The organism is Amycolatopsis kentuckyensis (assembly GCF_002155975.1).
GTDB lineage: Bacteria > Actinomycetota > Actinomycetes > Mycobacteriales > Pseudonocardiaceae > Amycolatopsis > Amycolatopsis kentuckyensis.
Window position 1 is genome coordinate 1 of the sequence record NZ_MUMI01000318.1, and the last position, 47,074, is coordinate 47,074.

General features: G+C 71.8%; 46 protein-coding genes and 1 riboswitch. Of the genes, 26 read left to right on the plus strand and 20 right to left on the minus strand.

Going from position 1 to position 47,074, the window contains the following annotated elements:
* Window positions 1-718, plus strand: a 718-nt coding sequence (locus CCN39_RS28820; RefSeq protein WP_279629591.1) for an alpha-L-rhamnosidase-related protein, incomplete at its 5' end; no start/stop codon positions are given.
* 21 nt (window positions 719-739) lie between these two features.
* Here CCN39_RS28820 and CCN39_RS28825 read toward each other — a convergent pair.
* Window positions 740-1,918, minus strand: a complete 1,179-nt coding sequence (locus CCN39_RS28825; RefSeq protein ID WP_086847206.1) for a hypothetical protein — start codon at window positions 1,916-1,918, stop codon at window positions 740-742.
* Window positions 1,919-2,033: 115 nt separating this feature from the next.
* Between CCN39_RS28825 and CCN39_RS28830 the strand changes: the two genes are divergently transcribed.
* A complete protein-coding gene (locus CCN39_RS28830) occupies window positions 2,034-2,882 on the plus strand; it encodes an SCO6745 family protein (RefSeq protein WP_086847207.1) in 849 nt (282 codons plus the stop codon).
* A 198-nt stretch (window positions 2,883-3,080) separates the two neighbouring features.
* Here the strand turns inward: CCN39_RS28830 and CCN39_RS28835 are convergent, their stop codons facing one another.
* Together CCN39_RS28835 and CCN39_RS28840 are read right to left on the minus strand one after the other, a co-directional pair.
* Window positions 3,081-3,518, minus strand: coding sequence for an HIT family protein (locus CCN39_RS28835; protein ID WP_086847209.1), 438 nt, complete (start codon window positions 3,516-3,518; stop codon window positions 3,081-3,083).
* Complete coding sequence (locus CCN39_RS28840; RefSeq protein ID WP_086847211.1) at window positions 3,515-4,186, minus strand: alpha/beta fold hydrolase; 672 nt, start codon at window positions 4,184-4,186, stop codon at window positions 3,515-3,517. The genes CCN39_RS28835 and CCN39_RS28840 overlap by 4 nt, the downstream gene beginning before the upstream one ends.
* A gap of 93 nt (window positions 4,187-4,279) precedes the next feature.
* Here CCN39_RS28840 and CCN39_RS28845 point away from each other — a divergent pair, with 93 nt between their 5' ends.
* Window positions 4,280-5,251, plus strand: coding sequence for a helix-turn-helix transcriptional regulator (locus CCN39_RS28845; protein ID WP_086847213.1), 972 nt, complete (start codon window positions 4,280-4,282; stop codon window positions 5,249-5,251).
* A 192-nt stretch (window positions 5,252-5,443) separates the two neighbouring features.
* Here CCN39_RS28845 and CCN39_RS28850 read toward each other — a convergent pair whose 3' ends face one another.
* The gene (locus CCN39_RS28850) at window positions 5,444-5,632 is read right to left on the minus strand and encodes a hypothetical protein (protein ID WP_086847215.1); all 189 of its coding nucleotides are present in this window, start codon (window positions 5,630-5,632) and stop codon (window positions 5,444-5,446) included.
* Window positions 5,633-6,119: 487 nt separating this feature from the next.
* On the opposite strand from CCN39_RS28850, the gene CCN39_RS28855 reads away from it, so the two are divergent.
* Together CCN39_RS28855 and CCN39_RS28860 are read left to right on the plus strand one after the other, a co-directional pair.
* The gene (locus CCN39_RS28855) at window positions 6,120-6,440 is read left to right on the plus strand and encodes a hypothetical protein (RefSeq protein WP_143264193.1); all 321 of its coding nucleotides are present in this window, start codon (window positions 6,120-6,122) and stop codon (window positions 6,438-6,440) included.
* Between the two features lie 185 nt (window positions 6,441-6,625).
* Window positions 6,626-8,407: a tetratricopeptide repeat protein gene (locus tag CCN39_RS28860; RefSeq protein WP_208630420.1), complete on the plus strand. Its 1,782-nt coding sequence runs from the start codon at window positions 6,626-6,628 to the stop codon at window positions 8,405-8,407.
* 131 nt (window positions 8,408-8,538) lie between these two features.
* On the opposite strand, the gene CCN39_RS28865 is transcribed toward CCN39_RS28860, so the two are convergent.
* The gene (locus CCN39_RS28865; protein ID WP_244211048.1) at window positions 8,539-9,258 is read right to left on the minus strand and encodes a TetR/AcrR family transcriptional regulator C-terminal domain-containing protein; all 720 of its coding nucleotides are present in this window, start codon (window positions 9,256-9,258) and stop codon (window positions 8,539-8,541) included.
* 122 nt (window positions 9,259-9,380) lie between these two features.
* Between CCN39_RS28865 and CCN39_RS28870 the strand changes: the two genes are divergently transcribed.
* Window positions 9,381-10,103 carry a hypothetical protein gene (locus CCN39_RS28870; protein ID WP_208630421.1) on the plus strand — a complete coding sequence of 241 codons (723 nt, stop codon included), beginning with the start codon at window positions 9,381-9,383 and terminating at the stop codon, window positions 10,101-10,103.
* A 705-nt stretch (window positions 10,104-10,808) separates the two neighbouring features.
* On the opposite strand, the gene CCN39_RS28880 is transcribed toward CCN39_RS28870, so the two are convergent.
* Window positions 10,809-13,760, minus strand: a complete 2,952-nt coding sequence (locus CCN39_RS28880) for an nSTAND1 domain-containing NTPase (RefSeq protein WP_143264194.1) — start codon at window positions 13,758-13,760, stop codon at window positions 10,809-10,811.
* 668 nt (window positions 13,761-14,428) lie between these two features.
* On the opposite strand from CCN39_RS28880, the gene CCN39_RS28885 reads away from it, so the two are divergent.
* The gene (locus CCN39_RS28885; protein ID WP_086847222.1) at window positions 14,429-14,821 is read left to right on the plus strand and encodes a hypothetical protein; all 393 of its coding nucleotides are present in this window, start codon (window positions 14,429-14,431) and stop codon (window positions 14,819-14,821) included.
* A gap of 709 nt (window positions 14,822-15,530) precedes the next feature.
* On the opposite strand, the gene CCN39_RS28890 is transcribed toward CCN39_RS28885, so the two are convergent.
* Window positions 15,531-16,604: a serine hydrolase domain-containing protein gene (locus tag CCN39_RS28890; protein ID WP_086847224.1), complete on the minus strand. Its 1,074-nt coding sequence runs from the start codon at window positions 16,602-16,604 to the stop codon at window positions 15,531-15,533.
* A 106-nt stretch (window positions 16,605-16,710) separates the two neighbouring features.
* Here CCN39_RS28890 and CCN39_RS28895 point away from each other — a divergent pair, with 106 nt between their 5' ends.
* Window positions 16,711-17,487 carry a MerR family transcriptional regulator gene (locus CCN39_RS28895; RefSeq protein WP_086847226.1) on the plus strand — a complete coding sequence of 259 codons (777 nt, stop codon included), beginning with the start codon at window positions 16,711-16,713 and terminating at the stop codon, window positions 17,485-17,487.
* A gap of 4 nt (window positions 17,488-17,491) precedes the next feature.
* Here the strand turns inward: CCN39_RS28895 and CCN39_RS28900 are convergent, their stop codons facing one another.
* The 3 genes from CCN39_RS28900 to CCN39_RS28910 are packed head-to-tail and all read right to left on the minus strand — an operon-like array spanning window position 17,492 to window position 20,616.
* Window positions 17,492-18,301: a carbohydrate ABC transporter permease gene (locus CCN39_RS28900; RefSeq protein ID WP_208630423.1), complete on the minus strand. Its 810-nt coding sequence runs from the start codon at window positions 18,299-18,301 to the stop codon at window positions 17,492-17,494.
* The gene (locus tag CCN39_RS28905) at window positions 18,298-19,248 is read right to left on the minus strand and encodes a carbohydrate ABC transporter permease (protein WP_086847228.1); all 951 of its coding nucleotides are present in this window, start codon (window positions 19,246-19,248) and stop codon (window positions 18,298-18,300) included. Before CCN39_RS28905 ends, CCN39_RS28900 begins: the two co-directional genes overlap by 4 nt.
* A gap of 6 nt (window positions 19,249-19,254) precedes the next feature.
* Window positions 19,255-20,616 carry an ABC transporter substrate-binding protein gene (locus CCN39_RS28910; protein WP_086847281.1) on the minus strand — a complete coding sequence of 454 codons (1,362 nt, stop codon included), beginning with the start codon at window positions 20,614-20,616 and terminating at the stop codon, window positions 19,255-19,257.
* Window positions 20,617-20,745: 129 nt separating this feature from the next.
* On the opposite strand from CCN39_RS28910, the gene CCN39_RS28915 reads away from it, so the two are divergent.
* Window positions 20,746-21,807: a LacI family DNA-binding transcriptional regulator gene (locus CCN39_RS28915; RefSeq protein WP_086847230.1), complete on the plus strand. Its 1,062-nt coding sequence runs from the start codon at window positions 20,746-20,748 to the stop codon at window positions 21,805-21,807.
* On the plus strand, window positions 21,807-22,730 hold the full coding sequence (locus tag CCN39_RS28920; RefSeq protein WP_086847232.1) for a glycoside hydrolase family 68 protein: 924 nt from the start codon (window positions 21,807-21,809) through the stop codon (window positions 22,728-22,730). Before CCN39_RS28915 ends, CCN39_RS28920 begins: the two co-directional genes overlap by 1 nt.
* 59 nt (window positions 22,731-22,789) lie before the next feature.
* Here CCN39_RS28920 and CCN39_RS28925 read toward each other — a convergent pair whose 3' ends face one another.
* Complete coding sequence (locus CCN39_RS28925; RefSeq protein ID WP_086847234.1) at window positions 22,790-23,317, minus strand: MauE/DoxX family redox-associated membrane protein; 528 nt, start codon at window positions 23,315-23,317, stop codon at window positions 22,790-22,792.
* Between the two features lie 132 nt (window positions 23,318-23,449).
* On the opposite strand from CCN39_RS28925, the gene CCN39_RS28930 reads away from it, so the two are divergent.
* Genes CCN39_RS28930 through CCN39_RS28945 form a run of 5 tightly spaced genes read left to right on the plus strand, consistent with a single transcriptional unit; the run spans window position 23,450 to window position 25,929 of the window.
* Entirely contained in the window at window positions 23,450-24,133 is a 684-nt protein-coding gene (locus CCN39_RS28930; RefSeq protein WP_086847236.1) for a hypothetical protein, read from the plus strand.
* Window positions 24,130-24,645 (plus strand): hypothetical protein, encoded by a 516-nt coding sequence (locus tag CCN39_RS28935; RefSeq protein WP_086847238.1) that lies wholly within the window; start codon window positions 24,130-24,132, stop codon window positions 24,643-24,645. The genes CCN39_RS28930 and CCN39_RS28935 overlap by 4 nt, the downstream gene beginning before the upstream one ends.
* Window positions 24,611-25,177: a hypothetical protein gene (locus CCN39_RS28940; RefSeq protein WP_086847240.1), complete on the plus strand. Its 567-nt coding sequence runs from the start codon at window positions 24,611-24,613 to the stop codon at window positions 25,175-25,177. Before CCN39_RS28935 ends, CCN39_RS28940 begins: the two co-directional genes overlap by 35 nt.
* A complete protein-coding gene (locus CCN39_RS50805; protein WP_167455207.1) occupies window positions 25,174-25,347 on the plus strand; it encodes a hypothetical protein in 174 nt (57 codons plus the stop codon). Before CCN39_RS28940 ends, CCN39_RS50805 begins: the two co-directional genes overlap by 4 nt.
* A gap of 18 nt (window positions 25,348-25,365) precedes the next feature.
* Window positions 25,366-25,929, plus strand: coding sequence for a hypothetical protein (locus tag CCN39_RS28945; RefSeq protein WP_086847242.1), 564 nt, complete (start codon window positions 25,366-25,368; stop codon window positions 25,927-25,929).
* Here CCN39_RS28945 and CCN39_RS28950 read toward each other — a convergent pair.
* The 3 genes from CCN39_RS28950 to CCN39_RS28960 all read right to left on the minus strand — a co-directional run bounded on the left by CCN39_RS28950 (window position 25,904) and on the right by CCN39_RS28960 (window position 31,332).
* Window positions 25,904-29,203, minus strand: a complete 3,300-nt coding sequence (locus tag CCN39_RS28950) for a S8 family peptidase (protein WP_086847244.1) — start codon at window positions 29,201-29,203, stop codon at window positions 25,904-25,906. The two genes, CCN39_RS28945 and CCN39_RS28950, sit on opposite strands and share 26 nt — an antisense overlap.
* Before the next feature lie 206 nt (window positions 29,204-29,409).
* Entirely contained in the window at window positions 29,410-30,303 is an 894-nt protein-coding gene (locus CCN39_RS28955) for a LacI family DNA-binding transcriptional regulator (RefSeq protein WP_086847246.1), read from the minus strand.
* Between the two features lie 159 nt (window positions 30,304-30,462).
* Window positions 30,463-31,332: an alpha/beta fold hydrolase gene (locus tag CCN39_RS28960; protein WP_086847248.1), complete on the minus strand. Its 870-nt coding sequence runs from the start codon at window positions 31,330-31,332 to the stop codon at window positions 30,463-30,465.
* Window positions 31,333-31,401: 69 nt separating this feature from the next.
* On the opposite strand from CCN39_RS28960, the gene CCN39_RS51965 reads away from it, so the two are divergent.
* A complete protein-coding gene (locus tag CCN39_RS51965; protein WP_167455208.1) occupies window positions 31,402-32,463 on the plus strand; it encodes a 4Fe-4S binding protein in 1,062 nt (353 codons plus the stop codon).
* Window positions 32,464-32,469: 6 nt separating this feature from the next.
* Here CCN39_RS51965 and CCN39_RS28970 read toward each other — a convergent pair whose 3' ends face one another.
* Window positions 32,470-33,039, minus strand: a complete 570-nt coding sequence (locus CCN39_RS28970) for a TetR/AcrR family transcriptional regulator (RefSeq protein ID WP_086847250.1) — start codon at window positions 33,037-33,039, stop codon at window positions 32,470-32,472.
* A gap of 73 nt (window positions 33,040-33,112) precedes the next feature.
* Window positions 33,113-33,335, plus strand: a riboswitch (cobalamin riboswitch).
* Between the two features lie 98 nt (window positions 33,336-33,433).
* Between CCN39_RS28970 and metE the strand changes: the two genes are divergently transcribed.
* Together metE and CCN39_RS28980 are read left to right on the plus strand one after the other, a co-directional pair.
* Window positions 33,434-35,668 carry a 5-methyltetrahydropteroyltriglutamate--homocysteine S-methyltransferase gene (gene metE / locus CCN39_RS28975; RefSeq protein WP_086847252.1) on the plus strand — a complete coding sequence of 745 codons (2,235 nt, stop codon included), beginning with the start codon at window positions 33,434-33,436 and terminating at the stop codon, window positions 35,666-35,668.
* Entirely contained in the window at window positions 35,665-36,159 is a 495-nt protein-coding gene (locus CCN39_RS28980; protein ID WP_244211049.1) for an acyl-CoA thioesterase, read from the plus strand. Before metE ends, CCN39_RS28980 begins: the two co-directional genes overlap by 4 nt.
* A gap of 159 nt (window positions 36,160-36,318) precedes the next feature.
* Here CCN39_RS28980 and CCN39_RS28985 read toward each other — a convergent pair whose 3' ends face one another.
* Entirely contained in the window at window positions 36,319-36,951 is a 633-nt protein-coding gene (locus tag CCN39_RS28985; RefSeq protein ID WP_086847254.1) for a TetR/AcrR family transcriptional regulator, read from the minus strand.
* A gap of 77 nt (window positions 36,952-37,028) precedes the next feature.
* Between CCN39_RS28985 and CCN39_RS28990 the strand changes: the two genes are divergently transcribed.
* Entirely contained in the window at window positions 37,029-37,832 is an 804-nt protein-coding gene (locus tag CCN39_RS28990) for an SDR family NAD(P)-dependent oxidoreductase (protein WP_086847256.1), read from the plus strand.
* Window positions 37,833-37,878: 46 nt separating this feature from the next.
* On the opposite strand, the gene CCN39_RS28995 is transcribed toward CCN39_RS28990, so the two are convergent.
* A complete protein-coding gene (locus CCN39_RS28995) occupies window positions 37,879-38,313 on the minus strand; it encodes an OsmC family peroxiredoxin (RefSeq protein WP_086847258.1) in 435 nt (144 codons plus the stop codon).
* A gap of 9 nt (window positions 38,314-38,322) precedes the next feature.
* Window positions 38,323-38,766: a MarR family winged helix-turn-helix transcriptional regulator gene (locus CCN39_RS29000; RefSeq protein ID WP_086847260.1), complete on the minus strand. Its 444-nt coding sequence runs from the start codon at window positions 38,764-38,766 to the stop codon at window positions 38,323-38,325.
* Between the two features lie 73 nt (window positions 38,767-38,839).
* Here CCN39_RS29000 and CCN39_RS29005 point away from each other — a divergent pair, with 73 nt between their 5' ends.
* Window positions 38,840-39,346 (plus strand): DinB family protein, encoded by a 507-nt coding sequence (locus tag CCN39_RS29005; protein ID WP_086847262.1) that lies wholly within the window; start codon window positions 38,840-38,842, stop codon window positions 39,344-39,346.
* Here the strand turns inward: CCN39_RS29005 and CCN39_RS29010 are convergent.
* Together CCN39_RS29010 and CCN39_RS29015 are read right to left on the minus strand one after the other, a co-directional pair.
* On the minus strand, window positions 39,333-40,094 hold the full coding sequence (locus CCN39_RS29010; RefSeq protein ID WP_208630425.1) for a DUF1295 domain-containing protein: 762 nt from the start codon (window positions 40,092-40,094) through the stop codon (window positions 39,333-39,335). The two genes, CCN39_RS29005 and CCN39_RS29010, sit on opposite strands and share 14 nt — an antisense overlap.
* 2 nt (window positions 40,095-40,096) lie before the next feature.
* Entirely contained in the window at window positions 40,097-41,359 is a 1,263-nt protein-coding gene (locus CCN39_RS29015; RefSeq protein ID WP_086847264.1) for a class I SAM-dependent methyltransferase, read from the minus strand.
* A 377-nt stretch (window positions 41,360-41,736) separates the two neighbouring features.
* Between CCN39_RS29015 and CCN39_RS29020 the strand changes: the two genes are divergently transcribed.
* The 6 genes from CCN39_RS29020 to CCN39_RS29045 all read left to right on the plus strand — a co-directional run.
* Complete coding sequence (locus CCN39_RS29020) at window positions 41,737-43,005, plus strand: NAD(P)/FAD-dependent oxidoreductase (RefSeq protein ID WP_086847266.1); 1,269 nt, start codon at window positions 41,737-41,739, stop codon at window positions 43,003-43,005.
* Complete coding sequence (locus CCN39_RS29025) at window positions 42,999-43,733, plus strand: DUF1365 domain-containing protein (protein ID WP_086847289.1); 735 nt, start codon at window positions 42,999-43,001, stop codon at window positions 43,731-43,733. Before CCN39_RS29020 ends, CCN39_RS29025 begins: the two co-directional genes overlap by 7 nt.
* Window positions 43,726-44,331, plus strand: a complete 606-nt coding sequence (gene sigK, locus CCN39_RS29030; RefSeq protein ID WP_143264195.1) for an ECF RNA polymerase sigma factor SigK — start codon at window positions 43,726-43,728, stop codon at window positions 44,329-44,331. Before CCN39_RS29025 ends, sigK begins: the two co-directional genes overlap by 8 nt.
* Window positions 44,328-45,098: an anti-sigma factor gene (locus CCN39_RS29035; RefSeq protein ID WP_244211050.1), complete on the plus strand. Its 771-nt coding sequence runs from the start codon at window positions 44,328-44,330 to the stop codon at window positions 45,096-45,098. The genes sigK and CCN39_RS29035 overlap by 4 nt, the downstream gene beginning before the upstream one ends.
* A gap of 242 nt (window positions 45,099-45,340) precedes the next feature.
* The gene (ftsZ, locus tag CCN39_RS29040; protein WP_086847272.1) at window positions 45,341-46,648 is read left to right on the plus strand and encodes a cell division protein FtsZ; all 1,308 of its coding nucleotides are present in this window, start codon (window positions 45,341-45,343) and stop codon (window positions 46,646-46,648) included.
* 74 nt (window positions 46,649-46,722) lie between these two features.
* The coding region (locus CCN39_RS29045; RefSeq protein ID WP_208630426.1) for a purine nucleoside phosphorylase YfiH/LACC1 family protein at window positions 46,723-47,074 on the plus strand (352 nt) is incomplete at its 3' end.

Consider the following 47,074-nt stretch of genomic DNA (forward strand, 5'->3'; position numbering starts at 1 on the left):
CGCGGACGGGACGGTGCTGGGCAATTCGCAGACCGGGTACGCTCTCGCGCTCGGCATGGACCTCGTCACCGATCCGGCGTTGAAGGCAAAGGCGGGGGCGAAGTACGTGGCGAAGCTCGCCCAGAGCGACAACCACCTCAAGACCGGGTTCATCGGGACGCCGTGGCTGATGCCGGCCCTGACGAACATCGGCCGCGACGACCTCGCCTACACGCTGCTGTCCAAAAAGGACTACCCGTCCTGGGGCTACGAGATCGGCAAGGGCGCGACGACCGTGTGGGAACGCTGGAACTCGATCCAGCCCGACGGCACCTTCGGGCCGGTGGACATGAACTCCTTCAACCACTACGCCTACGGGGCGGTCGCCGACTGGATGCACCAGTACATCGGCGGCATCCGGATCAAGGAGGCCGGCTACCGCCGGAGCGTCGTCGAGCCGCACCTCGGCGGCGGGCTCACCCACGCCGAAGGTGCCATCGACACCGTCTACGGGCGGCTGTCGAACGCGTGGGCCGTCACCGGCGGCGGGCTGACGATGGACGTCACCGTGCCCGCCGGCACCACCGCCGAAGTGGTGATCCCGTCGGGCGACGTCACCGAGTCGGGCAAGCCGGTGCGGTGGGCCCCCGGCGTTTCGAGCGTGACGTACGACGCGGCGAAGAAGGCCACCGTCGTGGTCGTCGGGTCCGGGAGCTACCGCTTCAAGGCCCCGAGGTAGCCGGGTGGCGGCCGGGCCCCCTCACCCGGGCCCGCCGAGCAGCCGGCCGAGGTAGAGGTCCCGCGCGACGAGGCTGACCGCCAGGTGGTCGGCGAGCGGGTCGAAGAAGGCGCTGCGGTACTTGGCGTCGGTCACCGTCGAGGCGGCGAAGTACAGGCCGGAGAACGCGGCGATGAACAGCGAGACCTGCAGCAGTTCCTGCGGGATCGGCAGCTGGATGCCGAACAGCGTGCCGCTCGCGGGGTCGCGGCCGATCCACGCCTTGATCACCGAGTGCTGCACCGCGACGATCCCGAAGACCACGAAGAAGACGAACACGAGGGTGGCGAGGACGAAGGTCTGCAGCACCTGGGTCAGGACCAGGACGAGGACCATGTTCGCCCGTTCCAGCTTCGTCAGCGGCAGCCGTTCGGCGGGGACGTCGTCGGCCAGGAAGGCCGCCAGTGGGGTTTCGCGCAGCTTGTCGAGGCCGACCGGGGCGGTGCGCGACTGGGTCAGCCGGGTGACCTCGTCCTTGAGCATCCCGAGCAGGAAGACCACGGCGACCAGGGCCAGGAGCCCGACGACCAGCCACATCCGCTGCCGCGGCAGGGCGGCACCGACCTGCCAGATCTCGGTGGTGAAGAACCCGAAGACGGTGAACAGCAGCAGGAGCGGCAGCGCCCGGCTGGTCAGCTCGCCGAGCAGCCGCGTCTGGCGGTACGCGGCCCGCAGCGCCCAGCCGACGATCGACCCGACCCCGACGAAGGCGGCCGCGAACAACCCGGCCAGGATCGCCAGCTGGGTGAGGAGGCCGAGCGGCACCGAGTCGCCTTCGACGACCCAGTCGACCACCGGCACGACGACCGCGAACCCGGCCGCCAGGACCGCCGCGGGCCCGGTTCCGCCGCGGTCGACCAGCTTGCGCCGCACCCACCGCGCGGTGAGCCAGGAGCCGAGGGCCGGGAGGACGACCAGGCTCAGCAGCAGGCCGGTGTAGCCGAGCGCGAAGAGGTCGCTCTCCAGGAGCCGGTCGAAGTCCGCGTCGGTTTCGCCGTCCACTGCGGACAGCAGGGCGGTGAGCACCTGCCAGGCCGCGATGAACACGACCGCGGGCCCGATCCGGACGAGGAGCCGGGCGGGCCGGCCCCGCACCACGGCGGGCAGCCCCCGCCGCCGGAACCACTGCTCGACGGCTTCGACGCCGCGTTCGTCCGCCATCTTCGCCTCCCGATCGGCGCGGCCGCCGCCGGGATGCTAGCGCGGGCCGGGTTCCCCGCCCGGCCGGGTGGCCGGGAAGCCCCACGCCGTACCGACTGGCTGGTATGTTGGCCGCGTGATCGAAGCGGCGCGCCGGACCTGGCGACTCATCGAGCCCTACCACGGAATGATCTACTTCGCCCCGGAAGCCGCCGCCGCATACCGCGAACTCGGTCTCACCGGCCGCGCGGGCTATTTCGCGTCGAGGTCGGCGGCGCTGGGCGCGGTCCCGGCTCCGGTCGTGGTCGCGACCTTCTACAACTTCAACCCGGTCCTGGTCCGGGAGTCGATCGCCGCCGCCCGGGCCGCCACCGGCCCGGACGCCGTCCTGGCGGCGCGTCACGCCGCGGTCGACCGGACGCTGCGCGGCATCCTGGGCGACGCGATCGGCGCGCCGGAGATGCACCGGGCCGCCGCTCTGCTGCGCGAGGCCGCCGAGACCGTCGCCGATGACGTCGTCGGCCGCCCGCTGTACGCCGCCCACGCGGCCCTGCCGTGGCCCACCGAGCCGCACCTGGTCCTGTGGCACGCCCAGACCCTGCTCCGCGAGTACCGCGGCGACGCGCACATCGCGGCCCTGCTGACGGCGGGCCTGAGCGGCATCGAAGCCCTCGTCACCCACGCTGCTTCCGGCGCCGTCCCGGCGGAAACCCTGCGCACGTCCCGAGCGTGGTCCGAAGAGGACTGGAGCCGCGCGATCGACGGCCTCCGCGACCGGAACTGGCTCACCGGCGACGCCGAGCCGACGTTCACGGCCACCGGAGCGGCCCGCCGGGCGGAAATCGAGAAGGCGACCGACGAGAACAGCGTGGCGCCTTACGCGCACATCGGCGAGGCCGCGTGTGCCGAGCTGCAGGAACTGGTGCGCCCGTACAGCCGGGCGCTGTCGGAAAAGCTCATGCCCTGGGCGCTCGCGAGGCCGTAGCGGCCGGGGCACCCCAGAGAGCGGCCGGGCGCGAGCGTGGTGATGACCGCCGGGGAGACGGCGAGGCCGAACCCCGTGGAGAGCTGGAAGCGGGCCAGCCGAGTTCTCCTCGATACCGGCCTCGTTCCTGGTCATCTTGTCCTCGGCGGCGGCGTGATCGTCTCCCGGTGCCAGTGGCCGTCGGGCTCCGCTCGTCCGTCAGTCCGTCGACGTGATGGCGTCCCTGATCGCTTGCGCGTCACTGTCGAGGAGCGATCTCTCGCGTTCGGGAGCCTCGGCCTTGAGCGTCCAGCCGTCTCCTGCGTAGCGGGGGATGACGTGGAGGTGGAAGTGGAAGACCGTCTGGAAGGCGACTTCGCCGTCGCAGAGGAGGATGTTGATCCCCTCGCAGCCCGGGCGTGCGCGCCGCAAGGCCCGTGCCATGTCGTGACCGACCGACCAGACGTGCGCGCTCGTGGCTCGGTCGAGGTCTTCCAGGCCCACGGCGTGCTTGCGCGGCACGACGAGAAGGTGGCCGGGCGTGACGGGGTTCAGGTCCATGAAGACGACAACGGTCTCGTCCTCGTGCACCACGCTGGCCTCGGCCTGCCGCGCCGCGATGGCGCAGAAGACGCATCCCTGAGCTGCCGAGGTCATTTCGTACCGGCCGCCGCCGCGAGCAGCCGGGCGAGTTCGGCCGGCTTCGTGTGCGTCGGCCAGTGGCCGGAGTCGATGTCGACGAAGTCGAGGTGCCTCACCCGCGCGAGCTCGGGAACGTCGCCGGCGTCGAGCCACGCCTTGGCCTCGGCCGGGGTGAATTCGGGGCACACGAGTGCGGCCGGGACGTCGAAGCGTCGCTCGTCGGTCAGCCGCACGACCCCGGTGGCCACGCCCTGGGGAACGGGGATCGCCGCGGCGGCGAAGGCGCGCCGGGCCTCCTCGTCGAGGTCGGCCGAGTCCGGGCCTGCGAACGGTTCCCAGCCGGGGAAGGGCATGACGCCGTCCCGCAGCTCGAAGAAGTCGGCGTAACGCCTCCCGTCGGCCGCCGGGAAGCCGCCGATGAAGACCACCTTGGCGATCTTCTCCGGACGGGCGTCCGCGGCCAGCCAGGCGAGGGTGGCCGCGGCCGAGTGCCCGACCACCACGGGCGCGGCGGCTTCGTCCACCGCGGTGAGCACGGCCGCCACCTGGTCGTCGAGAGTGGCGGTGGCGTGCGCGGGCAGGGTCAGCGGCACGGGGCGGTGGCCGTGCGATCGGAGCGCGGCGGCGACGCCGTCCCAGGCGGAGCCGTCGAGCCACAGGCCGGCGATGAGCAGGATGTCCATGATCAGGTCTCTCCCTCGTGGTCGGGGGTCACGCTAGAGGCAATTCCGGACAATCCGCTTCCGGTTCCCCAGGTGATCGCCTAGCCTGCCCGGGTGCCGAGTGAGCTCAGCCCCACCGCCCGGGCCCTGCGCGCCCTCGAGATCCTCCAGGCGCGGCCCGGCACGACGGCCGACCAGCTCGCCGGGAAGCCCGGTGTCACGGAACGGGCCGCCCGCCGCTACGTCGGGATCCTGCGTGAGGCGGGCATTCCGGTCGAGTCGGCCCGGGGCCCGCACGGCGGGTACCGGCTCCGGCGCGGAACGAGGCTGCCGCCGATCGTGTTCACCCAGGCCGAGGCGCTGGGCCTGGTGATGGCGGTGCTCGACGGCCAGCCGGCGGCCACCGAAGCCGACGACCCGGTCGGTGCGGCTCTCGGCAAGGTCATCCAGGCACTGCCCGAGACGGTCGGCCGGCAGGCGGCGGCCCTGCGCGAGCACGCCACAGCCGCGCCCGACCGGCACTCGGCCCGCCCGGATCCCGCCACCACCAGCGCACTCGTCGCCGCCGTCGCGGCCGGGCGCCGGGTCCTGATCGCGTACCGAAGCGAGAGCGGCAACGCGTGGGAGGCCGAGGTGGACCCGTGGGCGGTCGTGGTCCGCCACGGACGCTGGTACTTGCTGTGCCATTCCCATCGGGCGGCCGCGGTCCGCACCTACCGGGTCGACCGGGTGCGCACGGTCGTCCGGACCGGCCACGAGTTCGAGCCACCCGGCGACCTCGACCCGGTCGCGGCGCTGGAGGAGAACCTCGGCACGGGCTGGGAGTTCCGCACCCACGTCGTGTTCGACGCCCCGCTGGCCGAGGTGGCACCTTGGATCCGCCCTCCGATGGGACGGCTGCACCCGGCGAAGGACGGGTGCGTGCTCATCGGCAGCACGGGAAATCCGGCGATGTACGCACAGGAGTGGCTGGCGACGGTGCCGTTCGCCTTCCGCGTCGAGGGCGGAGACGAACTCCGTGCCGCGGTCGCGGCGGTCGCGGCGCGCTTTGCCGCGGCCGTGGCGCCGGCTCGGCCACCGCGATGACCATGCGGCCTGGCTGAGTTTTGCTGCGGTCAGGACGCTGGGTTCGACCGATTCGGACGACCGCAGCACGAAGCGACGCATCCGTTCCCCCTGTTCCAGGTCCCGCCAACATGACGGAACGTGCCCCACCCGGCGCCCTACTGAGCTCCGGAGCCGAACCGACCGTGAGGCGCCGGACGCCGATGATTCACCTCAGGCGTTCGCGCCGAGCGATCGACGGATGGCCGCGGCGGTGAACTCGCCGGTTCCGCGCCAGCCGGCCATGAATTCGGCCTGGCCGCGCAGCACCTCGATCCGGTACGGCTCGACGATCAGCACGAGGTCCAGGCAAAGCTCGCCACAGGTCACCCGAAGAACGACCTCGCCGGAGAGGGAAAGCATGGTGAAAGCGGGGCGACCTCGACTCAATCCGAGAACACACCCTGCGCACCAGCACCCGCGAGGTCCCATTCGTCCTTCCGGAAGAGGCCCCGTCCAGCGCGATTCGCAACCACGCGGAGTTCGCGCGTTCGACGAGCGAACCGTCGTTCAGGGCGAAGGACTCGCCCAGAACCACCTCGCCGTTACCGCAACTGGAAGCGAAACCCGCGACGCTCGGCGGCACCAGAGGCACTTGCGGGTCGGCCATCCGCACAAAGCGGAGCCCTGCTTCGGCCAGCCTTCCCCGCAGTTCTTCATCGAGCACTGCCGCACCCTACGGCCGGGAATCTTGCGCTGTGTAGCACTCTGCGCCTGGTCCACGACTAGTCCGAGCAGGATGGTTGTGCTGTGAGTACGGGACGTAGGGGGTTGCGTGGCCGGTCGTGGGCGGAGTTGGTGGCTGGCAGCTGCCGGAGGTGCGGCAGTCGGTGGTCTGGCGGTGTGGGCGGTGTTGCGGTTCGGGCTTCTCGCCTGGCTGGGCGACCAGGGCAGTGGCGTTCGGCCGGCGGTGGAGGGGTTGAGCTGGCTCGCGGGTATCGGCGGCCTGCTGGTTGCGGTGGCAGCGTTGGTGATCGCGGTACGGCAGGGGCGTGCCGCTGCCGATGTCCCTGCTGCCGCCGAGCCGGCTCCGTCGCAGACAGCGTCGAACCAGGGCGTGGTCATCACCGGCGGTGTGTCGGGCGGTTCCGGTTCGGGGCCGACAGTAGGGGTGAACTTCGGGCAGGTGGGTGTCGCGCCGCCGGACCCTCCCTCGCCGGCGAGGGAGTAGGCCATCCCGCGCCGGGGGTACCGGCGGCCCAGCCGGTGTCGGTCGAGAGTGTGAGTGGCGCCAGTGGCACCGCCGTGGGCGTCGTGCAGGGCGATCTGGTGGTCAACGGTTCGGGCGTGCCGGTGATGGAGTCGCTCCCGGCCGTACCGGGGATAGGTCGTGTCCCCGCGGAGTCGGGTGTCTTCGTGGGCAGAACCCGGGAGCTGGCGCAGCTGGAGTCAACGGTGGCCGGGGCAGGCGGACGCGCGGTGGTGGTGGCCGTGCACGGCTTGGGCGGGGTCGGCAAGAGCACCCTGGCCGCCCGGTTCGCCGAGCTGCACACCGACCGGTTTTCCCTCGTGTGGTGGATCACGGCGGATTCACCGGCGGCGATGGAGACGGGATTGGCTGAGCTGGCCGCCGCGCTGGCGCCGGAGACAGCGGTCTTGCCGTCCGAACAGCGCGTGGAGCTGGGTGTGCGGTGGCTGGCCACGCACGAGGACTGGTTGCTGGTGCTGGACAACGTCACCAGCTCGCAGGACGTAGCGGGCCTGTTGAGCCGGGTGCGGACCGGCACCGTCGTGATCACCAGTCGCCGGCGCTCGGGATGGCGAACCGGGGAGACGGTGGCGCTCGACGTGCTCACCGACGACGAGGCGGTGCAGTTGCTGGCCGGGATCGTGCGGCCGGAGTGGCCGGAGGCGGACCTGGCCGACGCGGATCGGCTGTGCGGCGAGCTGGGATGGTTGCCGCTGGCGGTTGAGCAGGCGGCGGCTTACCTGGCCCAGACCCGCACCAGCCCGGCCGCCTACCTCGACATGCTGGCGCGGTTTCCGGCGCGGATGTTCACCGCGACGGCGGAGGGCGGTGACGCGCAGCGGACGATGGCGAGGGTCTGGCACGTCACCCTCGACCGCCTGGCCGGCACCCCGTCCGCGGGGCGAGTGCTACGGCAGCTGGCCTGGTTCGCTCCCGACGGCATCCTCCGGGACCTGCTGGCCGATGCGGTGGGAGAACCCGAGTTCTCCGAGGAGCTGGGCCGCTTGGCCGCCTACAGCATGGTCACCTTGACCGGGAACACGGTGGCCGTGCATCGCCTGGTGCAGGCGGTCACCCGCACGCCGGACCCGACCGACCCGCACCGGCAGCCCGCCGACATCGCCGCCGCCCGCGACCGCACCGCGGCCATTCTTGCGGTCGCTCTCTCCGACCGGGACCCACACGCTCCCGCGAACTGGCCCGCCTATCGGATGGTCCTGCCCCATGCGCGGGCGCTGCTGGAACACACCACGCCCGACACTGACACCACGCACACCAGCAGACTGCTCAACGAATTGGGCCTCTACCTCGAAGGGCAGGGCGACGTCGGCGCCGCCATCAGCTACCTCACCCGCGCCGGCGACAGCTACCAACGCCTCAACGGCCCCGACCATCCCTACACGCTGACCTCGCAGAACAACCTGGCGGGCGCCTACGAGTCGGCGGGTGATCTGGGGCGGGCGATCCCGCTGTACGAGGCCACCCTTGCCGCCCACGAGCGGGTGCTGGGCCCCGACCACCCCGACACCCTGAAGTCGCGGAACAACCTGGCCTACGCCTATCAGGCGGTGGGTGATTTGGCGCGGGCGATCCCGCTGTACGAGGCCACCCTCGCCGATCGGGAACGGGTGCTGGGCCTCGACCACCCGAGCACGCTGACCTCGCGGAACAACCTGGCGGGCGCCTACGAGTCGGCGGGTGATCTGGGGCGGGCGATCCCGCTGTACGAGGCCACCCTCACCGACCTCGAGCGGGTGCTGGGCCCCGACCACCCGAACACGCTGACCTCGCGGAACAACCTGGCCTACGCCTACCAGTCGGCGGGGGACGCAGGGCGGGCGATCCCGCTGTATGAGGCCACCCTCGCCGACAGCGAGCGGGTACTGGGACCCGACCACCCCACCACCAAGATCATCCGCTCGAGCCTCAACAGGGTGCGATCGACCTGAAGCGGCCACTGCGCGGTGGTCACGGACCCGGCTGAAGGTGCGCCGAACATCCGCTCATCGGCATGACCGGACGTTGACGTGGGGTCGATGCGGTCAGGGTGCGGCGCCGGCAAGACATTCGGGATTTGGCTCTACCGGGCTGACGACCGTAGCGGTGAGTTCGACCCGCTGCCCGCTGCGCGGGAGGCTTGCTGAGGCATCCGGCTGAGGCCCTCGAGGATGAGGTCGAGTCCGAACTCGAACTCGTCGGCGAAGGCGAACCCGGTCTTTGCCAGTTCGGTGACCACCTCGGCGAGGTAGGGGTAGTCCTCGAGTTCCGACGGCTTCCGGTCGACGACGGCTTTTTGCCGCCGCGCGGCTTCCGCCGGGATGTCGCCGGCGAGGGTCTTCTCCTGGAGGGCGAACCCGTAGACGTAGGCGTCCATCAGGTTGTACGCGTGCACGGCCATGCGGAAGGGAAAGCCCGCGTCACGGCGGAGGCACCGCATCACGGCGTTGTGGTGGTGCAGATTCGCCGGTCCTGGGGTACCTGTCTCCATCCGGCCGACCGCCCACGGATGACGGAGCAAAGTCTGCCGCATCGATGCCGCGCGGCGGTGCATGGCGGTCCGCCAGTCGACGTCGACGGGGACCTCGACCTCGGCGAAGACCAGGTCGACCATGCCGTCGAGGAGCTCGCGCTTGTCCGCCACGTGCTTGTAGAGCGCCATGGGCACGACGCCCAACTGGGCCGCGAGCCTGCGCATGGTCAGGGCCTCGAAGCCGCCTTCATCCGCCAGTTCGACGGCAGCGCCCAGCACTTTGGCGCGGTTGAGCCGCTCCCGGCCGCCGGTCGCGGCGGTGTCCTGCATCGGGGTCCTCCACCTTCTGACCGGTGGCCCGGTCTTGACAGGTGTACATCGTACGCCTAGCTTGGGCTCGGTAGAGGTGTACGTTGTACACCTCGGTTGAATCCCTCTCGGAGGAGCAAGGCATGAGTGCCACGCCAAGACCCGGCAAGACGAAGCAGTTCTCCATGGCGCCCGGCGAACGGGGCCTTTCGCGGGCCGCCGGAATCGCTGCCGCGATCGCGGGGGCACTGTTCATCGCGGTCCAGGTCGGCCACCCGGCCATGGACGTCTCGCTGGTCACCGCCACCGACTGGGCCGTGCGCAGCACGGCGAAGGCGCTCATGGCCGCGCTGGCGCTCGCCGGCATCACCGGCATGTACCTGCGTCAAGTCCGGCAGACGGGAATCCTCGGCTTCCTCGGCTACGCCTTGTTCGCCGCCGGCTACCTGCTGATGTTCAGCATCGAGGTGGTCGCCGCCGCCGTTCTGCCCGCGCTGGCACCCACGGCGCCCGGCTATGTCGCCGACGTCCTCGCCGTCGCCTTCGGCGGCACCGCAACCCACGCCATCGGCGGCATGCAGATCGTCATCGCGGTCAGCTCCGTCGGTTATCTCGCGGGGGGCTGCCTGTTCGGCATCGCGTTGTTCCGGGCGCGCGTCCTCGCCCGGTGGGCGTCGGCGCTGCTGGCCGCGGGCACCGTCGCCACGGTCGCGCTCGCGGTGCTCCCGGAGTCGTTCAACCGGCCGTTGGCCGTGCCGACCGGAGTAGCGTTGATCGGCTTGGGCATCTCGCTGTGGCGGGCCCGACCAGCCACGGGCAGCAATAACTCGGCGCCTCCCACTGTGGCACACGCCGCCGCGCGATGATCATCGACGCCGGCAGCACCCGCACTGCGCGGCGGAATGCGCCGCACAGCGGAGATCGGGAGCAACACCGCGGGCGCGGCGCCAGGTTGTACGTGCCGGGGATGAGGCGGTATCCCGGTCCCCATGACTCACGCCCGTCGGCATGACAGAGCATTCGGATGATCGGCAGGGCGGGCCCTGGACGTCGGGCGTGAACTGGTGCGCGCCATGTTGCGTGGCAGCGGCGCGTGGTGCCGACTCGAATCCGAGGACCGGTTCTTCGTCCATGTCGGCTACGACCGCTACATGCAGGTCGGAAGCGCGCAACCATGCGGTCGCGCTGACTGCCGCGAGCGGCTTGTTCGTCGAGCCGCTGGACGGCTCGCCCCTACGGCCCGGATGGCGGCGGACGCGGCGTTCTGGGCCGAGGTGGCAGCACTCACGGCACAGCACGGCGGGGTGCTGTTGGAGGAGCAGATCGTCGGCAACCACTCCCGTTGGCATCAACTCACAGCCGACGCCACGGTGCCCGACCTCGGTCCGCGCGCCCTCCTTGACTTGTGGCTGTGCGAGGTTGATCAGCAAGCTGTAATCGGCCTGATTCGAGTTCACGTCGCACCACTACGCGGCGACCTCGCTCGCCGGACCCTGGACAGCTTCGCGATTGATCTCGTAGCTGATGACCCTGCCATCCTCGCGTGGCCATTCGTGTTGGCAATTCTTTTGTTACTGGCAGGGCGGGTCGTACTCAAGGCCGGGAAAATGATCAGCCCACTGGTCTGGTGTGATCGGCTCGGCGGCGTGCCGACAGATCTGAGCCGCGGCCCCGGCGGGATCGAGGTGCCACTGCCAGATGTCCGCGGGCTGGTCATCGCCGTTTCCGCTCGAGGCCCGGATCTCGGTGTCATCCGGCGTGAATGCCAGGGATGTGAAGTTTCGGGTGGGGACGGGGATCGACGTCTCCAGGAACGGGTGTGCTGGGTCGGCGATGTTCCAGATTTCGAGGTTGCCATCGTCGAAGGCTGCGGCGAGCTTGGTGTTGTCGGAGCTGAGGGCCAGCGCGTTGGTGAAGTGGTGAGCGAAGTGCACGTGGCCGGTGTAACGGGGCCCTTCCGGGCGGGTCAGATCCCAGAGCAGCACTTCGTTGTTCAGTGTCGAAATCGACGCCGCCGTCAAAGCCGCGTGTCCGTCAGGCGAGATGAGGGGGTCTGTTGTATTGGCAAACCCGCCCATGGTCATCGGCTGGCCGGAACCCTCAGGCCGAGTCGCACGCCACAGCTGGACTTGCGGCACCGGGATACTCTGACCGGAGCTAATCTCCTGACCGGAGCTGATGATGGTGGTGGCGTCGTCGGTCAGCTGGAAGCCTATGCCCGGCATCGGGTGTGCGCTGAGTTTCCGCGGATGTCCGGGGTCGGCCACATCCCACAGCGTGCCTTCCTCGGATGGTGTCCAGTCAGACTGCACCAGGCCATAGATCGGATCGCGATATGGTTCATGCACTATTCCTTCGGAGATCAGGTGGCGGCGGCTTGGGTCGATCGTTCCCGCGCCCGCCGGTTCCGGCAGGGTGAACAGGACGCGGGGATGAGCAACGTCCTCGACATCCCACACCTGCAGCACGTTGTTGTCGCGGACGGCAACAACGGTGGCGCCGTCGCTGGTGACGGAGGTCGGCTGACCGGTGATCTGCCCGCCGGCCGTGGAGTGTTCGCCATCCAGCCGCCACACGGTCGTGATCTGGTTCTCGTCCGTGGACACCACGGCGGTGCGCCCGTTGCGAGAGAGCAGAGCTCGAGACCCTGGGATGCGAGTCGCGGTCGCCGTCGCCGCAGCAGCAATCACGTGGGTACGGGTCTCGGCGGAGGGACTCAGTTTGTTCGCGGCCAAGCTGAGCTGGGCGGCCAGGCCCGGATCAGCCTCCAGCAGCGCGGGGATCTCGTTGACGACTTTGCGCGCAAGGGCGACGTTGCGCTGTTCGGTCGCGCTGTTCTGCGCTCGGACGGCCAAAACTGTGAGGCTTCCCGTCAGCAGCAGTAACACCGACAGGACCGCGATGAGTACCCGCTGTCGTCGGATCCGTCGTCGGCTCGCCGACTGCTCGCGGTCGCGGGCCGAGATCGACGCTTTGAGGAACTCTTGCTCCCGGCTCGTCAACTCGTCGGTACGCCGTGCCCAGTCGTCGATCAGGGTCAGCCGGTCACCCCGCAGGAGCGTGGCGGGGTCGCGGTCATGAGTCTCCCACCTGGCGGCGCCGTCGATGAGTTCACGGTGGAGCCGGTGACCCTCGCGATCGGCGTTGAGCCACCGTTGCAGCCGTGGCCACGCGCCGATGAGCGCTTCGTGCGTTATCTCGACGGTGTCGCGGTCGAGGGTCAGCAGCCGAGCGTCACCGAACACGCGCAAAACAGTCTCGGTATCGGAGGTGTGGTCGAGCTCGCCACGGGCGACGCGGCGCTTGGTGTCCTCGGTGCCCTCACCGAGGACCACCAGACGCTTGAGCAGCTGCTGAGCCAACTGTTGCTGAGGCGCCGCCAAGCCGCTGAACACGGTCTCGGCGGTGCGGACAAGCGCTCCCTCGAGACCGCCGGCGGCGTGGAAGCCCGCGAGGGTCAGGGTGTTGCCCTTGCGACGGCGCCACGTCTCCCGCAAGGCGTGCGACAACAGCGGCAGCATTCCCGCTTGGCCGTGCACGTGGGCGATCAGCACGCTGAGCAAGTCGCTCTCCACGGCACAGCCGGCGCCGGTCGCGGGGCGGGTGATCGCCCGGCGGAGTTCATCGGCGGCCATCGGCCCCACCGTGACCTGGGCATCCTGCAGAGCCGCGACTATTCCCTCGTGCTGGGCGCAGTGGGCGTAGAAATCCGCGCGCACCCCGAGCACCACCCGGCATCGCGAACCCACCGCCGCAGCGGTGATCAGCAGGTCGATGAACGCGGCTCGTTCGTCGCGATCTGTACAGAGTGTGAAGACCTCCTCGAACTGGTCGACGACGAGCACGGTCTCCGCGGCCAAGGGCCGGTCGAGCAGCAGCTGGGCATTGAGAGCCGGCATGGCGCCAGGCTCGGCAGTGAGCTCCGCCTCGATCACCGACGCGGTGGTGCCCAAGAGGGCCGCGAGCCGTAGTGCGCACTCCTGCAGCGGGTGCGTGCCGGGGGTGAACAGCAGGACGGGGCCGGCGTCTGCCTTCGCCCGAAGCTGTGGGACGAGCCCCGCTCGCAACACCGACGACTTCCCGGCTCCGGACGGCCCGAACACGGCCAGGAATCGCTGACGCCGAAGCCGGGCGACGAGGTCGTCGACCAGCCGTTCCCGGCCGAAGAACCGCTCGGCGTCCGCCGGGCTGTAGGCCACCAGCCCGACGTAGGGCGCGTCCGCGGCGGCATCGTCGTCTTGCTCGAGACGGTCTTCGCTGAGGTCGGTGGCGACAGCGTGCCATCGGCGTTCCCACTCGTCGCGGTCACCATCGCAGGCGGCGACGTAGGCCAATGTGACCGGCAAGCTGGGCAACCGTCGCCCGCCGGCCGCGTCGGACAACGTCGTCGAGGAGAAATGGGCTCGTCGCGCCAGCTCCCGGTACGGCGGGCTCCCGGCGGCTTCACGCAGTTTCCGCAGGTCAGTGGCGAATTGTGTGAGAACCGAGCCGTCCGGTTCCAGTGGTCGCTCAGCACGCGGCATAACGTCCCCAACCCCTCCCCGAGTCGGTTGCTCATTGTCCGGACGTTGTCGTCCGGCGTCCAGCCCCCGGCGCCGGACAACCCGCCCGCACTAAACCGATGATCGGCACCCACCGCCGAGGGGGCGCTGGGAACCGAGAAGGGAAGTACCCGTCATGCTCAAGCTCCGTAACGACCCGAGTACTCGGCGCCGCGGCACGGTCGCCGCGGTCATCACTGCAGCCGTACTGGCTACGCTCGTCTCGGCGGCACCGTCCGCTGTCGCGGCGCCGTCCGGCGTCGACAACGTCGATGCCAAACCTTGGCCCGACTTTCCTCTTCGGGAAACTGCGGTCGTCCACCTCGACATGTCGTCACTCTAAGTGACCAAACCCTCGTCGCCGAGGGTGGTGAATGCGCGCATGTGGCGGCCGGCGGCCGACAGGGCTCCACCGCCGCCGGCAACACCCGGCCGTCGTCACGCACGCAGAACAACGCGCGTGCCACCCCGCTATGCATAAGTAGCAGGGCATTGATCCGAGACGGCACGCGTCCGAACAGTCTTCTCACACCGATCCGGATCCCGATCAGCGTGCAGCCGCTCCCGCAAGAAACGGATGGCTACTCAGCATGGTCCAACTTCTTGACAAGCCGTCAGCACGGCGCCGCGGCAGGACGGCCGGGGTTGTCGTGGCCGCGGTGGCGGCCTCGGCCGCCACGCTCTTCGCCGCAGCCCCGACGGCCACCGCCGCCCCGGCCGGCCAGGTGGCGACCAGCACCAGCACCGCTGCCCACCGCGCCGCCGAAGAGGCCTGGGGCGAGTTCGATCACACGACCTATTTCTACGCGCGTTCCGCTCTGGTCGAAGGCTTCCTGTACACCGACACGTGCGTGCGCATCTACGCCTCCACGTACGCGGGCCCCAGCCGTCGGCTCGACTACAAGAGCACCAGCCTGAAATGCGTGAACAGCAAGGTCAAGATCGAACTCGAAGCGGACATCCCCGGCGGGGCCGACCGGATCCTGTTCGAGGTGCGAGACGCCGCCGGGAACCTCATCGCGTCGTGGTGGGAGTACCGCTGAGCTGAGCACTGGTCGTGCGGGGGACACACTGCCAGTCGTGTTCACCGCACGACCACCAGCGTGACGAACACGCGCATCCAACGCGCTCCATCAACCGGAGCTGGGCCGACGCCCGACCGGCGTGGTCCTGGTGTGTCGACACCGTCCGCTCTGCGCCGCCCGTGAGCAGCGTGGGTTCGGGCTGCGTGCGGTATTCCACCGCATCCGAACACGCTGGTCTGCGGAACATCCTGGCGAGCGCCTACAAGCCGGCGGGTGATCCGGGGCGGGCGATCCCGCTGTGCGAGGCCACTCTCGCCGGCAGCGAGCGGATGCTGGGACCCGACCACCCGCAATTACGGCCGTCCGATCGAACCTCGATGGGCCGCGAGCGACCTGAAGCCGCCACTGCGCGGTGGTTACGGAACCAGCCGACGGTAGCGGCGAACGTCCGGTCATCGGCATGTCAGGACGTCGCAACGCTCGATCAGCGGCACGAGAGTGCGGGCCTTGCGGCAACGTGTCGGCGGGGTTGTAAGCCGGTGAATGGATCGAGGACTATCTCGAGCAGGTTCGCGTCGATCCGCGCCTGATCTCAAAGCGCGCGGGCCAAGACGTCGAGGCTGCCGCAGCCGGCGTGCCGGTTCCCGAGGCCGTCCGCGACCGCCGGTCGGACGCCGGGCGTGGTGGCGATTGTCGGCACCGAACCCGGAGCCCTGACCGAGCACACTCAGGGGCGCCCGCCGAAAACCTCCGCGACGAGCCTCTGCTGGGCGTCCCGGAACGCGGTTGCGATCGACATTGCTGCGTCGTCGACGCAGTTCAGTGCCGCGGTCAGCGTCCTGCGGCCGTCCGGCGTGCTGTACATCAGGGCCGCGTGGCCGACAGTGGCGCCGTTGTGGGAGATGAGCGGGCCGCCCTCCGTGGTCAGCACGAACACGCCGAGGCCGTAGTCCATGCCGGGGATGCCGGTCGGGTACGGATTGCGCATCTCGGCCAGCAACTCGGCCGGCAGGAGGTCCCCGCGGTTGAGCGCCGCGATGAACGTGCCGAGGTCGCGGGTGGTCGAGATCAGATCTCCGCCGGCGGAGATCCAGGACGGGTTGTGCCTGCTGACGTCGATCTTGTCCGGCCCGTAGTACGCGTGGGCGTACGGCTCGGGGAGCTCCGGCGAGAGGTCCGGCACGACCGTGCCCGACAAGCCGAGCGGTGCCAGGATCCGCCGTCGGAGTTCCTCGGCGAACGAGTGGCCGGTGACCTGCTCGATCAGCAGCCGGGCCAGGACGTAGTTGGTGTTGGAGTAGCTCCACGCCGTTCCCGGCTCGAACCGCGCCGGCCGGGCCAGCGCCAGGCGGACCAGCTCCTCGGGCGGGTAGCTGCGGAAGCGGTTGGCCACCCACTCCTCGCCGGTGTCGCCGTAGGGGATGGGGATGCCCGGCACGACCGTGCCGTCCGCGAGGACCTCGCCGCTGAAGTTGAAGATCCCGCTGGTGTGCTGCAGCAGCATCCGCACGGTGACCCGCGGGTCCGGCCCGAGCCCGGCCACCGGGTCGTCCAGCCGGATCTTGCCTTCCGCCACGAGCTGCAGCACCAGCGTGGCGACGAACGTCTTGGTGTTGCTGCCGATCCGGACGTGCCCGTCGACGGGCGGCTTCGTGACGCCGCCCAGTTCGGCCGTCCCGGCGCTGCCGGCCCACTCGCCTCGCTCGTCGTGCACGCGCAGGGAAACCCCGAGGAAGCCGGAACCGGCGATCTCCTCGATCGCCTTCTGCAGTTCAGGACGGTCCTGATCGGTGACGGACATGGTTGCTCACTCCTCGCATCGGTGTTTGCCGCTGCACCGAGCTTCGACCCTGACCTCGGGTCAACCTCAACCATGATCCGGCTCACAGGTACGGCAAGCTGAACGGATGCGGAACGGAGTCACGATCGGGCAGGCGGCGGCCTTCGCCGGCGTCACCGTGAAAACAGTGCGGCACTACCACAAGCTCGGCCTGGCCGCGGAGCCCGGACGCGACAGCTCCGGCTACCGGCGGTACGGCTCCGCCGACCTGCTGCGGCTGGTGCAAGTCCGGACACTGGCCGCCGCCGGGGTGCCGCTGGCCGAGATCGGGCCCCTGCTCGACGTCGACGCCGCGGGGTTCGCCGCCGCGGTCGCCGATGTCGGGCGGCGGCTCACCGAACGGATCGAGGACCTGGTCGCGCGGCGGGACACGCTGCACCGGCTCGCCGACGGCGACCGGGCGCTGCTGCCCGACCGCGCGGTCGCGCTGCTGGAGAAAATGCCCGGCCTCGGCTTCACCGCGGACGAAGTGGCAGCCACCAGGGAAGGCTGGGTGCTGGCCAGGGCCCTGGTCCCGAGCCAGTTCGACGACTACCTCACGCACTTCGAGCAGGCCCTCGACGATCCCGGCCTCCTCCGCCTGGCCCGACGCGCCGCCGAGGCCGAGGCCTGGGAACCGGACGACCCCCGCGTCGCCCAGCTGGCCGCCGAAGCCGCGAGCCACTACCTCGCCCGTCCCGCCCTGCTCGAGACGGTGACGGGCCTGCACGCCGGCACCGACGCCGCGACCCGGTACACGCTGATCGCCCGCCACGGCGAAGAACGGACACCGGTCGCGGCGCGGCTGGCGGGGCTCTTCGAAGCCGAACTGCGGGCGGCCGGCGTCCGCATCCCGCGACCCTGACCGGTCAGCCCTTCAGGGAACCGGCCAGCAGCGCGGACACGAAACGCCGCTGGAAGATCAGGAAGACCACCAGCGTCGGCGTCAGGATCAGCAGCGAACCGGCGCACAACAGCGGGATGTCGGTACCCCATTGTCCCTGGAACGCGCCCAGCGCGCCCGCCATCGTGCGGTTCGCCGGGTCGTCCACCAGCACGATCGCGAGCAGGAACTGGTTCCAGGTCCACAGGAACAGCAGGATCGCCAGCGAGGAGAGCGCGGGCTTCGCCAGCGGGACGTGGATGCGCCAGAACAGCTGCCAGGTGCTGACCCCGTCCACCCGGGCGCTTTCCGACAGCTCGTGCGGCATGGTCACGAAGTGGGCGCGCATCCAGTACACCGAAAACGGCATGTACAGGCCGATCAGCGGCAGGATGATCGCCCACCGGGTGTTGAGCAGGCCCATGTCCCGCACCTGGAAGTACAGCGGCGTGATGATGCCTTCGAACGGCAGCGTCAAGCCGAGGACGAAGAGCAGGAACACCGCCCGGCCGCCGGGCATGCGCAGGTGCCCGGTCGCGAAGCCGGCCATCGTGGCGATCAGCAGGGACACCGGGACGACGCCGAGCACGATGAGCACGCTCGACTTCAGGAACTCGCCCAGCCGGGCCACCTCGAACGCCCGCGCGAAGTTGCCCCACTGGGGATCGGCCGGCCAGTCCAAACCGGACGGGTACGAGCCGGAGGGGTGCAGCGCGGTGACGAAGAGGCTGACGAACGGCAGCACCGTCGCCGCCATCAGCAGGACGAGCAGGACACGTCCGGTCAAGCCCCTCACGGCTTGTCCTCCTTCGAGACGCGCTGGATCGGGAGCACGACCGCGAGCACGACCACCATGAGCACGACGGCGAGCGCGGAGGCCAGCCCCACCTCGCGCTGCGAGAACGCGAGGTAGTAGATCTCCAGGCCCGGCACCGTGGTGGCGTTGCCGGGACCGCCCTGCGTCGAGACGTACACGATGTCGAAGCTCGCGAGCGCGGCGATCATCGTCACGGTCACGCAGACGCCGATCTCCTGGCGCAGGCTGGGCACCGTGATCGCGAAGAACTCGCGGACCACCCCGGCCCCGTCGATGCGTGCCGCCTCGTACAGCGCCGGGTCGATCTTGCTCATGCCGGACAGGAACAGCAGGATGCACAGGCCGAGCAGGACCCAGGCGCCGATCACCCCGACGGCGGGCAGCGCGGTCGAGGAGTCGCCGAGCCACGCTTTCGACACCGTGCCCAGGCCCAGCGCCGAGAACAGCTGGTTGACGACGCCGGTGGCCGACAGCAGCCACGTCCACGCGATGCCGGCGGCGACCAGCGGAATGACCTGCGGCAGGAACAGCACGGTCCGGGCGGCGAGCGCGAGGCGGCTCGTCGCGATGCGGCGGATCGTCGCGGCGATCGCCAGGCCGAGCAGCACCGGGATCCCGCTGAAGAACACGATCAGCTCGAACGCGTGGAGGATCGACTCGTACAGTTCCGGATCGGTGAACACCTTGGCGTAGTTGCCGAAGCCGGCCCACCGGGACGCGCCGATGCCGTTCCAGTCGTAGAACGAGTACTGCACGGTGAGGACGATCGGCCGCAGCACGAACACGGCGTAGAAGATCAGGGCCGGTGCCACGAAGAGCCAGCCGGCCCAGCCGGTGCGGCGGGACCGCCGGCGGCGGCGCGCCGGTGGTCCCACCACAGTGGACGGTCGCGGCCCGGCCGCGACGAGGTTGCCCGAGCTGGTCATCGGTGGCTAGCTCCCGACCTGGTCGGCGTAGTCGCGCTGCACCGACTTCAGCAGCCCGTCCGGCGTCTGCTCGCCGGAAACCAGCTTCTGCAGCTGCGGGGTCCAGCTCTTGGCGTAGATGGCGCCGGTCGCGTTGGCGATGAAGTCCATGGCGGTGCCGTCCTTGTCGACCTGCGCGGCGGCTTCGAGCGTTCCCGCGGTGACCGTGCCCGCCGCCACCGGGGGCAGCGGCGCGTCCGCGGGGCCCATGGGGTGCGAGCCGCCGGTCTGCACGGCGATTTCCCGCGCCTTCCCGTTGGTGGCCACCCAGTTGAGGAAGAACGCCGCGCAGTCGGCGTGCGGCGCCTTGGCGCTGATCCCCACCGTCAGCGGCGCGGACATCGCCGCGGGCTTGGCCCCGGCCTGCGCCGGCGGCATCGGGAAGAACCCGATGTTGCCCGCCATCAGCTTGTCCAGGTTGGCCGATTCCCAGTCCCCGTTGAAGCTGAACAGGCCCTGCCCGGCCGTGAAGCGGCTGACCATCTGCGCGTAGTCGACGGCGTTGACGTCCGGCGCGAAGTAGCCGGCCTTGATCCACCGCTCGAGGTGCTGGGCGGCCTGGAGGTTGGCCGGAGTGTCGATCGTGGCGCCGGGCTTCTGGTAGATCCAGTCGTTGACCGGCGCCGGCTGCCCGACCGACGCCATCAGGTCCTGCAGCGGGAACGCCAGTCCGCCGGTGGCGCCGCCGTTGAACTGCTGGATCGGCTGGATACCGGCGTTCTTCGCCTTCGCCATGGCCTCGTCGAGCTGCGCGAGCGTGGCCGGCGGGGTGGTCAGCCCGATCCGGGCCGCGAGCTGCTTGTTGTAGAAGACGCCGGTCACGCTGAAGTTGAGGCCCATGGCGTAGAGCGAGCCCGCACCCCGCGGCCGCCCGCCCGGGCCCATCCGCAGCTGCGCGAGCTGGCCGGCGGGCCACTTGTCCCAGCCGAACCACTTCGCGTACCCGTCGAGGTTCTTCAGCAGGCCGTCCTTGACCAGTTCGGACACCTGCGGCAGGCGCATCAGGTCCGGCGGGTCGTCGGCGAGGACGCGGGGTGCGTTCTGGGTGATCACCGCGAACTGGTCCTCCCGGACGTCCCACGTGACGTTCGGGAACTGCTTCGTGAATTCGCCGGTGAGCGCCTTGGCCATCGGGAAGCCGGTTTCGAAGTAGCCGCGCATGGTGACCGGCGCGCTGCCGCACGACGGCTCCGCGGTGACGGCCGTGGCCGTGGTTTCGCCGGGCCCCGCACCGCTGCCCGGTCCCGAACAGGCCGCGGCCAGAGTGCCGGCCAGCGCGAGGACCAGGAGGGTGCCGAGAGGGCGGCCGGGGTGTGTTCGACGGGACAACATCGTCTCCTCCGTCGCAGGTGGATGCACCGGTCGAGCAGGGGTTTCGACCTTGCTAAACCGAGTTAGCATCGGTAGTCTCGGCGATCGGACGAGCCGGTGTCAAGGCAGGAAAGCGGGGGTGCGACGGTGAGCCCACGACGGGTCACGCTGGCCGACGTCGCCAAGGCAGCGGGGGTGTCGCGGAGCACCGCGTCCCTGGTGCTTTCGGGCCGTGGTGCGGAGTTGCGCATTTCGGAGGAGGTCCAGGAGCGGCTCAAGGCGCTCGCGGCGGAACTGGGCTACCGGCCGAACATCGTCTCCGCCGGGCTGCGCACCGGACGCACGCTGACCATCGGGTTCGTCTCCGACACGGTCGCCACCTCCCGGCTGGCCGGCGACATGATCAAAGGCGCGATCGAGGCCGCCCGCGACCGGGGCGTCCTGTTGTTCATCGGTGAGTCCGAAGGGGACAGCAAGCTCGAACACGCTCTGCTGCAAGGCATGCACGACCGCCAGGTCGACGGGATCATCTACGCCTCGATGTACACCCGGCGCATCACCGTTCCCGAGAACCTGCTGGGGACGTCCGCGGTTCTGCTCAACGCCGTGCCGAAAACGCCTTCGCCGCTGCCGGTGGTGGTGCCGGACGAGGTCGAGGCCGGCCGCCAGGCCGCGCGGGTGCTGCTGGACGCCGGGCACCGGGAAGGCATCCACGTGATCGGCGCCGGGCCGGGCGTCCGGAACGTGCCGCGGGACAGCGTCGCGGCGGTGGAACGGCTCGTCGGCATCCGCGAGGTCTTCGGCGAGGCGGGTGTCGAGCTCGCGAGCGGCACCCGGACCGCCGACTGGCTGCCCGAATACGGGTTCGACGCGACGCGGGACCTGCTCGGCCGCACGAGCCCGCGTGCCCTGATCTGCCTCAACGACCGGCTCGCCTTCGGTGCCTACCAGGCGCTGGCCGAGGCCTCGCTCAGCGTCCCCGGCGACGTCTCGGTCGTCTCGTTCGACGACCACCCGCTCGCTTCCTGGATGCGGCCCAAGCTCACCACCGTCGCCCTGCCGTTCTACGACCTCGGCCGCACCGCGGTCGACGCGCTCTTCGCCGAGATCAACGGCGAAACCACCGGGGAGAAACCGGTCCACCGCATCCCGATGCCGCTGCGCGCCCGTGCTTCGGTCGCCCCTCCGCGACCGCCGGAGGCGCCCTGATGCTGCGCCTGCCCGACCACTGGGTGTGGGACAGCTGGTACACGACGGACGACGATGGCCGGCACCACGTCTTCTTCCTGCGCGCCTCGCGGGCGTTGCTCGATCCCGAGCGGCGCCACCGGCGGGCGTCGATCGGGCACGCCGTTTCCCGCGACCTGCGCAGCTGGGAGCTCGTCGCCGACGCGCTGGTCCCCGCCGACGGGCCGGCCTGGGACGACCTCGCGACCTGGACCGGGTCCGTCGTCCGCGGCGCGGACGGGCGCTGGTACCTGTTCTACACCGGCGTCCGCGACGACGGCCGCCACGCGGTGCAGCGGATCGGCCTCGCCGTTTCCGACGACCTCCACACGTGGCACCGGTCCGGGGTGAAGCCGCTGGTCGAGCCCGATCCCACCTGGTACGCCCACGGCGACCGCACGGACTGGGCCGGCGAAGCCTGGCGCGACCCGTGGGTCTTCCCCGCGCCGGACGGGACCGGCTGGCACATGCTCCTCACCGCCCACGCGAAGGACGGTGACCCGCACGATCGCGGCGTGCTCGGCCACGCCTTCTCGGCCGACCTGCTGACCTGGCGGGTCGGGCCGCCGCTCACCCGGCCCGGCGGCTTCGGGCACCTCGAGGTGCCCCAGGTCGCGGTCGTCGACGGCCAGCCGCTGCTGCTCTTCTGCAGCAACCTCGGCCCCCGGGCCGCGGCGGACCAGGTGTGGGTGGTGCCCGGGCCCGCGGTGACCGGCCCGTGGGACCTGTCCCTCGCCCGGCCCGTGTCCTGTCCCGGGCTGTACGCGCCCCGCCTCGTCCGCGACGCCGGGAACCGGTGGCACCTCATCGGGTTCGTGTCCGAGCGCGACGGCGCGTTCGCCGGGGAACTATCCGATCCCGTCCCCGTCCGCTACACCGCCTCCGCAGGGCTCCAAGCGATCTGACCGGCGGTGATTTTCCGGCGAACCGTCATCGGTTCACCGACCGGAAAACCGTCGAAGAATCATCGAAAGGCGTCGCCGGATTTTCGTGGGCCGGCTCCGCGCCACGCCGGAATCAGGTGGTGCGCCATCGCGAGGACCACGCCGGCGGCCACGCACACGCCTCGGTCCGGGGCCGGCCCGGGCGCGCCGAGGACCGCGCACCCGGCGCTGCCCGCGGCGAGCGTGACGGCTCGGCACACCACCGCCCACGACACCGTCTCCGCACCGAAACACCCGCACGGCACACCCGGCCGGCGCGTCCGCAGCACCGCTGTGTAGACCGCAAAAGCGCAGTACAACCCGGCTTGCGCGGCGGCGGGCAGGGCCGTGCTCGCCGGATCGGTGAGCAGGACCGCGAGCATCGCCGCGCCCACGAGGACCTCCGCGCCCGCGGCCGGCGCGGCCACCGAGGGCGGCAGCAGGCGGTGGCCGCGCAGCACCGCGCGGTGCTCGCGGTGGCGCACCGCGTGGGCCACGCCGGCGACGGTCAGGAGAATCGCGCCGAGCGCCGTCAGGACCGTCATTCCCGCGGACCAGAAGGTGTGCATCGGCCCACTGTAATAGTGGACAAAAACACCCTCCCCGATCGGAGCAATTCGGGAACCGTTGGAAAACGATCGTGGCCACCGCCGAATCCGTCGGCTACGCTCGCGGGTGCGATTCCGGGAATCGGAGGTCTCATGGGGGCACAACGGTTGCGATTGGTCGCGCCGGGCGGGGACCGGGTGACCGTGGGCCTGCCCGGCGCGGCCCCCGTTTCGCACGTCGTGGCCGGCGTCCGGTTCGTCGGCGGGTCGTACGGCACCGGGTTCCAGATCGGCCCGCGCGGCTACCACGACTTCGCGTGCACGTACGTCGCGCCGGCCGAAACCCGCGAGCGCCTCGTCGTGCACGGCCGGGAAGTGGTCGTCGCCGAGGCCCGCGACGGGCAGTCGTCCGTGGCCACCCTGCTCGGCGCCTACCACGAGCTGATGACCGTGTACGCCGGCCCGGCGCCCCGCCGCGACCGCGTGCTGGCCCTGTTCGGCTCGCTGCGGATCGAAGACCACGTCGACGGCATGACCGTCGTCCCCCGCGCGGAGACGCTGCTGGATCCGGCGAACGAGCACTTTGTGGTCGTGGTGAAGGACCACGGTTCGCTGTCGATCCCCGCGCCGCGCCAGGCCGCGGCCCTGCTGCCCCGGCACGCGGGCGCGCGCACGAAACACGGCGAGGTCTGGAAGTCCGGGTACGCCAGGAGTTCGTTCGTCCTCGGCTGCCCGGCCGGCCTGGCCGAGGTGCACCTCGCGGAGACACCGGCGAAGACCGAACGGGAACGGCTCGACTGGCTCGACGGGATCGACATCGCCTGGGACCGCCGATGACCCCGTCGACCGCCTTCGCCGTCCTCACCTGGGCGGCGATCATCGTGCTGTTCTTCGGGCTGGCGGCCGTCCTGCGCGAAGTCCGGCTGCTGCGCGGGACGGTCACCCGGACCACGGACGGGTTCGTGGCCGCCCCGCCCGATCTGGTGCTGGGCCCGCGGTTCGCGGGCCGGATCGTGGCGGCGGTCGACGCGGGCTGCCCGCTGTGCCTGACCGTGGTCGAGCGGCTGGCCGGGCTCGGCGCGGAGGCGACCCTGCTGACCCACGAACCCCCGGCGACGTGGGCGGAGCTCGCGCACGGCCTGCCGGTGGTCAGTGACCGCGAGGCGTGGCGTCTGGTCTCCCACCTTTCGCCGCCGGTGCTGATGCTGCTCGACGGCACCGGCCGCGTCCGCCGGATGCTGCTCCCGGTCCGGGCGTCCGAAGTGGACACCACACTGGCCGGCTGGGCCGGTCCGACGTCAGGAGGTGAAGCCGGTGACGCTGGAGTTGGCGCACATTCCCGACCTTGACCACCCCGGCCCCGATGCGGTGGCCACCCGAGCGGGCCGGAAGCTGAAGGCCCGCGGCACGCGCCGGACGTTCCTGCGCGCGGTGGCGCTCGGCGCGCTGACGATCGGCGCGACCGCGCTCGACTGGTCCGGCCTGTCCCGCGTCCGGAAGGCGAACGCCGAGTTCAGCCCGTACGGCATGCCGGGCTTCGACCGCAACGACTGCCGGGACGCCTATCCCACCGGCTACACCGAACTGGGCGACACCAGCGGCACGTACGTCAACACCTACGCCGCCTGCTTCGGCGGGTTCTGGCGGGGGAGCACCTACTGCGAAGCGGGCTGGCACAAGTACGGCACGTGGAACGAAGGCGGCATCCAGGTCGACCACCAGCCCGTGGCCAACACGTGCGGCCAGTTCGTGGGCAAGAACGCGTGGCGGTGGACGACGCCGGACCTGAAGGTCTACCGCTGCTCCGACGGCTTTTCCACCTTCTGGGGCGGCGGGTACACCGGCCAGACCTACCTGACGATCTGCCGCGCCGCCCTGTGACGGACGGGACCGTCCGGCGCCGGTGGCACCCGCTGACGCTCGCCGCCGGGCTCGTGCTCGCCGCGGCCGCGGTGACGATCGCGCTCCTGGCCGCGCCGGGCCGGCTGCTGCCCGGAGCGTGGCTCGTCCTGTGCGCGGCGGCCGGGTTCGCCACCAGCGGCTCCAGTTGAAGCCGGAACTCGGCCTTCGTGCTGAGCTCGCCGGTCTGGCGAGGCACTCCGACACTGGCGTTCTGCGCCGGGCTCGTCTGCGGCGGCGCCCTGACCGCGCTCGTCTCGCTCGTGGCCGGTTCCCTGCTGCGCGCGCCACTTCCGGCGGTCGCCCGCTGGGCCGTGGTGGCCGCCGTGCTGGGTGCGGTGCTGCTGCGGGAAACCGGGGTGTGGTCGTTCCGGCTGCCGGAAAACCGGCGGCTGGTGCCGGACACGGTGTTCCGGCTCGGCCGGCACCTCGGCCCGCTGCAGTTCGGCTTCGAAATGGGCACGGGCGCCCGCACGTACCTGCCCAGCGGCCTGCCGTACGTCGCCGCGATCGCCGTGGCCCTCACGGCTTCGCTGCCCGCGGCGCTGGCCGCGGGTATCGGGTTCGGGCTGGGCCGCGCGTTGATGACGACGGCGAACCTGCGCTACGACGGCGAAAGCGGCTGGGACGGCGAATGGCGGGCCCACGGCCGGGCACTGGGCGTCCTGACCGGGGCCGCCTTCGTCGTCCCGCTCGCCGCCATCGCCGTCACGGCGCTGTCTGGTACGCCCTGAGCACGGTCTGGGTGACCGCGTTGCCTTCCGTGTCCCGGGCGGTGATCCGCAGCGACACGAACCCCTCGCCGGCCGGGTTGTGCACCACCGCGAGGCCGCCGTTGCCGATGCGGGCGGCCGGCACGGGCTGCCACGTCGTGCCGTCGTCGGTGGACGTCTCGACGCGCAGGTCCGCCAGGCGGAGGTCGCCGGCGCCCGGCTGCCGCTGGGCGGTCAGCGCGAGCACGAACGGCTTCCCGGCCGGGGCCCGGCTCTGCTCGTCGACCGCGCCCTCGGCCCGGACCACCAGCAGCGGCAACGGTTTCGCCGGTGCCGCCGGGCCGGGCTCGCGGAACGTCCACCCGACGTCCACCGCGGTCCCCACCACCGACCACGGCACGCTGCGCGTGGCCACGGACCGCAGCGTGTAGGTGCCCGCCGCGTCCGGAATCGGCAGCGCCCCGATGGCCGGGCTCGCCGCGGTGGCCAATGTGACGCCGTCACGCGACAGCGTCGCCGTGCCGGTGAGGCCCCCGGGCGGCGTCGTGTACTGCTCCGGATCGCTGCCCGACACCAGCGGGATCGCGTACACCAGCTGGTTTCCGGCGCGGAGCACACCCCAGCCGTCCTGCGGTGCGCCGAAAGCGGGCCCGACCGGGGCGCGGTTCCAGCCGGCGCGCTGCGGCCCCGCCCGGTAGGTCCGGTACGAGTAATTGCTTTCCGCGTCGGTCAGCGGATCCGGGTACACCGCCAGGAGGTGCTGCCAGCTCACCCCGGTCGTGTAGTACTCGGTGCGCCGGCTCGGCAACGCCTGCGCGGCGACCTGGTACGTCCCGCTGTCGGCGCCCGGGAAGCCGAACGTGACGTCGTCGAGGCGCAGGCTCTCCGCCGGTTTCCCCTGGGTGTGGTACCGCGTGTCGACCACCGCGAGGTCCCGGTCGCGCACCCGGAAGACCGGATCGGCCGGCACGCGGCCGCGTTCCAGCAGCGCCAGCTGGTAGACGTACCCGTCCGGGTCCACGCCGGGTGGCCGGGCGGCCAGTGTCGCCCGGAAGTACAGCGCGTAGGTGTGGTCGGTGACCTCGCGGTCCGAGCCCACCGCGTACAGCTCGGTGCCCGGCTGGGCGATCCAGGCGAGCGTGTTCGTGCGGGTCCCGCCCGGATTCCCGGACACCAGGCCGAGTTCGCCGCCCTGCAGCCGCGCGTCCGGGCGGTCGACCACCGCACGCAGCGGTTTGCCCGCACGGGCGTCCAAGGTGACCGAGACAGCGCCGGTCACCGGCTGACCGGGCCGCGACAGCAGCGTCACGGCGGCCGGGCGGGTCTGGCCGGTCGGGTCTCCGGACACGTCGAGCGCGTTGAGGTCGTAGCGCCCCTTCGGCACCCGCACCACGGCCGTGCCGTCGGCGCGGAACGGCCGGACGCCGAACGCGGCTCCCGTCGCGGTGTCGACGAGCGTCGCGACACCGGCGGTGAACCGCCCGTCCCGGCCGATCAGCCGCACCGACACGTCGTAGCTTTCCGGCTCCAGGAAGGCGCCCAGCGCGGTCTGCACGGTGACCCCGGGCGCCGTCGCGGTCAGCCGGCCGCTGTACGGCCCGGCCGTGGCGGTGCCCGCCTGGAGGGTGACGCCGACGTCGGCGGCACCGTGCGCGGGGACGACCACGGACGGCACCGACGGCGTGAACAGCGGCGCCGTGGTGGTGAGGGCCAGGGACACGGCCGTGTCGCCGTCGTTGTGGTAGGTCACGGTTTTCGTGACGGGCCGGGCCCGCGGCCAGGCGACGAAGCCGTAGCCGAGGCTGCCGGTGGTGGCGGTGACCTGCTGGGTGACCGCGCGGGCGACGTCGACCCGGCCGGCCCCCTGCTCGGGGACGTCGGCGGTGGGCTTCGCGGTGCTCGTCAGCGTCGTCTTGAGCCGGCCGGCGAGCCAGTCCGGGTGCCGCTGGAGCAGCAGGGCCGCCGAGCCGGCGACGTGCGGCGCCGCCATCGACGTCCCGGACAGCCTGGCGTAGTGGTCGTCGACCGGCGCGGTGTCGCCGTCGCGCGTGCCCGCGGCCCGGGCCGAGACGATGCCCTCGCCGGGCGCGGCGAGGTCGGGCTTGACCGCGTGGTCGCCGAGCCGGGCACCGCGGTTGGAGAACGGGCTGGTGGTGTCCTGGGCCGACACGCTGCCGACCGCCAGCGCCGCATCCGCCGCGGCGGGCGCGACGACCGGGCCCGGTTCGGGCAGGTCGAGCGAGCGGTCGTTGCCCGCCGGGGCGACGAACAGGGTGCCGTGGCGGGCGGTCAGCGCGTTCACCGCCTGGGACACCGGATCCGTGCCGTCGGTCGCGTCGCCGCCGAGGCTCAGGTTGACCACGCGGACCTTCGGCGCGATCCACTCCAGGCCGGCGATCACCGCCGATTCCGGGCAGCCGTGGGCGACGCAGACCTTGCCGCTGATCAGCCGGGCGTCCGGCGCCACCCCGCGGTACCGGCCGGCGGAGGCGGCCCCGGTCCCGGCGATGATGCCGGCGACGTGCGTACCGTGCCCGACGTCGTCGCCCGCGTCCGGCCGGGTCCCGGTGAAGTCCCGGGCTTCCACCACCTTGCCGGCGAGATCCGGGTGATCGGCCTCGACCCCGGTGTCGAGCACGCCGACCGTGACACCGCGGCCCGTGTAGCCCGCCTGCCAGGCGGCCGGGCCGCCGATCTGCGGCACGCTGACGTCGAGGGCGGGGGTGGCCAGACCGTCCAGCCACACCTTGCCGACCCCGGCCCGCAGCGCGGACCCGGCGGTGAGCCAGGTCCAGAACTCCGTTCCGCGCCGCCGGTCCTGGCGCAGGGCGGTTCCGCGCACGCTCGGCAGGTCGCGAACGGCCGTGGTGGCGGGCGGTGGTGCGGCCGCGGGGGAGCCGGCCGGATAGGTGATGATCAGGGGGAGACTCCCCGCGGAGTCGGCGAGGTGCTGCCGCAGCAGCCCGGAAACGTCGAACAGCCGGGAATCGAGCTTGCCGGACGCCACCAGCGCCAGCGCGTCCGACGGCACCACGGTGATGTCGCCGGCCTTCGCGGGCGTGTGCGTTTCGCGGAAGAAACCGATCCGGTCGCGGCCCGGCCCCGGTTCGACCGTGACCGTGCTTTCCCCACGGGAATTCGGGAGCACCCGCACCCGGTCGCCGGTGATCAGCGTGACGGATTGGCCCGAATCGCGTGGCGCGACGAGCGCGGTGGACGGTTCCGCCGCCGCCGGAACGGGCAGCGACCAGCCCGCTACCACCACGGCTGCCAGCGCAAGCTGTCTTCGATGCATGTCGGGCCCCTCCGCCTGAGATCGTTTCCCCCGGATTTCGTCTCGGCAAAGGCGCGCAGGAAAAAAAGCCGCGCGGTCGCCGCGGTCACGTTAACACCGGCCCGGGCCGTCCGGGCAATACGTCATTTCCGTGAACCAACCGCCGACAATTGATCACCGGAATACTGACAGTGGCAAAATTCGGGACGCTATTCGGCTCGGCCGGTTCAGCGCAGGCGGGGCGGTGCGGTGCTGGCGCGGGCGGCCAGCTTCGGGGCGAGCAGCCGGGTTCCGGGCGCGGTGCCGTCGTCGAGCTGCCCGATGACCGTTTCGACGGCCAGTGCGCCGATCTCCCGCGCGGGAATCGCCAGGCAGGTCAGCTCGAGCAGGCTGTGCGCGGTCAGGCTGTCCGGGCAGACCGCGACCAGTGAGATGTCCTCGGGTACCCGCAGCCCCCGGTGGTGCAGGGCCGTCAGCACCGCGGGCAGCGCCGTTTCGTTGTGCACCACGAGACCGGTGACATCGGGGTGCCGGGCGAACAGCGCGTCCAGGCCGCGGAGCGTCCGCCAGTGGGTGTCGCCCCAGGCCAGCGTCGTCGAGCGGATGCCGCGGCGGGTCGCTTCCGCCGTGAAGCCCTGCGCGAGCCGGGTCGCGGAGCTGCTGCCGCGCCGGTAGGTCGCGGGTGTCGAGCCGATCAGGGCGACGTGCTCGTGCCCGAGGCCGGCGAGGTGGCCGAGGCAGAGCGCGCCCGCCGCGGCGAAGTCGAGGTCGAGGCAGCCGAGCCCGCGCGGCCGGTCCGGCACGCCGATCAGCACCGCCGGCCGGCCCAGCCCGAGCAGCACCGGCACGCGCGCGTCCGCCGCTTCGACGTCCATCACCACGACACCGTCGGCGACCGACGAGGACACCGCGCGGCGCAGCGCAGCCGGGCCGTCTTCGGCGGTGAGCAGGAGCAGGGCGTGGTCACGGGCGCCGGCCGCGGCGATCGCGGCGGCCACGAACTCCCGCACGACGACGTCGTGGGCGCCGGCGCGCAGCGGCACGACCAGGGCCAGGACGTTCGTCCGGTGGCCGGCCGGGAGCCGGGCCCCGGCGTACCGGTGGTGTCCGCGCTTGCGCATGGCGTTCTCGATTGCCCCCAGGAGACGGCGACCCCCGTCACTCTTCGTCGAACCGCGTCGACGATATTCGAACGTAGAGTACTCATCGGGGATGTGCAAGCAGCTCCTGGCTGGTCCGAACGGCATTCACCGGGACAGGTGATGATCGAACCGATTCGATCATTCCCCCTCGTTCAGCAGCCCGGCGAGGACGTCGGGCCGTTCCAGGGCGATGAAGTGGCCCGCTCCCGGCACCTCCGTGAACCCGGCGCCGGGCAGCAGGTCCCGGTTGGCCCGGCGATCCGACGGCCGGGACCAGTCCCGCTCGCCGTAGACGAAGTGGACGGGCGCCTTGACTTCGGGGTAGCGCGAGCGGGCCGCGACGAGGCTCGGCAGGTTCCGGTGGATCCCGCGGGTCACGGCGGGGTAGCCGGGCCGGCGGCCCACCTGGAGGAGTTCGTCCAGGTAGTCCTCGCGCAGGGCGCTCTTGTCGCCGAGTCCGCCCCGCAGGATCGCGCGGAGCGCGGCCTTGGGCTCCACCCCGGCGAGCACCGGGCCCACCCCGGGCGCGCGGACGCCGGTGACCACCGCGCGGGCGAGCAGGCCGGACCGCGCGATGCCGCCGCGGAAGTCGTAGGGGTTCACCGCGACGACGCGCCGGACCCGGTCCGGCAGTTCGGCGGCGGTGGTCAGCGCGAGCACCGCGCCCATGGACTCGCCCAGCAGCGTCACGTCGTCGAGGTCGAGTTCGGTGAGCAGCCGTTCCACGCCCGCGCGCAACGCGGGTTCTTCGTAGGACGCACCGGGCACGATCTCGGAGTGGCCCATTCCCGGCAGGTCGGGGGCGTACACGGTGAACCGGTCCGCGACCAGGGGGACGAGGGCGCGGAAGTGCTCGGCCTGCGTGCGCACGGTGTGCAGCAGGACCAGGGGAGCGCCGGTGCCCGCCTCGAGGTACCGCAACGCTCCCTCGTGGCTTCCTCGCGCGGCGAGGACGTGGCCGGTCGCCCCGGGGACGTGGATCGTGGGACGGGGTTCCGCATCGGGCATCGCGCCGGCTTCCTCTCGGGGGACGATCGGAAACCGATCGGTTTACGGTGTCCGTTCCGAGGAGGCCCGATGACGCACGACGCCGGAGGAAACCCGGTGCTGCCGGCGAAACTGGCTGCGCACCCGTCGGTGCGGGCGGTGCTTTCCCGGCCCCGGCCCGCCGATTCGCCGGCGGTGCTCGACGCGGCCTGGCTGCGCGAGCTGTGCCTGGCGGCCGGTGCGGACGACGTCGCCGCGGTGCGCCTGGAGCACCCCGACCTGGCCGGGGAACGCGAGTACGTGCTGGGCGCGCTGCCCGGCACCCGCACCCTGATCGCGATGGCGTTCCGGATGAACCGCGACAACTGCCGCTCCCCGGCCCGCAGCGTGGCCAACCAGGAGTTCCACCAGACCGACGAACAGGCCAACCACACCGCCCGGGATGTGGTCCGGGCGCTGCAGGACGCCGGCCACCACGCGATCAACCCGTCGGTCGGCTTCCCCCAGGAGATGGACCGCTTCGGCACGGACCGGATCTGGGTGGTGGCGCACAAGACGGTCGCGGTCGCCGCCGGGCTCGGGGTGATGGGCCTGCACCGCAACGTCATCCACCCGAAGTTCGGCAGCTTCGTGCTGCTGGCCACCGTGCTGGTGGACGCGGAGGTGAGCGAATACGGGCAGGCCCTGGACTACAACCCCTGCATCGACTGCAAGCTGTGCGTCACCGCCTGCCCGGTCGGGGCCATCGCCAAGGACGGGGCGTTCGACGGCCTGGCCTGCACCACGCACAACTACCGCGAGTTCATGAGCGGGTTCACCGACTGGGCGCAGACCGTGGCCGACAGCGAGGACGCGGCCGACTACCGCGCCCGCGTCTCCGCGGCCGAAAGCGCCTCGATGTGGCAGAGCCTGAGTTCGCCGCCGGGCTACAAGTCGGGCTACTGCCTGGCCGTCTGCCCCGCGGGCGAGGACGTCCTGGGGCCGTACCTGGAGGACCGCAAGGGGTTCTTGCAGACGGTGCTGCGGCCGCTGCAGGACAAGCGGGAGACGCTGTACGTCCTGCCGGGTTCCCGCGCGCAGGAGCACGCCCGGCGCCGCTTCCCCCACAAGCCGGTCAAGGAGGTCACCGGCGGCTGGGCGCCGCCGGAGTGACGGGGGTCAGCGCAGGCCCGCCGCGTCGAGCAGGGCGGTCACGGTCGGGACGAGGAGCCCCTTCAGGTCGTCGACACCGATGCCGGCCCGGGCGCCGGCGCCGTCGAAGACCACGAGGAGCTGCCGGGCCAGCAGGTCCGGATCGGCGGCCCCGCCCTCTTCGGCCTGCCGGCGGAAGAAGCCCAGCAGGTTCCGCTTGATCCGCCGCGCGACCCGGCTCGCGGGGTGGCGCTGGTCCTTGAGCTCGATCTGCGCGGCCAGGTACCGGCAGCCGTGGAAACCGGGGGTCCGGGCCTGGGCTTCCAGCTGTGCGAAGACGTGCATGATCCGCTCGCGGGGCCCGCGGTCGTCGTCGGCCGGGGGGAGCAGGCCGGCCACGAAGGCGGCCGCGCCTGCCTTCAGGCTGGCGGCGAGGAGTTCGTCCTTGCTTTCGAACAGCTGGTAGAGGGACCGCTTCGACACGCCGGCGGCCTTGCACAGCGCCTCGACCCCGATGCCGACCCCGTCCCGGTAGGTGAGCGTGGCCGCGGCTTCGAGCAGCCGCTCGCGGGAGGTCGGTTTCGCGTCGGCGGTCATGTCGTGAGGTTAGCCCGGTTCGTGCGGGAATGACACCGATCGGTTTATCCGCGACATCGTGATCAAGAAGCGCTACGCTCGAGCCGCCACTGGTTCGCCCGCACGCGAAGGCGCGCGCGGGGGAGGCAACAGGGAACCCGGTGCGAATCCGGGACTGCCCCGCAGCGGTATGTGGGAACGAAAGCCGTCACCACGCGAGTGGTCAAGCACTGGACACGCAGTCCGGGAAGCGACGGCCGGTAGACCTGAGCTCGGCGCCCACGAGTCCGAAGACCTGCCCGTGGTGCGCGCGCCGACGGCGTGCGTGAGTCCGGGCCTCGCGGGATGGGCACGACCGAAACGCGGCTCCTCCGCGTGCTCGGACTCGGTGGAACGAGCTCGCGAGGAGAGAGCTGTGACCGAGATCGGCACCACGGTGCTGGGCTACCCCCGGATCGGCCCGGACCGGGAACTCAAGCGTGCCCTGGAACGCTACTGGGCGCACCGGATCGACCAGGACACGCTGCTGGAGACCGGCCGTGACCTGCGGGAACGGACCTGGCGCACCCTGGCGGCGGCCGGGCTGGACTCCGTCCCGTCCAACACGTTTTCGCACTACGACCACGTCCTCGACACCGCGGCGCTGTTCGGCGCCCTGCCGGAGAGGTTCACCGGGCCGTCGCCGCTGGACACGTACTTCGCCGCCGCGCGTGGTGCCCAGGACGCTCCGGCGCTGGAGATGACGAAGTGGTTCGACACGAACTACCACTACCTCGTCCCGGAGCTCGGCCCGGACACGACGTTCACCCTGGCCGGGACCAAACCGGTCGACGAATACCGGGAGGCGAAAGCGCTCGGCATCGAGACCCGGCCGGTGCTGGTCGGGCCGGTGACGTTCCTGCTGCTGGCCAAGTCCACGACCGCGGGCTTCCGGCCGCTCGACCTGCTCGACACCCTGCTGCCGCGGTACGCCGACCTGCTGCGCCGGCTGCACGCCGCGGGCGCCGGGTGGGTGCAGCTCGACGAGCCCGCCTTCGCCGCCGATCGGACCGAGGCCGAGCTGAACGCCCTGATCCGCGCCTACCACTGGCTCGGCAAGGAGACCGGCCGGCCGAAGCTCCTGGTCACCGGCTCCTTCGGGCACCTCGGGCGCGGGTTGGGCGTGCTGGCCCGCTCGCCGATCGAGGCACTGGCCGTCGACCTGGTCAGTGACGAGTCCTTTGTGGACGCGGTGGCGACCGAACCGGCGTTGCGGGACAAGGAGGTCCTGGCCGGGGTGGTCGACGGCCGCAACGTCTGGCGCACCGATCCGGACCGCGCGCTCGGCCGGGCCGCCACGCTGCTCGGCGTGGCGAAATCGGTCAGCGTGACGACGTCGTGTTCGCTGCTGCACGTGCCCTACGACGTCGGGCGCGAGCGCGGGCTGCCGCCGCGGCTGGCGGGCTGGCTCGCCTTCGCCCGGCAGAAGGTCGACGAAGTCGTGCTGCTCGGCCGGGCGCTGCGCGGCGAGGACGTCGACCTTTCCGGTGCGCGGCAGGCGATCGCGGACCGGGCGGCGGCGGCCGGGCAGGTCCGCGCCCGCCCCGGAACGCCGGACACGACCGTCCGCCCGCCGTATGCCGAGCGCGTGAAGGCGCAGCAGGCGGCGCTCGGGCTGCCGCCGCTGCCGACCACGACGATCGGGTCGTTCCCGCAGACCACCGGCGTCCGCACGGCCCGCGCCGCGCACCAGGCGGGCACGCTCGACGACGCCGCCTACGAGGCCGCGATGCGCGCCGAGATCGAGCGCGTGGTGCGGCTGCAGGAGGAGCTCGGCCTCGACGTGCTGGTGCACGGTGAACCCGAGCGCAACGACATGGTGCAGTACTTCGCCGAGCGGCTGGCCGGGTTCGCCGCGACCGGGCACGGCTGGGTGCAGTCCTACGGCTCGCGCTGCGTCCGCCCGCCGATCCTCCACGGCGACGTCTCGCGCCCGGCCCCGATGACGGTGCCCTGGACCCGCTACGCCCAGAGCCTGACGGCCAAGCCGGTCAAGGGCATGCTGACCGGCCCGGTGACGATCCTCGCGTGGTCGTTCGTCCGCGACGACCAGCCCCTCGCCGACACCGCGCGGCAGGTCGCGCTCGCCGTCCGCGAGGAGGTCCGCGACCTCGAAGCGGCGGGCATCCGGATCGTCCAGGTCGACGAACCGGCACTGCGCGAGCTGCTGCCGCTGCGCCGGTCCGGCCACGACGACTACCTGCGCTGGGCGGTGTCGGCGTTCCGGCTGGCGACCTCGGGGGCCGGCGCGGCGACCCAGATCCACACCCACCTGTGCTACTCCGAGTTCGCCGAGGTCCTGCCCGCCATCGACGCCCTCGACGCCGACGTCACCAGCATCGAAGCGGCCCGCTCCAAGATGGCGGTGGTGGCCGGCCTGGCGGGGTTCGGCCGCGGCGTGGGGCCGGGTGTGTACGACATCCACTCCCCGCGCGTCCCGGACGCGGGGGAGATCGGCACGCTGGTGCGCACCGCCCTCGCCGCGGTGCCCGCCGGCCGGTTGTGGGTCAACCCGGACTGCGGGCTGAAGACCCGCGGCTACGGCGAGGTCGAGCCGGCGCTGCGAAACCTGGTCGCGGCCGTGCGCGAGGTCCGGGCGGGGCTCGCGTGAGGGGCAAGCCGACGTCGGCGTCCCGGCTGACGCTGTCGCAGATCATGGACGACCACGACACGAACCTCATGGGCACCGTGCACGGCGGCGTGCTGATGAAGCTGGCCGACTCGCTGGCCGGGGTGGTTTCGGCCCGGCACTCCGAAGGCGCGTCGGTGACCGCGTCGGTCGACGAGATGGTGTTCCGGGTGCCGGTCCGCGTCGGGGACGTGCTGCACCTGCACGCCCAGGTCAACTGGGCCGGGTCGACGTCGATGGAGATCGGCGTGCGCGCCACGGCCGACCGCTGGGACCGGTCGGTGCCCCCGGTCCACGTGGCCTCGGCCTACCTGGTGCTGGTCGCGGTCGACGAGGACGGCCGCCCGCGGCTGGTGCCCCCGGTCGTGCCGGAAACCGATGAGGACCGCCGCCGCTACGCCGAAGCGGGGATCCGCCGGACGCATCGGCTGGCCCGGCGAGCCGCCATCACGGCGTCGCGCACGGTGGCCTGAAATCCCTGGTGTGCGGGGGCTTCCTCGCACACCAGGGCCGGGCGCGCCGGCGCCTCCACCCGCCCCGGCCGCGAAGTGCGCCTTGCCGCTGACCGACACCGGCCAGGCCGCGGCGAACGCCGGTGGTGGGCCCGGATCAAGGCCGCGTGGTCCGGCACCTCACGTGGTGCGGAGTCCCGCTTCGGCGAAGGCGAGGACGGTGTCGACGAGGTCGGCCAGCTCGCTCGTCGCCGACCGCGCCCGGCCCTCGCGGGTCACGTAGATCTCGCGCAGGCCGGCGACCACGGTGACGGCGGCGAGCCGGGGGAGCAGGGCGTCGGCCGGGACGCCGAGGTCTTCGCCGATGCCCGCGGCGATCAGGAGTTCGAGGTCGCGGTAGCCGGCCCGGGCGCGGCCGCGGAGGTCGTCGTCGGCCATGAGGAGGTCGGCGCGCAGGGCGCGGCGCCGCCAGATGTGCGCGGGGTCCACGCCGGACTCGCGGTCGTGCTCGTCGAGCTCGCGCATGGTCGCGTGCATCCAGCCGCGGACCGCGTCGAGGGTGCTCTCCGGCTGCCGGCCGCTCAGCCGCGCCCGGAGGGACTCCGGGGTGAACGGGTCGTCGGCGAACAGCAGGTCGTCCTTGGCCGGGAAGTGCAGCGTGACCGTGCGGGTCGCGACGTCGGCGCGCGCGGCGATCTGCGCGATCGTCGTCTCGCGGTAGCCCTGGCTCGCGAAGAGGTCCAGGGCCGCGTCCTGGATGCGGGCCCGGGTCTGGGCCTTCTTGCGCTCACGCCGGCCGTCACTCGCGATCATGGACCTGACCTTACCATTCGATGTAATAATGCAGTCCATGCTACTGTTAGCTTGTGATGTAGAAAAGGAGGCATGTCGTGACGAAGAGCTGGTTCATCACCGGGACGTCCAAGGGCTTCGGCCGCGAGTGGACCGAAGCGGCACTCGCCCGCGGCGACCGGGTCGCCGCCACCGCGCGGGACGTGGAAAGCCTGCAACCGCTCGTCGACCGGTACGGCGACGCCGTGCTGCCGTTGCGGCTGGACGTCACGGACCGTGCCGCCGCCGTCGACGCGGTACGGCGGGCGGCGGCCGCGTTCGGTGCGCTGGACGTGCTGGTCAACAACGCCGGCTACGGGCACTTCGGGATGGTCGAGGAACTGACCGAGGAGGAGGTCCGGGCGGAGCTCGAGACGAACTTCTTCGGCACGCTCTGGCTGACCCAGGCGGCCCTGCCGATCATGCGCCGCCAGGGGCACGGCCGGATCATCCAGGTCACCAGCGAAGGCGGCGTCCGGGCGTTCCCGGGCATCGGCGCCTACCACGCGTCGAAGTGGGCCGTGGAGGGACTTTCGGACTCCCTGCGGCAGGAGGTCGCGGCATTCGGGATCGACGTGATCTGCCTGGAGCCGGGCCCGTACCGGACGGACTTCGGCGGCGGCAGCGTCCGCCGGAGCGACCCGGACCCGGCCTACGACGCCGTTCGCGAAGCGACGCGGATCGAGTGGGACCTCGGCGACCCCCGGGCGACCCGCGAGCCGATGCTGGAGCTGGCGGACACGGCGAACCCGCCGCACCGGATGTTCTTCGGCAAGTCGTTCGCGGCGGTCGAAGCCGAGTACCGGGACCGGCTCGACGGGTGGCGCGAGTGGGAGCCCCTCGCGCTGGCCGCGTTCGGCTGAGCGGACGGCCCCTCGCCGCGAACGACGAGGGGCCGTCGGGGGGAAATCAGGCGAGAGCCGCGTCCATGGTGATCGTCGTGCCCGCGAGGGCCTTCGACACCGGGCAGGTCTTCTCCGCCGTCTCGGCGTACTCCGCGAACTGCTCCGCCGTCACGCCCGGGATCGACGCCCGCAGGGTGATCGCGATGCCGCTGATCTCGAAACCGCCGCCGGCCGCCGGGCCGAGCGTGACCTCCGCGCTCACGTCGATCGAGTCCGCCGTGAGCTTGTTGGACTCCAGCACGCCCGACAGGTTCATCGCCAGGCAGGACGAGTGCGCCGCCGCGATGAGCTCCTCGGGGCTCGTCTGGCCGTCCGGGTTGCCCGCGCGGGTCGGGAACGAGACCGCGAACGTGCCGGCGTTGGACGAGTCCAGGCTGACCTCGCCCTTCCCGCTGTTCAGTCCGCCGACCCAGTGGGTGGTGGCGTCACGGCTGGGCATAAAGCCTCCTCAGTGTTCGGATGAGTACGCGGTGGCCGACGCCGTCAGCCGCCGCAGGGTCGCCATCAGTACCCGCCGCTCGTCGTCCTCGAGCCCCAGTGCGCAGCCGATCGCCGAGGGGACACCGGCGGCGCGCGTGCGCACCGCCCGGCCCTGCTCGGTCAGGCTGACCACCACCGTGCGTTCGTCCGCGGGCAGTCGTGCCCGCGTCACCAGCCCGTTGGCCTCGAGCCGCTTCAGCAGCGGGGAAAGCGTGCCGTAGTCCAGGCGCAGTGCCTCGCCGATCTCCTTGACCGGCCGGGCATCGGACTCCCACAGCACCAGCAGCACCAGGTACTGCGGGTAGGTGAGGTCCAGCTCGCCGAGCAGGGGACGGTACGCGTCCGTCACGGCTCGGGACGCCGCGTAGAGCGCGAAGCAGGTTTGCTCGTCAAGGAGGAACTCGTCCGGCACACCACAAACCTAGCCCACGATTACATCGTGCACAAGGTAAAAACTGTCGGACCCCTCTGGCAGAGTGCTCCGCATGACCGAACGACCCCAGCGCCCGGAGATCCCGCTCACCGGCGGCGAGCGCGAGATCCTCACCGGCCAGCTCGACCGCCTGCGCGCCACCGTCGCGTGGAAGGCCGGCGGGCTCACCGCCGAGCAGGCCCACCGGGTGCACCTGCCGAGCGAGCTGACCACCGTCGCCGGCCTGGTTCCGCACCTCACGCTCAACGAGTGGTTCTGGTTCGGCGTGGTCGTCGACGGCGAAGAGGACACCTGGGAGGAGAAGCTCGAGCAGGATCCGGACGCCGAGTTCCGGGTCCCGCCGGACGCCGAGGTCGGAACTTTGCTGGCCGACTACGCGAAGCAGTGCGAACGCAGCCGGGAGATCGTCGCGAAGCGCGGGCTCGACGATCAGGTGACCTACAAGGACGAGACGTTCAACGTCCGCTGGGTCCTCACGCACATGATCGAGGAGACCGCGCGGCACGCCGGCCACCTCGACGTGCTGCGCGAGCTCACCGACGGTCTCACCGGGGAGTGACCTTCTTCGGTGGCAGCGGGAAGAAGCCGCTGGTGCGTTCGACGTAGTGCGCGTACGCCGGGCGCGTGCGCGCCATTCCCTTCTCCAGCAGGGGTTTCCCCGTCCCGCGGGCCAGGGTGAACGTCATCGCGACGGGGGAGAGGATGGTCGCCGCGCCCGGCCACGTCGAACAGGCCAGCAGGTAGAGGCCCCACCACACGCACGCGTCGCCGAAGTAGTTCGGGTGCCGCGTGTAGCGCCACAGCCCGGTGTCCAGCACGCGGCCGCGGTTGCCCGGGTCGGCCTTGAACCGGCGGAGCTGGTCGTCGCCGATCGTCTCGAACGCGAAGCCGACCAGCCACACCACGATCCCGAGCCAGCCGAGGACGCCGATCCCGGTGCCGTCCACGGCGAACTGCACCGGCAGCGACACGAAGTACAGCACCACGGCCTGGAACAGGTACACGCGCAGGAACATCTTCAGCGGTCCATGCCCCATCCGCGCGTACCGCGGGTCCTCCGGCAGCTTGTGGTTGCGCAGGTGCAGGTGCACCGAAAGCCGCACCCCCCAGACCACCGTCAGGAGGACCACCACGAGCCGCAGCGAAAGGGGCCCGTCGCCGAACGGGAAGGCGGCGGCCGCGACGATCGCGAACCCGAGCCCCCAGAACGTGTCGATCGTGTCGTACCGCCGGCGCGCCCGCGCGATCCCGAAGGTCACGGTCACCGCCACGAGCGTGACGGCGGCCGTGACGAGCAGCTGCGGCATCGTCACCACTCCCGCGTCGCGGGCAGCCCGCTCCGGCCGTGCCGGTCGGGCCGCACGGCCAGGATCTGGTCCACACCCATCCGGTTCTCCTCGAACGCCAGCGCCCCGCCCACCAGGTACAGCCGCCAGACCCGCGCGCCCGTCTCGCCGATGAGCGCGACGACGTCGGCCCAGTTCTCCTCCAGGGTGGCGGCCCAGGCCCGGACCGTCCAGACGTAGTGCTCGCGCAGCGCGTGCACGTCCCGCACCTCGAGGCCCGCGGTCTCCAGGTGGTCGACGGTCCGCCCGACCGGCCGCATGGTCATGTCGGGCGCGATGTACCGCTCGATGAACGCGCCGCCGCCGGGGGCGACGGCCCCGCGGGACATCTGCTGGAGCAGCACGCGCCCGCCCGGCTTCACCATCCGGTGCAGCGTCGCCGCGTACGCCGGGTAGTTGACCTCGCCGACGTGCTCGCCCATCTCGATCGACGCGACCGCGTCGAACGGCGCGTCCGGCAGCTCCCGGTAGTCCTGGCGGCGCACCTCGACGCGGTCGGCCAGGTCGTGCTGGGCGAGCCGGCCGCGGATGTGCTGCAGCTGCTCGGCCGAGAGCGTGATGCCGACGGCCTCGACGCCGTGGTGCTTGGCCGCGTGGACGAGCAGCGAGCCCCAGCCGCAGCCGACGTCCAGCAGCCGCATGCCGGGCCGCAGCCCCAGCTTGCGGCAGATCAGCTCCAGCTTGTCGTGCTGCGCCTGTTCGAGGCTCTGCGACTCCGAGGTGAAGTACGCGCACGAATACGCCATCGACTCGTCCATCAGCAGCTGGTAGAAGGCGTTGCTCAGGTCGTAGTGGTGGGCGATGGCGGAGCGGTCGCGCAGCAGGCTGTGCAGCTTCCCGGACAGCCGGGCCTCCTCGGCGGGCGGCTTCGGCGGCAGCCCGGCGACGCCGAGCCGCGCGGCCAGCCGGACGGCCTCCGCCCATTCGCGCGGCCCGAGCTTGACCCGGTCGAGCTCCCCCGAGCGGGTCAGGGCCCAGATCCGGCGGAAGCCGTCCGCCAGGTCTCCTTCGACGTCGAGGTCGCCGGTGACGTAGGCGCGGGCGAGCCCCAGCTCGCCGGGCGCGTACAGCAGGCGGCGCAGGGCACGGCGGTTGCGGAGCACGACCGTGGGTGCATCTTTTGGGCCGGCGCGGGTGCCGTCCCAGGTCCGCAGGCCCACGGGGAGCGGGCCGCCGAGGAGTTTCGCGGCGAACGAGGCGAGGTGGTGCGCGGTGGTGTGCGGCATGCCCGGGATTCGCTCAGCCCACCCCGGTGGATTGGTCGCCCGGNNCCGCGGTCCGGCGAACTCGATCGCGGCGGTCGGCCTTGCCGGGGGCGTGGGTGGCTGGTGCTGCCGCGATGTGCGGGCCGCGGCTGAGCGCCCGCGGACCGGCCTGCTCCCGGCCAGGGTTGGCCGCCCGCCCCGGTGATCCGGCCGGTCCGTGGTCCGCCGAAGCCGACCGCGGCGGTCGCCCGCTGCCGGCCGCCGAGGGTGGCTTGCGGCTGCCGCGACCGGCGGCTCGGAGCCGTGGCGGAGCACGCCAGGGGATTCGCTCTCCCCGCCCCGGTGGATTGGTCGCCACCCCCGGCAATCCGGCCGGGCCGCGGTCCCGAAGGACCGATGTGGAGATCACGGGAGAACGCATCGGCGTCATCGGTAGCGGGGTGGCCGGGCTGACCGCGGCATACCTGCTGCAACGCAAGTACGAAGTACTGCTGTTCGAGGCCGACGACCGCCTGGGCGGGCACGCGCACACGCACGACGTGCCGAGCACCCACGGCGGCACCGTCGGCGTGGACTCCGGCTTCATCGTCCACAACGAGCGCACCTACCCGACCCTGCTGAAGCTGTTCGGCGAGCTGGGGGTGGCCACGCGCGACACCGAGATGTCGATGAGCATCCGCTGCGACGGCTGCGGCCTCCAGTACGCCGGCGCCAAGGGCGTGGCCGGCCTGTTCGCCCAGCGCGGCAACGCCGTCCGCGGCCGCTACCTGCGGATGCTGGCCGAGGTGAAGCGGTTCCACCGGCACGCCAAGCGGCTCCTGGCGGCGAAGGACGCCGGCGACGTCACCCTCGGCGCGTTCCTCGCCATCGGCGGCTACACCCGCTACTTCGTCGACCACTTCATGCTGCCGCTGGTGTCCACGGTGTGGTCGGCCGACCGCGCCGACACGCTGCGGTACCCGGCGCGGTACCTGTTCGAGTTCCTCCGCAACCACGGCATGCTCTCGGTGCAGAACTCGCCGGCCTGGCGGACCGTCGTGGGCGGCTCCCGCGCCTACGTCGACCTCGCGGCGAAGCAGCTCACCGCCGTCCACCTGTCGACGCCGGTGCGGTCGGTGCTGCGGACCGCCGGCGGCGTCGAGATCCGCGACGACGCCGACACGCCGCACCGGGTCGACAAGGTCGTCGTCGCCACGCACGCCGACCAGGCCCTGGCCCTGCTGGCCAACCCGACCGCCGCCGAGCGCGAGGTGCTCGGCGCGTTCCGGTACTCCGAGAACGAGGCCTGGCTGCACACCGACACGAGCGTGCTGCCTTCGCTGGCCGACGCGCGGGCCGGGTGGAACTACCGCGCGCCCGCCTGCGGCGCGCCCACCGGCGCGGTCCAGGTCAGCTATGACATGAACCGCCTGATGCGGCTCGACGAGCCGACCGGCTACGTCGTCACGCTCAACCCCGGCGACGGCCCCGGCCCGGAGCACGTCGTCGCGCGGATGCGGTACGAGCACCCGGTCTACACGCCGGAATCCGTTGCCGCGCAACGCCGGCTGCCCGACCTCAACGACGGCGTGCTCGCCTACGCGGGCGCCTACCACGGGTGGGGCTTCCACGAGGACGGCTGTTCCTCGGGAGCCCGCGCCGCGGAAAGCCTGGGGGTGGCCTGGTGACGAACGCGCTGTACGACGCCACGGTCGCGCACGTGCGGCGGATCGACCCGCCGCACGCCTTCGCCCACCGCGTGTACCTGTGGCGCGTCGACCTGGACGACCTCCCGCGGCTGCCGTGGTGGCTGCGGCCGTTCGCCGGGTTCGACCGCCGCGACCACTTCGTCGCGGGCGATCCGCGCGGCATCCGGGAAAAGCTGGACGCCTGGCTCGCCGAGCGCGGGGTCGACCTGCGCGGCGGCCGGGTCGTGATGCTCGCCGCCGCGCGGGTGCTCGGGTACGTGTTCAACCCGATCAGCGTCTACTGGTGCCACGACCCGGACGGCCGGCTGGTGTGCGTGGTCGCCGAGGTGCACAACACCTACGGCGGCCGCCACGCCTACCTGCTGCACCCCGACGAGGCCGGGCGCGCCCGCGCGGCCAAGGAGTTCTACGTCTCGCCGTTCCAGGAGATGGACGGCGAATACCGGATGCGCCTGCCGCGCCCGGAGGCGCTGCTCGACCTCACCGTGGCGTTGCGCCGCGGGACGGCCACGCCACTGGTCGCTACGCTGCGGGGAGTTCGCCGCCCGGTGAACCCGCGGTGGCTGGCCCGGCTGGTCCTGGCCCGGCCGCTGCTCCCGCAGCGGGTGTCCGCGCTGATCCGCCGCCACGGCGTCACGCTGTGGCTGCGGAAGGCCGCGGTCGTGCCGCGCACCCCGCAGAACGCCGGAGGACAGCTGCATGGATGAGCCGGCTCGCCGGCGCCGGATGGCGCCCGTGCCTTCGGAAGTCCCGGCCGGTCCGACGGCGGAAGAGCTCATGGTGCGCGTCGCCAAGGGCGACGAGCGGGCCTTCGAGCTGCTCTACGACCAGCTCGCGGGGCCGATCTACGGGCTCGTCCGGCGGATCGTGCGCGACGCGGCCCAGTCCGAAGAAGTCGCCCAGGAAGTCCTCGTCGAGCTGTGGCGCACCGCGACGCGGTACGCGCCGGACAAGGGCTCGGCGCTGAACTGGGCGATGACGCTGGCGCACCGCCGCGCCGTCGACCGCGTCCGCTCGGCGCGCGCGAGCACCGAACGCGAGCAGAAGGCGACTTTCGAGGCCGCCCGCGGCCGCCCGTTCGACGAGGTCGCCGAGTCCGTCACCGCGCGGCTCGAACGCTCCCAGGTGCGCCGGTGCCTGTCCTTCCTGACCGATCTGCAGCGCGAGTCCGTGCTGCTCGCCTACTACCAGGGCTATACGTATCGCGAGGTGGCCGAAGTGCTGTCGACGCCGCAGGGAACCATCAAGACGCGGCTGCGGGACGGGTTGATCCGCCTGCGGGACTGCCTGGGGGTGACCGCTTGAGCACGCCGGAGATGCACACCCTGGCCGGCGCCTTCGCGCTCGACGCCGTCAACGACGTCGAACGCGCGGAGTTCGCCCGCCACCTCGAGCAGTGCGACTCGTGCACGCAGGAGGTCGCCGAGCTGCGCGCGACGGCGGCCCGGCTGGGCGCGGCGATGGCCGAGGAGCCACCGCCGTACTTCAAGGACCGCGTCATGACCGCCATGCACGCCACCCGCCAGCTGCCGCCGCGGACCCGGTCCGGCTCGCCCGACCGGCACCGCCGCTCGGCGCGCGCCCCGCGCTGGGCGGTCGTCGTGGCGGCCGCGGCCGCCGTCGTCGGCCTCGCCGCGGGCGGGGTGTTCGGCGGGATCGCGCTGACCCAGCGCCAGGAGCTGCAGACCGCGCAGAGCCGTCTCGACCAGGCGAAACAGCAGTTCGCGCCGGTGGCGGCGCTGCTCGCGGCCCCGGACGCCAAGACCGCGCACGGCGAGGCGCCCACCGGCGGCGGGGTCACCGTCGTCCTGTCGCGATCGCTGAACCGGGTGATGGTGATGGACGCGGGCCTGCCGCCGCAGCCGGGCGGGAAGGTCTACGAAGCCTGGCTGATCACCGGCGCCGACGCGCCGCGCTCGGCCGGGGTGATCGCGGCCGCGGACCAGGGCGGCCTGGTCGTCGCCGACGGCGTGGGCAGCGCCGACAAGGTCGCGGTGAGCGTCGAACCGCCCGGTGGATCGGCCACCGGAGCGCCCACGGAAGTCCTCATGAGCATGCCCGCGCCCGCCTGATCCGGCGCCATACCAGATCGGGCCGAAGGGGTGCTCGCGGCCCGGCGCTCTTGCGCGCTCGAACGTGTTGTGGCAAAACACCTTTGCGACACACGGCGTGCCTACTGGATTAGAGCCTGCCTGGTGCCTACCGTCCTGCCTAACGTCGGCGGTTGACATAACTCTCGATCTGGGGTTGAGGTTGAGGGTTTGCTCACCGGCGGCGGGCTGTACGGGCACAACGATCAGGAAGGCGGACTTCGATGACGCCCCCGCACAACTACCTTGCGGTGATCAAGGTGGTCGGCATCGGCGGTGGCGGCGTGAACGCCGTGAACCGCATGATCGAGGTCGGCCTCAAAGGTGTCGAGTTCATCGCGGTGAACACCGACGCACAGGCACTGCTCATGTCCGACGCCGACGTCAAGCTGGACATCGGCCGCGAGCTGACCCGTGGCCTCGGCGCGGGTGCCGCCCCCGAGGTCGGCCAGAAGGCCGCCGAAGACCACCGCGAAGAGATCGAAGAGGTCATCAAGGGCGCCGACATGGTGTTCGTGACCGCCGGTGAAGGCGGCGGCACCGGCACCGGTGGCGCGCCCGTCGTGGCGCAGATCGCCCGCAAGCTGGGCGCGCTGACCATCGGCGTGGTGACGCGCCCGTTCACCTTCGAGGGCAAGCGCCGCGGCAAGCAGGCCGAGGACGGTATCCAGCAGCTGCGCAACGAGTGCGACACGCTGATCGTGATCCCGAACGACCGGCTGCTGCAGCTCGGCGACATCGGCGTCTCGCTGATGGACGCGTTCCGCTCGGCGGACGAGGTGCTGCTCTCCGGTGTCCAGGGCATCACCGACCTGATCACCACCCCGGGCCTGATCAACCTCGACTTCGCCGACGTCAAGAGCGTCATGTCCGGCGCGGGCTCCGCGCTGATGGGCATCGGCTCGGCGCGCGGCGAGGGCCGGGCGATCCAGGCCGCGGAGAAGGCGATCAACTCGCCGCTGCTGGAAGCCTCGATGGACGGCGCCCACGGTGCGCTCCTGTCCATCGCGGGCGGCTCCGACCTGGGCCTGTTCGAGATCAACGAGGCCGCGTCGCTGGTCCAGGAGTCCGCGCACCCGGACGCCAACATCATCTTCGGCACGATCATCGACGACTCCCTCGGCGACGAGGTCCGCGTCACGGTGATCGCCGCCGGCTTCGACGCCGGCGCGCCGACGCACAAGAAGCTGGACCCGTCGACCTTCGGCTCCGGCTCGCGCGCGTCGTCGACCACGGCTTCGGCCTCGGCGGGGCAGGTCTCGAACCCGCCCACGCCGCCGTCGGGCGCCACGCCGGTGCCGTCCGCGGGCAGCTCCGGCTACCCGGTGGCGCCGCCGCGGTCGCACTCGCCGCTGCCCTCGGCCACCGGCAACCAGCCGTCCGGCGGGCTCCCGCAGCCCGGCGGCGGCTCGCGCGGCTACTCGCCGCTCGGCTCCAACGCGACCCAGGGCAGCCTGCCCGGCCGCGCGATGCCGGTGCACGACGACCCGTCGGACGACGAGGTCGACGTCCCGCCGTTCATGCGGCGCTAGCCACCACCTCTGAAGGCCGTCACCCGCGAACTAGAGTCGGGGGTGATGGCCTTCATTCACGTCCAGGAGGATTCGTGCGGGTTCGGCGAGTGGTCACGACCAGGGCGGGCGGCGCGTCACGGCCGCCCTACGACACCTTCAACCTGGGTGACCACGTCGGCGACGACGAGGGCAACGTCTTCGCCAACCGCAAGCGGCTGGCGAGCGAGCTGGGCCTGGCCGAGGACAAGCTGGCCTGGATGGAGCAGGTCCACGGCCGCACGGCGACCCTCGTCGACGGCACGGAAACCGCGGCGGCGGAGGCAACCGACGCCCTGGTGACGGCGACTCCGGGTGTCGCGCTCGTGGTGCTGGTCGCCGACTGCGTCCCGGTCCTGCTGGCCGACGCCGAAGCCGGGGTGGTCTCGGCGGTGCACGCCGGCCGGG

What these genes read in the sequence shown, in the direction of transcription:
- CCN39_RS28825 (WP_086847206.1), bottom strand. Translation starts at nt 1,918, where the DNA reads ATGGCGGACGAACGCGGCGTCGAAGCCGTCGAGCAGTGGTTCCGGCGG.
- CCN39_RS28835 (WP_086847209.1), bottom strand. Translation starts at nt 3,518, where the DNA reads ATGACCTCGGCAGCTCAGGGATGCGTCTTCTGCGCCATCGCGGCGCGG.
- CCN39_RS28840 (WP_086847211.1), bottom strand. Translation starts at nt 4,186, where the DNA reads ATGGACATCCTGCTCATCGCCGGCCTGTGGCTCGACGGCTCCGCCTGG.
- CCN39_RS28850 (WP_086847215.1), bottom strand. Translation starts at nt 5,632, where the DNA reads ATGCTTTCCCTCTCCGGCGAGGTCGTTCTTCGGGTGACCTGTGGCGAG.
- CCN39_RS28865 (WP_244211048.1), bottom strand. Translation starts at nt 9,258, where the DNA reads ATGCAGGACACCGCCGCGACCGGCGGCCGGGAGCGGCTCAACCGCGCC.
- CCN39_RS28870 (WP_208630421.1), top strand. Translation starts at nt 9,381, where the DNA reads ATGAGTGCCACGCCAAGACCCGGCAAGACGAAGCAGTTCTCCATGGCG.
- CCN39_RS28880 (WP_143264194.1), bottom strand. Translation starts at nt 13,760, where the DNA reads ATGCCGCGTGCTGAGCGACCACTGGAACCGGACGGCTCGGTTCTCACA.
- CCN39_RS28890 (WP_086847224.1), bottom strand. Translation starts at nt 16,604, where the DNA reads ATGTCCGTCACCGATCAGGACCGTCCTGAACTGCAGAAGGCGATCGAG.
- CCN39_RS28895 (WP_086847226.1), top strand. Translation starts at nt 16,711, where the DNA reads ATGCGGAACGGAGTCACGATCGGGCAGGCGGCGGCCTTCGCCGGCGTC.
- CCN39_RS28905 (WP_086847228.1), bottom strand. Translation starts at nt 19,248, where the DNA reads ATGACCAGCTCGGGCAACCTCGTCGCGGCCGGGCCGCGACCGTCCACT.
- CCN39_RS28920 (WP_086847232.1), top strand. Translation starts at nt 21,807, where the DNA reads ATGCTGCGCCTGCCCGACCACTGGGTGTGGGACAGCTGGTACACGACG.
- CCN39_RS28925 (WP_086847234.1), bottom strand. Translation starts at nt 23,317, where the DNA reads ATGCACACCTTCTGGTCCGCGGGAATGACGGTCCTGACGGCGCTCGGC.
- CCN39_RS28930 (WP_086847236.1), top strand. Translation starts at nt 23,450, where the DNA reads ATGGGGGCACAACGGTTGCGATTGGTCGCGCCGGGCGGGGACCGGGTG.
- CCN39_RS28935 (WP_086847238.1), top strand. Translation starts at nt 24,130, where the DNA reads ATGACCCCGTCGACCGCCTTCGCCGTCCTCACCTGGGCGGCGATCATC.
- CCN39_RS28950 (WP_086847244.1), bottom strand. Translation starts at nt 29,203, where the DNA reads ATGCATCGAAGACAGCTTGCGCTGGCAGCCGTGGTGGTAGCGGGCTGG.
- CCN39_RS28955 (WP_086847246.1), bottom strand. Translation starts at nt 30,303, where the DNA reads ATGCGCAAGCGCGGACACCACCGGTACGCCGGGGCCCGGCTCCCGGCC.
- CCN39_RS28960 (WP_086847248.1), bottom strand. Translation starts at nt 31,332, where the DNA reads ATGCCCGATGCGGAACCCCGTCCCACGATCCACGTCCCCGGGGCGACC.
- CCN39_RS51965 (WP_167455208.1), top strand. Translation starts at nt 31,402, where the DNA reads ATGACGCACGACGCCGGAGGAAACCCGGTGCTGCCGGCGAAACTGGCT.
- CCN39_RS28970 (WP_086847250.1), bottom strand. Translation starts at nt 33,039, where the DNA reads ATGACCGCCGACGCGAAACCGACCTCCCGCGAGCGGCTGCTCGAAGCC.
- CCN39_RS28985 (WP_086847254.1), bottom strand. Translation starts at nt 36,951, where the DNA reads ATGATCGCGAGTGACGGCCGGCGTGAGCGCAAGAAGGCCCAGACCCGG.
- CCN39_RS28995 (WP_086847258.1), bottom strand. Translation starts at nt 38,313, where the DNA reads ATGCCCAGCCGTGACGCCACCACCCACTGGGTCGGCGGACTGAACAGC.
- CCN39_RS29005 (WP_086847262.1), top strand. Translation starts at nt 38,840, where the DNA reads ATGACCGAACGACCCCAGCGCCCGGAGATCCCGCTCACCGGCGGCGAG.
- CCN39_RS29010 (WP_208630425.1), bottom strand. Translation starts at nt 40,094, where the DNA reads ATGCCGCAGCTGCTCGTCACGGCCGCCGTCACGCTCGTGGCGGTGACC.
- CCN39_RS29015 (WP_086847264.1), bottom strand. Translation starts at nt 41,359, where the DNA reads ATGCCGCACACCACCGCGCACCACCTCGCCTCGTTCGCCGCGAAACTC.
- sigK (WP_143264195.1), top strand. Translation starts at nt 43,726, where the DNA reads ATGGATGAGCCGGCTCGCCGGCGCCGGATGGCGCCCGTGCCTTCGGAA.
- ftsZ (WP_086847272.1), top strand. Translation starts at nt 45,341, where the DNA reads ATGACGCCCCCGCACAACTACCTTGCGGTGATCAAGGTGGTCGGCATC.